The sequence below is a fragment of the Pseudomonas sp. FG86 genome (assembly GCF_057808775.1).
This window is the reverse complement of record NZ_JBMDIS010000012.1, coordinates 56,709-114,379: the sequence shown is the minus strand read 5'-3', so window position 1 is coordinate 114,379 and position 57,671 is coordinate 56,709. Positions and strand designations below refer to the sequence as shown.

The window sequence follows — 57,671 nt, the reverse complement described above, 5'->3', positions numbered from 1 at the left end:
TGGAAGTAGGACCGTCTGTAAAGTGCGCCAGCCAAATGGCTCAAACACAAGCTTTACTGGTTAAAAAATGAGCAGATCACCGAATTATTCATAATTACCGCTGCTTTACCGTCGCAAACACCACCAGAGCAGCGCCCCCTCCCCACATACCCCTTGGAGACACCGCTCAGTTCGATATAATCTACGTAGGTGTAGCTAGCCAACCCCTTATGGTCATCAGTACGTTGCCAACCCCTGGCCAGACAGGCATTAGACAAGGAAAAGAAATGAACACTGGCGCTTTTTTGATAGAAAAAAATTTTTTTGATGATAATGAAGTAAAAAGCATCGCTGAACTGGCTCTTTCCTTGGAGCAGAAAAAATCCAGTGTTCACGAAGGTGGTAAATACAAAGACATTCAATGGCACAAAGTAGACTTGGACCCAGCACACACCCCATTCGCCGCGAAAATTTACGACTTTCTCGGCGCTGAAAAAAACGGAATTTGCGTCTTTTACTACTTGTCCCCTGGCGCGGTGCTGCATCCTCATCGCGACCTGACTGGTGCCTCCAGTAATGCAAGACTTCGTTTCCATGTTCCGATCATTACAAATGACAACGTCTTTTTTAACGTATCCAAAGAACGAGTCGTCATGTCCCCAGGTGAGCTGTGGGCACTCGACACGTCATTTTTGCACGAAGTAAAAAATGAGAGCCCGCACACCCGAGTCCACATTGTAATCGAATGCCAAGTCAGCGAAGCCGTAAAACGTCATTTACCTCGTAAGAATATTTTTGGCCGGATACACGATCTCTATTTCGTCGCAATATTGGCGTTCAGCTTCTTGAAAGCTATTTTGATTAATATCTGGAAAGATCCAAAGTACTTCATGGCGCAAATGCACATGCTCAAAAAATTCATCGCATGGCGCGTTTTCGGCAAGAAGAATGTGAAGTAACCCCCAAGGCTAGCTGGATCGGCCTTGGTACAAGCCTGCGATTTTGATGTAGCCTAAAAATTAAAGGCTACACAACGAAGCAACTCTTCCCACCAGCAAGCAATGGTCGCTGATTATGAAGCCAAAAGCTCCCACATCAGCACCTCTGATTTATGGCTTCAAGCGCTTCTGTTGATAGAACCAATCAACGATCTCCCCCTCAGGCGTATAACCGCTTACCATTTCACGAAGCAGTTGCCTGATAAGGGAGTAGTCACCCGAGTCAATGGCCTTCAATAACTCCGAAAGCTTAATTTTCAGCACGTCCCAAGGTAGGTAATCTTCATTGGCACTCATGATCATCGAGTGCTGAGTCGCGATTACGTTATCGCCAATCAAGAGCTCCTCGTAGAGCTTCTCACCCGGCCTCAACCCGGTAAATTCCACTGCAATATCGCCATGCGGGTTTTTCACAGAGCGAACACTCAAGCCTGAAAGGTGAATCATCTTTTCCGCCAACTCGGCAATTTTAACTGGCTCCCCCATATCCAATACAAAAACGTCTCCGCCACGGCCCATTGAACCGGCCTGAATGACTAACTGAGCAGCCTCAGGAATGGTCATGAAGTAACGCGTTATGCTTGGATGAGTCACCGTTAACGGGCCACCGGACTTTATTTGCTTGTGAAACAGTGGAATTACCGAACCGGAAGATCCTAGTACATTGCCAAAGCGAACCATCGTAAATCGGGTTTTATTGACCCTCGAAATATTAGATTGGTCATTAAATAATATAGGGGCCAACTCATTACTAAGCGCCTGCAATGTCATTTCCGAGAGGCGCTTAGTGCTCCCCATTACATTCGTAGGACGCACAGCCTTATCCGTAGAAATCAACACAAAATTGGGAACACCTGCCTGCAGAGCAGCCTGCGCAGTGCTAAGCGTCCCAATAACGTTATTAAGGATCCCTTCTGAAATATTATGTTCAACCATGGGCACATGCTTATAGGCCGCCGCATGATAAACCGTGTCAATACCCCAGGACTTCATGATTTCCAGTAGTTTTTCCTGATCGCGAACTGTACCCAGGATCGGAATTACTTTGAGTGCAAGTGATTCACGTTCGATGCGTTGCTCCAACTCAGACAGGACGCTGTATAAATTGAATTCGCTATGTTCGAACAATAAAAGTGTCTTGGGCCGTAACGTCAATATCTGGCGGCATAGTTCAGAACCAATGGAGCCACCAGCTCCAGTTACCAGTACATTTTTTTCTTTTATACAACGCTCAAGTAATTCCTCTTGAGCCGGTACCGCATCACGCCCCAGCAAGTCCGCGATATCAACCTCCTGGATATCGTCCACCTTGACTCGTCCGCTAGCCAAATCCATAAAACCGGGGACACTACGAACGTGCACGGAATGTGACTCTAGAAATCCCAGTATTTCACGGCGTCGGCCACGTGAAGATGAAGGCACTGCCAGCAGGATCTCTTGTGCTCCTGTTGTTTCTATCATTCGTTGTATATGTTTGGGCTTATAAACTTGCAGGCCCGATATGATGCGGTCGGCGATACTACTGTCGTCATCGATGAACGCTACCGGTCGCATTACTCTGCCCATGCGGAGCGCTGCAACTAACTGATTACCCGCCGCCCCCGCACCATAAATCGCAACTTTCGGTAATCCATCATCACGACTGGTGAACGGAACGTATTGAGACGCGGCAAACCAGTCACCCAAAAAATACTGACGCATGCTTAACCGAAGCCCGCCAATCGTAATCAGGCTCAACCACCAGTAATTGAATATTATCGAGCGAGGAATAATGCTCTGGTGGTTGCTGTACCAGTAGACCAACACCCCCAAAATCAGCGATGACAAGCTCACAGCCTTGACAATAGCAACTAACGCATCGTTACCAAAGTAACGCATGACCGCACGATACATACCAAAACGTACAAAAAGAGGAATAGCGACAAGTGGGGCGCTGATAAATAACCAAAGATAATGAGTGAAGGGGTTGATCATATCATCAACCCCTAAACGCACTACAAACGCCATCCATAGCGCCAGCCAAACAAGTATAACGTCTGCCAGGACCTGAATTGCTCGCTTATGACGTCGAGGCAATCCAAGTAAAAACACTCGTAACTTATCCATAACGCCCTCACCCACCACGTAAAGCTCCTGTACAACTTGCCCGCTTAAAATAGACTACTTATCAAATCTGCTGTTATCGTCGTCAATCGCTGGCGACACACGGCCTGCCCACCAGTACTACTACGTCTAGACTTGGTCCGTACTCGCCATCCGCATGACCTGCCGGATGATGATACACGTCTTGTCTATTTCTGAATCCGTCAACGTAGGGTGAACAAGGAACATCAAACTAGTTTCACCCAGTTCCTTTGCTACCGCCAACCGCTCTGACGGACGCCATCCAGTATTGTCAAAAGCCTTCTCAAGGTAAACCTCTGAACAAGAACCCGAAAAACACGCAACTCCGAGTGCACTGATTTCAGAAAGAATGCGGTCTCGACTCCAACCCTCTCTGAGGAGTTCTGGCCTGACAAATACGTAACATTTATAAGCCCCGTGAGTAATATCCACAGGGATCTTTGGCACACGAAGTACCGGAAATGCGGCAGCACAATCCCAGATGCGTCGCGCGTAACCGATACGCGCCTGTTGCCATTGTTGCATTTTGCGTAACTGAATGCGCCCGATAACTGCCTGCACTTCCAGCATACGCCAGTTTGTACCAAAGCTTTCGTGAACCCAACGGAATCCCGCCGGATGCATGCGCTCATAAACCGCATCCCAACTCTTTCCGTGGTCCTTAAACGACCACATCTTCGACCATAGGTCACGATCGTTAGTCGTTACCATGCCACCCTCGCCGCCGGTGGTCATGATCTTGTCCTGACAAAAGGACCATGCCCCTATATGCCCAATGGAACCGACTGGCCGCCCCTTATACTTCGCCCCATGAGCTTGAGCACAATCTTCGATGACCTTGAGGTCAAGGCGATCCGCCAAATCCATAATAGAGTCCATATCACAGGGCCACCCGGCTAGATGAACGCAGATGATGGCTCGCGTGCGAGGAGACAGAACAGCCTCAATGGTTTGTGCAGTGAAATTCTGAGAGTCGGGGTCCACATCAGCAAATATCGGAGTTGCCCCTGCATTGACAATACTGGAGACAGAGGCCAGAAACGTCCGAGGCGTAACAATTACTTCGTCACCGGCCCCGATTCCAAGCGCTTTAAGGGATAGATCGAGCGCCACGGTCCCGTTTGCCAGGGCAATCGCATATTCAGTACCTGTCCACGCAGCAAACTCTTTTTCAAATTCGCGACCTTCCACACCCGTCCAATAGTTGACCTTATTGGACAAGATCACATCCCGAACGGCATCGGCTTCTTCAGTAGTGAAAGACGGCCAGGGAGAAAATGGTGAATTGAGCATCCTTACACCCATACTTAATATTTAAAGAAACCATGGCTGGACTTTCGCCCCAGGCGGTTGCCACGAACCATCTTACGCAGAAGCGGATGGGCACGGTATTTGGGATCGCCAGTTTCATCATGCAACGTTTCCATAATGGAAAGGCAGACGTCATTGCCGATCAGGTCGGCCAAGGCTAACGGACCAATAGGGTGGTTGGCTCCAAGACGCATTGCCTTGTCAATCTCCTCTGCTGAAGCTACGTCCTCCGCTAGGATACCAATCGCCTCATTGATCATCGGGATCAACATCCGATTTACAATGAATCCAGGCGCCTCATTAACAAGAACCGGATCCTTCCCTAGTTGGCGGGCAAAATTCAACGCCCACTCGACTGTTTGGGCAGATGTTCCTAGCCCAGCAATGACTTCAGCCAACTTCATCACGGGCGCAGGATTAAAAAAGTGAAGACCTATCACATTACAGGGATACTTGGTCAAGTTTCCCAACTCTGTAATTGAAAGAGAGGAGGTATTGGAAGCAAGGATGGTTTTGGAGTCGCATATGTTAGAAAACTCGCTAAAAACTTTCGACTTCTCCGCCATGCTTTCCGAAACGGCTTCTATCATGCAATCTGCGTCAGCTAGATCGGAGTAACTGTCAGCAATAGAGATCTTCCTAAGAAACGCAGCCGCATCTTCCGCAGACAGCCGCTTCTTGTTCACCATGCGACCAAATTGAACCTCCAGATCGCCAAGGCTATTCGCCGTGCGTTGAGCTACGCTTCCTTTCCATACGACAGCGGCCACGAAGGCTGACTGGGCCAGGATTTGAACAATTCCCTTTCCCATTACGCCTGTCCCTACGACCGCAACCCGTACGTTCATTTTTTGCTCCTCCATTAACCCAGCCTCGTCACTGCGCAATAGTCTTGATTACTTTTGCGGGGCTCCCGAAAAAAACAACATTTTCTGGGACATTTTTGGTGAGTACGCTCCCCATTCCAACCATCGCTCCGCTGCTAATGGTCAACCCTTGACGGATAGAAGCCCCTGTCCCCAGTTCGGCCTTGCTACAGATTCGTACGTTTCCAGATATCGCCACCATCGGCGCGACAGTAACGAAATCCTCAAAAACAACCTCATGCCCGATCGTACAGTTCAAGTTGACGATAACATGCTCACCGATGACAATTTCAACTGTGGCGATAGTACCAGCACAAATAATACTTCCGACCCCAATTGTCACATGCTCACTCATCATGATAGCACCAGGATCGATCAGAGTTGCAAACTCAGGGGAGCCGCTAGAGCACATTTTATCCCTGACCTTGCTCCGAACACGGGGATTACCGATAGCAATGACAAACTGGCAATCCGAATACTGCTGCCAATCGTCGACCATTCCCAACACAGGTACTGACGCAAATTGGTGACCCTGAACGGCGGTATTATCGTCCAAAAAACCACGAACGGTGACACCGAGCCGCGAAGCCAACCAGAAGACTTCTTTACCGAAACCACTAAATCCAACAATAATCAAACTCTTATCTGGAGCCACTTGGTTTCCCCACCGTTTCTTATCTTACGATCCCAATACTGGATCAATAAAATCAGCAATCGCCTATCTACAGCGCAACTACATAGCTAAGTAAAACCACCTTACTATCACTGTCCGGTACCGGTAAACTTTGACATCGTCACCTCACCGTCAGCGCTAATACCGTCACGTTTTAAAACCTTTAGAACAGTCATTAATAATATCTTGACATCCAGAATCAACGTTTTGTTGTCCACGTACCACACATCCAATTTGAACTTCTCTTCCCAACTCAACGAATTGCGCCCATTTACTTGAGCCCACCCTGTGACACCGGGCCGGATATTGTGCCGACGGTACTGTTCGGCCGAATATAGGGGAAGATACTCCATCAACAAGGGGCGCGGCCCTACTAAGCTCATGTCGCCCTTCAATACGTTCCAAAGCTCCGGGAGTTCATCCAGGCTGCAAGATCGCAAGAAGCTGCCAAAAGGCGTCATTCGATCCGCGTCGGGCAGTGGGTTGCCACTTGAATCCAAAGCATCTTTCATGGTCCGGAACTTAACCATCTCAAATGGCTTGCCATTGCGGCCAGGCCGTACTTGACGAAAAAATACCGGGGAACCAAGCTTGCGACTGATTTTCCAGGCGACAACCACAATGACTGGGGATAATAACAAAAGCCCCAAAAAAGAAGCCGTGATATCAAAAATACGCTTAAGCATTCTAGAAGCCTTATAACCCACTTGAAGCCGGGTACGTTCAGCACCGACAATTTTTGACTATTTAGAAAACCGATTGAAAATACGCGTAAAGCCCTCGATTCCTTTCTTGAGGGACATATGCGAATGGTAAAAATCTTGACCGTTTTTGGCCATAATGTCGAGTTCTATCGGACTTGCCAGACTCAGCGCCAACGCGGCGTCAGCGAGCGCTTGAGAATTCTGTGACTCGGCAATGTAGCCGCTCCCACTACGTTGAACCAGCTCAGCTGCATCACCATCAACAGCCATCAGAATGGGCTTGCCGGCTGCCAGATAGGCTTGGGTTTTTGAAGGGATCGTGATGGTAAATAGCGGGTCTCTTTTGAGGTGAACCAGTAACGCATCGGCAGCCCTAAGATAACGTCCTGCTTCGCTCATAGGAACCACAGGCAAAAATACAACATTGTCTAAACCATCATCCGCGGCGCGCTGCTTCAAACGCGCGACCTCAATCCCCCCCCCAAGGAAAACAAATACAATCTCTGTGTTGGCCGCGGATAAAATCCTGGCAGCATCCAAGACGGTATCCAATGCCTGGGCCTTACCCATCGTGCCTGCAAAAAGAATCCTGAATTTCGGTTTATCGGGGAAATTCGGAGGAAGAATACTCAAACCATCATCCAAGGTATCTTCCGCACACCAGTTATAGATAATATCTATCTTTGTATCCGGCACTCCACGCTCCACCAGAAGACGCTTAAACCCAGGAGACAGGACAACTATCTGGTCCACATGTTTATATACCCATTGACACACACGAGACACGATCTGAAGTGCTTTCGGGTTTGAGAACATGCCCGTTGCACGCAATGTATCTGGCCACATATCCTGAATATCGTAGATAACCGGCACACGTCGAAAAAAACGAATAAGGCAGGCCACAATACCCACCGTCAAGGGTGGGTGGTAGGCGTAAATAACATCGGGACGCTTGGCACCAAACAAGCCATAGAAAAGACTTGCCGCACCAAAACTCAAATAATTGAGTACTCGACCCACTCCGCTTTGGCTGTGGTTTGGATAAAGAGGAAGTCGAGTTACTCTCACGCCATCAATTACTTCTTTCTGGTAAAGTTTTATCTTGTAGCCCGGATAAATTTTTCCGCCGGGATAATTCGGAAAACCGGTTACCACCTCAACCTCAAAGCCCTGCTCTACCAAGGCTCGGGCGAATACGAGTCCCTTAAAAGTGGGCTCAGGTTCAAACCACTGAGTCAAAAGCAAAATGCGAACTGCCATCCGTAATCATTTCCGAATAAAACTGTTGATGAAGGCTACAACGTCGCCCGTGATTTCCCAAGAACTGTATGCCTAGCGCGCCCAGCCTGACTGTGAAATAAAGGGTTATAAGCTATCGTCAGTTAGCCATCATGTCCAGATGGACGGCCAACACACTACACGTGCGCTGCCCGTGAGCTGAATACGCTAACTCGAAATCTCACGATACCTTTATCAGTCGTAGTTCTTCCAGACCACCCGTACAACATAATCGCGGTAGCTGTGAATAATCCGGACGACTTTTTCTGCGACATTCGGCATGCTGTAATCACTGACGAGTCGAAGCGTACGCACCTCATCGCGATCCTGACATTCCAGCACCTGCAATGCTTGCATAACCCGCTCAACCTCAAGTCCCACCATCATGACCGCGGCTTCTTCCATACCCTCCGGACGCTCGTGAGCTTCGCGAATATTCAGCGCAGGGAAATTCAGAATCGATGACTCTTCGTTAATCGTACCACTGTCCGAGAGTACCGCTTTCGATTCAAGTTGCAGCTTGTTGTAATCTTTAAACCCCATGGGCTTCAACAATCGAACGTTGCCGTGAAACGTCACGCCCAATGCATCAAACCGCTTCTGCGTGCGTGGATGCGTGGAGACAATCACCGGATAATTGTAAACTTCAGCTACACCGTTAAGTATGCCTACCAATTTCAAGACGTTTGTTTCAGAATCAATATTTTCTTCTCGGTGAGCACTCACCACAAAGAACTTTCCAGCCTCAAGGCCCAGGCGCGTCAGTACATCTGAGCTCTCTATACCTTCCCGGTAATAATTGAGAACTTCATACATCGGACTACCCGTTTTGATGACCATATCAGGAGCCAGACCTTCCCGCAGCAGATAGTCACGTGCAATCGTGCTGTAGGTCAGATTGATATCGGCCGTATGGTCGACGATACGTCGGTTGATTTCCTCCGGTACACGCATATCGAAGCAACGGTTTCCGGCCTCCATATGGAACGTCGGGATCTTGCGTCGCTTCGCAGGAATTACCGCCATGCAACTGTTGGTATCACCCAATACCAGAAGTGCCTCAGGCTGGACCTCCTCTAGAACACGATCCACGGAAATGATTACATTACCAATGGTCTGCGCACCTGTAGCACCTGCGGCATTAAGAAAATGGTCAGGCTTTCGGATACCGAGATCCTGAAAGAAAATCTCATTCAACTCATAATCATAATTTTGCCCGGTATGGACCAGCACGTGATCACAATACTGATCCAGCTTAGCCATAACACGTGACAGGCGAATAATCTCAGGACGGGTGCCTACCACTGTAACAATTTTAAGTTTTTTCATTACGGAGCTCTTATGAAATTTTCTAAGCCTGACGAGAGACACGCCAGAACAAAAAACCCGAGAACGCGAAAACACACGCTCTCGAGTAGATAAAGCATCAACGTCGTGGACGCCTTATGCAGTGGTGCCCACTGGCCGCGCATATGTATCAGGCTTTTCGCGGTCAAAAATCTCGTTTGCCCAAAGCATCACGATCATTTCATCCTGACCCACATTGGTAATATCGTGGGTCCAACCTGGTACCGTCTCGACAATCTGTGGTATCTCACCGTTTGTGCTCAACTCGTAAAACTCACCCGAAACGATGTCGCGAAAACGAAAGAGCGCCTTCCCCTTAATCACCAGAAACTTTTCGGTTTTCGAGTGGTGATAGTGGCCACCTCGGGTAATCCCAGGAAACGCGGTAAAGTACGAAAACTGACCGCTATCACCAGTTTTCAGCATTTCCACGAAAACCCCTCGCGGATCAGCATGCCGCGGCACTTGATAGGCAAAGTTGTCAGGGCGCAGATAACTGACGTAGGTAGAGTATAAGGCACGCACCAGCCCTACCCCCACTGGCTCACTGATGAGGTTTTCACGGCTATCTTTGAACGCCTGCAACTGATTCGCCAAGTCGCCAACAGTGATGCTGTAAAGTGGCGCAACATCAACGAACACTTCAGCTGACAATCGCCCATCCATTGCTGAAATAAAGTACTCAACCACATCATCGACATAGACTAGGTTAATAACAGCGCCCGGATCATTAATCTGAATTGGGAGTCCAAGCGTGATGTTATGGCAGAACGTTGCTACCGCCGAATTGTAATTTGGGCGCGCCCACTTACCGAAAACATTCGGCAACCTGAACAGATAAACCTTCGACCCATTACTCCGAGAAAATTCAAGCAGCGTATTTTCGGCCGCACGCTTACTCCCGCCGTACTCATTATTCAGCTCAGCTTGACTGGATGAAGTGTAGAGCACTGGTATTGGCTTGCCACTTGCTTCAATAGCATTACATAGTGCGATTGTAAGCTCAGCGTTCCCGATCTTGAATTCCTCGGGGTTCTTTGGGCGATTCACTCCCGCAAGATGGAATATAAAGTCCACACCCTCCACGAGGCTGCTCAACTTGGAGATATCATCGCAACGGTTGAACTGACACACTTCAACATCATTACGCTCGCCAAGGTGCGAGATCAGGTTTTTGCCGATAAAGCCGCTGGCACCAGTGATTAACACTTTCACTAATTATTCCTCCGGCGTTGCGTGTTCACCACGCTGGATAGCTTGCATAAACGACAACTTTAGCAACAGGCGTTTCATCCCCGCTCCGTCCAGGCGCTCTGTATTATGGGAATTGTAATCCTCCGTTCTAGAGATTTTTTCCTCTCCTTGCTCCACAAACTTGCTGTAGTTCAGGTCTCGCAGATCAGGCGGAATACGATAGTACTCACCCATGTCTTCAGCGCAGGCCATCTCCTCACGACTGAGCAGCGCCTCATAAAGCTTTTCACCATGACGGGTACCAATGACCTGTATTGGATGCTCAGGCTTGCCCATCATGGCGGTTAGCGTACGAGCAAGGGTTTCAACAGTCGCCGCAGGCGCTTTCTGAACAAACAGATCGCCATTGTTACCATGCTCAAAGGCATACAAAACCAAGTCTACCGCATCACTCAGGGTCATCATGAAGCGAGTCATATTCGGATCAGTGATGGACAGTGGCTTGCCCTCACGAATTTGATCTACGAAAAGCGGAATTACTGAACCTCGAGAAGCCATTACGTTACCGTACCGAGTACCGCAGATGACCGTCTTCAACTCATCTACGTTTCTCGACTTTGCCACCATCACTTTTTCCATCATCGCTTTGGAAATACCCATTGCGTTGATTGGATAGACCGCTTTGTCGGTACTCAAGCAAACAACGCGCTTCACGCCGTTTTGGATCGCGGCCTCTAGGACATTCTCAGTACCCATCACGTTGGTCTTCACTGCTTCCATCGGGTGAAACTCACAAGATGGCACTTGCTTAAGCGCAGCAGCATGAAAAATATAGTCGACACCCCGTGTGGCGTTGAGAATACTTTGATAATCGCGAACATCACCGATATAGAACTTCAGTTTAGAGTTAGCGTAGCGCTTACGCATATCATCTTGTTTCTTTTCATCACGGCTGAATATACGAATTTCAGCAATATCTGTATCAAGAAAGCGCTTGAGCACTGCATTCCCGAAAGACCCAGTGCCTCCGCTGATTAAAAGCTTACGCCCTTCAAACATGAAAATCTCCTAATACTTTATTGATAAGCAATTACTAACCGCCCCTTTCTCGCACCTTGCATCAACCACACTACAAGCCAAAACAAAAATGCAAAATAGGAATCGAGCGTCTGTGTCAGCTGATTATTGGCGGGTATATACAATACCGCCGAGGACAAAAACAGGAACATCAGGGCCCCGGCGTCGCTACGGAGTAAAACTGCACTTTTCCAGCCGCAGCCCCACAAGAACCCCAGAAGCGCTATTACTAGTGGTACAACCGGAAAACTGACATCACTCGCTATCCAGGGATAGATTGTCGACCATTGCGATTTGTCGCTCCATCCCGCTGCGCTCACTTTGTATAGATAGCTTCGCTGGTACATTGAGTCATCTATCACCTTTCCATAGGCACTCATAAGGAACGCTGAGTGCCCCAATGTAAAGTCCTCCTTGAGTGCAAGCGAAAGTCCGTAATACCCTTGAGAAACATAACCGGTAACCATCTCCAATGCAAAATTGGCAGTAGCACTCAGATCACTCTCATGGGAACTGCGCACGGAGCAGACTACTCCATCCGCGACGCAGAATCCGCCCTGCCCTCCCATGCGAGAGCCTTTGCGCTCGACAAAAAGTACTGCGGTAGCACAAAGTATCATAATCAGCAAAACAGAGGAAAACAGTACTCTAGACGCCTTGAATGGAAATCGACCATATTTCACCGCTAGGCGGCAGGTCGCTATCAGCAATGTGGCGATAAAAAATACCAAGAGCTCAACGGTTTCTCGGTCAGTCCCCCGCATGAAAGAAAAAATCAGCACCGCACACAAATGACCGAAAAATAGCAAAACGTCCAATCGCCGCAAGTTTCTAAAATTCAATACAGCAAAGGGAACAACGCAATATACGAAAGGCGCAAATAGAGCGCGCAAAATAGCCATGTAACCGCGGATGCCCGACGCATCAGCCTCAACGACCGCGAGCATCTCCCTATACGCCAGCCCCTGGTCACCGAGAACGCTAAAGACCTCCCAAGGCCACTTACCGGTATATATCCATGTTGCTGGAAACAGCAAAATAATACTGGAAACACATCCGATCCGAAAAAAAAATCGCCAAGAGTCCAATGGCCGTCCGCGACCTGAATTAATAACACCAACAGTAAAACCTAAGGCGATAGCTAGCAAACAGACAGACACAAAAAATAACAAAACGCCTTCGTTATCGACAGGCCAATCGAACGGCCCCCAGAAAAACAGGACAACAGTAATTACCAGATACATCACCCCCAAAACAAGAGGGATAAATTTAACCTTCGAAAACATTATAGACATGAGGTTTTAACACCATCTTCTAGGACTGCTTAACTATTTGAATAAGCCGTGATGCAACATGTTTAACTTCGAAGTTCTCATCAAAGGCAACAGGCCCTCTTTCCTTCATAGAGCGCATCTTATTTTCATCATCAAGTAGCGTTTCAATCGCACTCAGCAACAAGGCAGGACTCCCCGCCTCAACGTCAACTCCCACACCCAGTGAAACAAGGCAATCACCATAATCAGTGGTTTTCTCTACTGAAGCGACAATTGGAAGCCCTGCCCGCAAATAATCAATCGTCTTGGAGGGAAAACTAGGTACATCGACGTCTCTTAACGTACATACCAGTGCGACTTCACACGACTGAATAATCCCAAGATACTCTTGCCGAGGGACCCATGCAATCCAGACTAAGTTTTCACGTCCCTGATCGATATATTCTTTGACTAGGGCTTCTAGAGGCCCGCCACCGACAATCAAAAACGTTATCTGAGAGTTTTTTTCATGGGCCAACTTTGCCATTTCCAATAGATCTTCAACCCCACGGCCTTGGATAAGCTGCCCCCCAAAGACAACTATTGGCCGAAACTTCGGAAGCCCGTAAACACCACGTATTAGTTCGCGATCTATCTCGGGTAAAGGAAAAGCTTTACCCCAGACGGGCAACGTGCAAACGCGCTGAGAGGTGCGAAGCGGATAATGGGTACGCAGATAATTTTCATTAGCCGGCGACATGCATGCAACGATATCAAACCGGCGAATCAGAAGCTCTTCTAGCTTAGTGGCAAGAAAGAAGATTGAATTAGAAGGAATAAGCCCTGCTTGTCGGTGATGGTGTGGAAAAAAATCCCACTGAAATAGTACCGACTTGACATTGCTACGGCCTGTCATTTTCAAGATAGGGAGCGCCATCACTGCTGAAGGCGAAAAACCAATGACTAGTTCAAAACGCTTTTGCTTCATTAAACGGCGCACCGACCAGTACGCGGAGAAGGATGAAAGAGTCCATTTAACTAAACGAGATACCAGTTGAAATGGTGAGCGAATCTGTACCGGCACTAATGACTCGACCTCAACATCAGTTGACGTTGTAAAACGCTGATTTTTTGCATCCGGCTTTCCAAACCAGTCAAGACATACCACCGTCACCTCGTTACCAGCCGTCTGCAAGGAGTCAGCTAACTCATTGGTGAGCCAAGGATCATTTTCGCTTAAAGAAAATTTTGTACATAGCATTAGAATTTTCATGGCTGTCTCCTCATCCACAATTTCAAACCTACAGCCATGATTACCGACAGCACAATATAGGTGATCATATGCGCATATACCGGAGCCATCTTTCCAGCCCCGTCAAATAATAGCATAAACATCACGATTATCCCCACTCCTTGAGCAATCTCATACAAGATAGAGATCCGCACGCAGCCCCTTGCCATAAAGATAAATGAAATTGCTGCAGCAATTGTTCTAAACACATCACCAATCATTTGCGGAATAAAATATTCCGTCATCGGCAAAAAATCTTTTGAAAAAATCAATTGAATAACAATGTTTCGCAGACTGTATAGACATAAAAATCCAGCAACCAATGCCAACAACAGCCAGATTACCGTTGCTTTAAATTCCATTAATACACGATCAAAACTACTGGCAGCAGCATAGCGGGGAAGAACATAGTTTATGAGCACGACCCCTATGAACTGCATATAAACATCCGAAAGCTTTATCATTCCCTGCCATAAACCTACCTGCTCCCAACCGACTCGTTGCGCCAACATATCGCGGATTATAATCTGCGCGATTGGCACCGACAACGCCCCCACTAACGTCAATAAGGAAAACGACATAAAATGACGAGCTTTGCTTTCATCAAGTAATAATCGGGCATATCGCAACAACTCCCGACGCCGTTGAAACAGAAAACCCAGAGCGACTAATCCGGTCAACGCAGGCATAAGCATAACCCCGTACGCAGCGCCTCCGAAGCCAAAAACGCAAACTCCAAGTACGAGCACAATGGCACCTATAATGGTACCGAGGATATTTATCGCCGCATAAATCCCACTTTCGCCACGACTGCTCGCATCTGCCTGGACCAGACTGCCATAACCAACAACAATCTGGGAAAATCCAAGAAAGATAAATACAGCGGTGAACTCACCTTGCATTAACCGAGCAGACAACGCGCCGGAAAATAGCACTAACAAGGAGGCAACCAATCCGGAAACTATTGTTGTCAGCGTGAAAGCTGTCGCGATCCACGCCTGCCCCTCCTTGGTGCCGGAGGGGGATACTGCCAACACCTTGATCAAACCACTGGCAATTCCGCCCCCTGCAAACATCCCAGTGATCGCAACCAACGTCATCAGTTGGCCTAGTAGTCCAAAACCGTCAGGTCCCAACTTCCACGCAAGCACCTTAATTATGATAAGCCCTGCGATGGTTTTTACAAAAATTGAGGAAGCGAAATGAATACCCGCCTTCAATCTAGCCAAGTTACAAACCTCATTGTAAATCCTTCCTGATACTTCCAATACACAAAAACGAATTCAGCACATTGGCATCAACAATCACGTCGACGACTGACGCGACTCTGACAAACGAAAATACAACCATCCGATACAACGAACGCCAGATTATCGCTTATCATTTTTCCGCCCCCTGTGCCCCCCCCTTCACCCCCCTTGCATTTGGCTAGCGGGCCGCTCATCTCACATTTCAGCATTACACCTCGCGTGCCCATACTATTGCGAATAGAGGTGGTGGACAGCCCGCATCACTCGAAGTTCTGCCCTCGCAGGGCTTATCTGCCAAATTCAAAATGGCAAAAACCGAGATCGCCCATGAGGTCAAGCCTCCCCCCATGAACAAACCAGATTGACGCAGATCTCTGTCACGAGGAGTAACAAAAAAAGGAAGTACGTGAATATCCTATCTCAAAAAACGATACTCGATATTACGCGCTCACCCCAGCCATAGCCAGAGAAATGGATTAGCCCCCCCCCCGCCATGCAGCGTCCAGCGAAGGGCCGGCAAAACGCCGACCGCATAACGAAAGAACCATTGCACAATTACCAAACAACGCCGCTGCCGACACACCAGAGCCAAAAATCATGAAGCTGCCTCCTAATGCAACGCTTAGAGTACGCCGGAGCTGCGGCACGCCGCACACAAAGGGATAGCTGGCAATTAGCGAAGTAAGCCCCCCCCCTGAGACAGCGAAACTTCAGGCAGTCATTCAGGGATGGGACAATAGTAGTTGAGCCCACTATGAGCTATGGTATAGACTTACAAAATATGCTCTTCGTATATTACTTATACAATAATGATAACGTCTGGTTGCTTAACTTATCTAAGGGACGCTGATGCTAAATAGACTACTTTCCACGCTTCCATTTTTGGAAGTATTGCTGCGAAATTTATACTGGCGCAACACTGCCATCAATCGAATTGCCAACTATTTTTCTAAAAAGTCTCGACACCCGCTCCCCCCCCCCACCAAAAGCAATACAAACAACGCGAACGCTTTTTTTGAAGACGTTTCCCGGCTTGGAATTGGCTCCGGTGACATATTAATAGTACATTCAAGCTTCGGCGAGCTAAAAAAATTCGGACTCACTCCAAAGGAGGTAATTACGCGGCTTTTATCAATTATTGGGGAGACAGGAACTCTGGTTATGCCCGCCATTCCAATTTTTAGAGAAGCACCGCCCGCGGAAAAGCGTTTTGATAGCTCACTCTTTAGCAAGCCATTTATCTACAATGTGAAAAAAGCCAGAATCTGGACAGGAGCACTTCCCCAGGCACTTATCTCGACCCCAGGATCGGTGAGGAGCCGACACCCACTTAACTCTATCGTGGCCTACGGTGCGCACGCGGAAAACATGGTTGCTCGCGAGCTCACCTCCAAGAATAACTCTCCCTGTGGCGAAGGCTCCACTTGGGCCTACTGCTATGAACACAATGCAAAAATTCTGATGATAGGCGTCGATGTGGTTCATAGCTTGACTATGATTCACGTCGCCGAGGACCTCTTTCCTGAGCAGTGGCCGATAGCAAACTGGTACCGAAAACGTCAATTCAGGATTATTGATGACGGCTTCGATGAAATGGTTGAAGTAAGCGAGCGCCGTCCCGAATGGGCACTTTTTTATGCAGAAAGAGGCTTTTCCAAAGACTTACATAAGGCGGGCGTCATAAAAACATCTTTAAGTGAGAACATAAATTTAAGCGTGATTGAGAGTGCCCAACTGATTGACTTCCTGAATTCGAAAAAGCATTCCGGTTACCCCTACTACATTCCTTTCTGGCTTAAGTAGAGAAGGCGAACCAACTAGACACCACTCAAACCTTCTGATTATACAAACAAGTGAATTGAGCTGCATCATTAACTCCCAACAAATACAAGTATTAAAGTCATGATAGACAATTCCAATAAAATCATATCAATATTTGAATCAAAACAGATACGGCACCGTCCACTTCCACTATCCGAGCACTAATAATGTATAAACTATCTAGAGTCATTAAATCCTACAGACCACTGGCATGCGGGCAAGATTCTATGATAGTGGCCCGTGGTCGCGTGCTCTATAGAGCTGACCTGGACCTTACCAATATTCACCCCCTGTGCAGCCTTCCCCCTCAGCACAAAATTGAAAAACTCCCAAGGCTTCGATCCGCCGAGCGTGTTTTACGCTTAGGCGTTTCATCATTTTTATTATTGGACGAAGAATGGGGCTTAGCCGTTCGGGGAAGTACGATTTTTCGCGTAAACATTCAGACTGGCGCCTTTAAACCAGACTTTATAATACCAAATGACCGGAAGATTCTCGCACTCTCCTATATAAAGGGAGAAACAAAAGATCAAGACACTGTGATGTTCGGCGAGTATTTCGAGAATATGAACATGACCCCTGTTAATGCGTGGTCATGCCCGGTCAACCAACCCGGCGATTGGAAGATATTGTTCACCTTCCCATCAGGATCCATCAACCATATTCACAATATAGTTCCAGCCCCCGAGCTGGGAGGAGTGATCATCCTGGCAGGCGACTTCGAACAAGCGGCCGGAATATGGCTTTACTCTACCAACTCACAGAAGCTGACCCCCATCCTTATCGGATCCCAGGCATACCGCGCGACCTGGCTATGCAAGCTAAACAACTCTTATTTTTATGCAACAGACTCACAGCTTTCGCCAAACTCTTTGTGTCAATTTCATTTGCACGAAGGCACAGCCTCGGTAAACACAATCAGCGAAATTGAAGGCTCGTCCATTTATGCAGGTTACGGGAAGCAACGCTGTTACTTTTCCAGCACCGTCGAGCCCGGGGCGCCGACTGGCAACTTCTTGCGCGATGTTTTTGAGCGAACCCCAGGACCTGGAATTCTCTCGAGCTCCGCACACATATACGCGATAGATGCTTCCGGAGATGTAAAAACCCTATTCTCAAGTGAGAAAGACATCTGGCCCATGCGCCTTGGCCAATTCGGCACCTTTTCCTTCCCATCAGGAACCATGCCAGAAGGACGGTTTTATGCATATGGGCAAGCACTGAAGAAGTATGACGACTGCTGCTTGATTTTCGAAAAGGAATAACACGCGCACTGATACGGGATAGGCTTGTAGAGGAATTAACTCTGCAGACCTAGCCCGCAACTCCGTAGCACCACAGTAGAAATAAACCTCATAGACGCGGAGGCACCAAGCTCCAAGCATTAACCATTACGAATGCGTGCTGTAGCTGTATTGACAGAAGCATCTCCAAGTGCAGCCCCCCCCACCACAACATGGACAGTCTCAGATCGCGACCGGGCGCGGGACATCATAACGGAATGACGTATCAATACGGCGAACACACCCAGAATTGCCCCCAAGACAAGGCTAAGCAATACAATCAGCGCTCGCTTCGGAGCAATTGGCGCCAAAGGCTCCAATGCACTTTGATCGATAGCAACTAATTTGATATGACTCATATCAATGTTCAAATTGCGCAAGCGGGACATTTCTGCTCGCAACGGCTCGACACCCGCTAGAAACAGATCCTCATTCCCTCGACTATTAAGCACCTCAATCTCACGATTGGATTCAAGCAACTGAAGCTCTTTGGCTATTTGCGCAATGCGACCATCTGTGAAGTCGTCGGACTTACGCTGCTGAAGGGCCGTGTGCTCAGCCTCCAGCGCTTCAACCCCCATAAAATAAAGGGGTATCTGCTGATTATTGATTTCAGTACGCATTACACTGGAAGAACCAGATCGATACGAGTCCCCCAGGGAGGACGGCGTCGTGGGCTTTCTAATTCCTAGGCTCCGAGCAATTCCGACCGCCTCATTGAGCTGAGCCATTCGGTCAGATCGCTGAGTTTTCAGCTGCTCACGAAGCGCTTTGAGCTCATCGTGCAATTGAGCTCGTCGAAGAGTATCCCCCTCACTCAAAGAGGCTATTTTGGCTTCTTTTTGAACATCGTAAGCAGTCCGAGCAGTATCAAGCTTACCCTGAAGCTCATTCAACCGATTTTTTATTATAACGTCTACATCGGCGGAAATTTCATTTCGCTCAAAGGCAATAGCGTATTCAACAAAGCCATTTAGAATTGCAACCCCATCGATACCCTGCGGATAATTCATCTCCAACTTTATGTAAGCACTAAGGGAGTCTGATTTTTTGGGATCGGGAAAAATCAAATTAATTGACTTGCGGTTAAACTCCTCAAAACTCTGCTCCAGAGTTCTTCCGGGGCGCTCAAACTCCTTGAATAGTTTTTGATTAGCACGAAAAAATCCCAGTCGCGCATCATATGACTCAAGAGTCGCGCCAAGCTTTTTGAGAGCTTCATTTGGAGGAAGGTGATAAATTTCCGAGCGATTCAATGTGTCCAGCTCATTGATTGCTGCCGGTCGCAGCACGCTACTTACCTGATATTGTGGCGTCGCTAAAAAAGCATAAGCAACTGCTATTAGCCCACTCACTCCGATTGCCAATGCAATCAGCCGCTTTTGATGCCAGATAATCTTCACAAGTGATGGAAGATCAGTTTCATCTAATGGAGGAACGGGAGGCACACGAAAGTTACTACTCACAACACAAACCTGCCTTCAAAAAAGAAACTGCGGGCTCGTTATGCAGACAAAATTGTGTCTTTTTTATTCTAATTAGATGACCGTCAAAACCCAGCGTCTCTGCCAAATTTTGATCGCACAAAATGCCCGTTATCGAGAACAGATTTCATTTTGCCATCTCTCTGACATATTACAAGTCTTGACATAAGCCTCAGGATTTTCCTACAGGGGTAGGAGCATCCGCGATACGACACACCCAAACAGAGTAAAAACAGAAAGAAATTTCCGAATTAGTGAGCTAAAAGCCAATGAATCCGTGTTTTTTTACTCGAGAGCAGCCGCATCATTACAAGGCGGCGCTGAAATTGATGGACTGTTTTAAGGCAGTTTTCTGACGGGCGGTTGTCTCAGCATGAATGTGATTTTTTGTGGAACGGGAGAGCCCCCCCCCCTAAACGCGCCCTGCCGAGATCAACTTATGACGCCGATTGCGCACCAATACGCCTAACAACGGCCCTATCAGCATGCCGACAATCAACGCCACGATAACTAACACAGATACCGGCATTTGACCGGTCGCCAGTCCAAGGAACGAGAGAGACGCGCACTGCTGGTTTTCGAGCACAAACGTTATAACCACCAGCGCAACCATCAGCACTGTCAGCAACACTACGCCATGCTTAATCCCACGCATATATTCTCCTAATAAGACACTCAGACGTTTTCTTCTTCGTCCTCATTCACCCGATCCCGCAATTCCTTCCCCGGCTTGAAATGAGGCACAAACTTCCCATCCAGGCTGACGGACTGGCCGGTTTTCGGGTTACGACCTACACGAGGCGCACGATAATGCAGCGAAAAACTGCCAAACCCACGGATCTCAATCCGATCCCCGGTAGCCAGGCACTGCGACATCTGTTCAAGCATAGTCTTGATAGCCAGCTCTACATCCTTGGATGAGAGCAGCCCTTGATGGGTGACAATTCGTTCGATCAACTCCGACTTCGTCATATTTTTCCCTTCTTTTTCAAGCAGCTAGGAAAAGCGCTTCGAAGGTTTTAGCATGACTTGATGAATTTGAACAGCCCATATATCAACTTATCTCCAGGATGGATAAACAGCCGCAAGACACCCATTGCGCCCTCAATTGCAGATCACCAACATCGTCCGAGTCACCGCCCCTGCCGGGTTCCAGCCGAACAGATAGTCACCCCCCTCATCCTTGGCGTCACTGGACCGGGTGATCACCTTGTAGCCCTGCATCTTGCACTCACGGGCGGCGCGCTTCTCGCACTTATCCCAGTTGTTGCCAAGGCCCGAGCAGTCGACCTCGATACCGCTGGCACCGCGCTTGGCGTGGGTCTTGGCGCTGGTGGCGGAGCAGCCTGCGAGCATTACCACTGCACATATGACGATAAGCCTGTTCATCCAAATCCTTATTGAGTCAGCAACACGAGGATCGCTTTCTGAAGACTATAGTCACTTCAGACCGCCGCCAACACGCCTTGGTTCTAGACGGTTGATTCAACAAATTTCAGGCAAAAAAAGGGGCGACCGAAGTCGCCCCTTTTTACAGCGTTACAGAACTTAGTTCTGCTTAGCCATTGCTTCGCGCAGCAGGGAGGCCATAGTGGTCTCGCCTTTTTCAGCTTCCGGAGCAGCTTTCAGGCTCTGGATAGCTTCTTTCTCTTCCACTTCGTCTTTCGACTTGATGGAGAGCTGGATCACGCGGCTCTTACGATCAACGCTGATGATCTTGGCTTCTACTTCCTGGCCTTCTTTCAGAACGTTGCGCGCGTCTTCAACGCGGTCACGGCTGATTTCGGAGGCTTTCAGAGTCGCTTCGATATCGTTGGCGAGAGTGATGATGGCGCCTTTAGCGTCAACTTCTTTCACGATGCCTTTAACGATTGCGCCTTTGTCGTTCTCTTGAACGTACTCGGAGAACGGATCGCTTTCCAGCTGCTTGATACCCAGGGAGATGCGCTCGCGCTCTGGGTCAACCGACAGGATAACGGTGTCCAGCTCGTCGCCCTTCTTGAAGCGACGAACAGCTTCTTCGCCCACTTCGTTCCAGGAGATGTCGGACAGGTGAACCAGGCCGTCGATGCCGCCGTCCAGACCAATGAAGATACCGAAATCGGTGATCGACTTGATGGTGCCGGAGATTTTATCGCCCTTGTTGAACTGGCCAGAGAAATCTTCCCATGGGTTAGATTTGCACTGCTTGATGCCCAGGGAGATACGACGACGCTCTTCGTCGATGTCCAGAACCATAACTTCCACTTCGTCGCCGACTTGTACGACTTTCGAAGGGTGGATGTTCTTGTTGGTCCAGTCCATTTCGGAAACGTGTACCAGGCCTTCCACGCCTTCTTCCAGCTCTGCGAAGCAGCCGTAGTCGGTCAGGTTGGTTACACGCGCGGTGACGCGAGTGCTTTCTGGGTAACGGGCTTTGATAGCAACCCATGGGTCTTCACCCAGTTGCTTCAGGCCCAGGGAAACACGGTTGCGCTCGCGATCGTATTTCAGAACCTTGACATCGATCTCGTCGCCAACGTTGACGATTTCGGAAGGATGCTTGATACGCTTCCAAGCCATGTCGGTAATGTGCAGCAGGCCATCCACGCCACCGAGGTCGACGAATGCGCCGTAGTCGGTGAGGTTTTTGACGATACCTTTGACTTGTTGGCCTTCCTGCAGGGATTCCAGCAGAGCTTCACGCTCGGCAGAGTTCTCTGCTTCCAGCACGCTGCGACGGGAAACGACAACGTTGTTGCGCTTCTGGTCGAGCTTGATGACTTTGAATTCGAGTTCTTTGCCTTCCAGGTGCGTGGTGTCGCGCACTGGACGAACGTCGACCAAAGAACCTGGCAGGAACGCACGGATGCCGTTAACGTCGACTGTGAAGCCGCCTTTAACCTTACCGTTGATAACGCCCTTGACCACTTCTTCAGCTGCGAAGGCTGCTTCGAGAACAATCCAGCATTCAGCGCGCTTGGCTTTTTCACGGGACAGCTTGGTTTCACCGAAACCGTCTTCAACCGAGTCCAGAGCAACGTGAACTTCGTCACCGACATTGATTGTCAGATCACCAGCATCGTTGTAGAACTGTTCCAGCGGGATCAGAGCTTCAGACTTCAGACCAGCGTGAACGGTTACCCAGCGAGCTTGGTAATCGATATCAACGATAACACCGGTGATGATGGAGCCTGCCTGAAGGTTCAGGGTTTTTAGGCTTTCTTCAAAGAGTTCCGCAAAGCTTTCGCTCATTTTAATTCCTGTTGATAAGGGCGAAGAATACGCCCATCTCCACACCCCAGACGGTGTGGGTCAGTTTCAGTTAAAAGAAGCCACCGCAGGACTATGACTGGTCCCCTGCGGCCTTCTTGATCACCCGGCGATATCGCGAATGGCGATTTCACTCAAGATGCGTTCCAGCACCTGCTCGATGGACAACTCCGTGGAATCCAGCTGTATGGCATCAGCCGCCGGTTTGAGCGGGGCTACTGCGCGCTGGGTATCACGCTCATCGCGTGCACGGATCTCATCTAGCAGACTCGACAGACTAACACCATCGACTTTGCCCTTCAACTGCAAGTAGCGGCGGCGAGCACGCTCCTCGGCACTGGCGGTCAGGAAAATCTTCAGCGGTGCCCCAGGAAACACCACGGTCCCCATGTCGCGACCGTCTGCCACCAGGCCCGGTGGCTCCTGGAATGCCCGCTGGCGCTGCAGCAGTGCATCGCGTACGGCCGGCAGCGCGGCGACCTGGGAAGCCCAGGAACCGACTTGTTCATTACGCAGGTCGTCGGTCACATCATCGCCTTCCAGGATGATGCGCTGCGGATGACCTTCCGTCGCGCCGACGAACTGCACATCGAGATGCGCCGCCAGCAGTTTCAGGGATTCTTCGTTGGTCAGGTCGACGCCATGGTTGCGTGCGGCAAATGCCAGCAGGCGGTACAGCGCGCCGGAGTCCAGCAGGCACCAGCCGAGGCGCTTGGCCAGGATGCCGGCGATCGTGCCTTTGCCCGAGCCGCTTGGCCCGTCGATGGTAATCACCGGTGCTTTGATATTCACAATTGAGCCTCTTGGGCAACACGGATGCCGACTTGGGCACACAGTGTAAGAAAGTTCGGAAAAGATGTAGCTACATTGGCGCAGTCACGGATACGAATCGGCGCCGTCGCCCGCAGGGACGCCACGCTGAACGCCATGGCAATCCGATGATCGCCGTGGGCATGGACTTCACCACCCCCCATCGGGCCACCCTCAATGATAATCCCATCAGGGGTGGGTTCACACTTCACGCCCAGCGCCAGCAGACCATCGGCCATGACCTGGATGCGGTCAGACTCCTTGACCCGCAGCTCCTCGGCACCGCGCAAGACGGTTCGCCCAGTGGCGCAAGCCGCGGCGACAAACAGCACGGGAAACTCGTCGATCGCCAAGGGCACCAGCGCCTCGGGAATCTCGATACCCTTGAGTACAGCAGCACGAACCCGCAGGTCAGCCACCGGCTCACCACCCACTTCCCGCTGATTTTCGAGGCTGATATCTGCGCCCATCAGCCGCAGGATATCGATCACACCGGTACGCGTCGGATTGATGCCCACATGCTCCAGCAACAACTCGGAACCCTCGGCAATCGACGCCGCCACCAGGAAAAACGCCGAAGACGAAATATCCCCCGGCACCTCGATGTGGGCAGCGGTCAGCCCATGGCCTGATTCCACCGACGCCGTCGCGCCCTCCACCACCACCGGATATCCAAAGCCGCGCAGCATCCGTTCGGTATGGTCACGGGTCGGCGCTGGCTCGGTCACCGACGTCTTACCTTCGGCATACAGCCCGGCGAGCAACAGGCAGGATTTGACCTGCGCACTCGCCATCGGCATCGCATAGGCCAGGCCTTTCAGCGTCTGCCCGCCGCGAATGGTCAACGGCGGACGCCCTTCCGGTCCGGTCTCGATCACTGCGCCCATGTCCCGCAACGGCTTGGCCACGCGGTTCATCGGGCGCTTGGACAGCGAAGCATCGCCGGTCAGGACGCTGTCGAAGCGCTGCGCCGCCAGCAAGCCGGACAGCAGTCGCATCGAAGTGCCGGAATTGCCGAGATAGATCGGCCCTGGCGCCGGCTTCAAGCCGTGCAGCCCCACACCATGGATAGTCACGCGCCCATGGTGCGGCCCTTCAATCACCACGCCCATGTCGCGAAACGCCTGCAAAGTCGCCAAGGCATCCTCACCCTCAAGGAACCCCTCGACTTCTGTCACGCCCTCGGCCAACGAACCGAGCATGATCGAGCGATGGGAGATCGACTTGTCACCCGGTACCCGGATGCGCCCGCTCAAGCGGCCACCCGGGTTGGCGATGAAAGTCAGGTCATCGGCGTTCACTGCGGTTTCCATATAGGCCCGGCGCGCCAGGATCTTGCTGAAATGTTCACGTGCCACCCGCGCACGGGTGAACACGCCCAATAATTGATGGCCATCCCCGGCATCCACCGCGTCGCGCAAGGCGTCGAGGTCACTGCGAAAGGTGTCCAAGGTGCGCAACACCGCCTCACGATTGGCGAGGAAGATGTCGTGCCACATCACCGGGTCGCTGCCGGCAATCCGCGTAAAATCGCGGAAGCCACCGGCGGCGTAGCGGAAAATCTCCAGGTTCTCGTTGCGCTTGGCCAGCGAATCCACCAAGCCAAACGCCAGCAGATGAGGCAGGTGACTGGTCGCCGCCAGCACTTCGTCGTGGCGCTCGACCTGCATATGCTCGACATCCGCCCCCAGCTCGCGCCAAAGGCGATCCACCACGGCCAGCGCGGCCGGGTCGGTTTGCTCCAGCGGCGTCAGGATCACTTTATGCCGACGGAACAACTGCGCATTGGACGCCTCCACACCGCTCTGCTCGGAACCGGCAATCGGATGGCCTGGTACAAAACGCGACGGCATGCCGCCAAAGGCCTGTTGCGCTGCACGCACCACATTGCCCTTGGCACTGCCGACGTCCGTCAGGATCGCCTGGCCCAGGTCCATGCCGGCCAACAGCGCCAGCAGTTTTTCCATGGCCAGGATCGGCACGGCGAGCTGGATCACGTCCGCGCCCTGGCACGCGAGCGCCAGGTCCGCCTCGCAGCGATCCACGACGCCCAGTTCTACCGCCAGCTTGCGCGATTGCGGGTCGAGGTCCACACCCACCACTTCGCCACACAATCCACTTTCACGCAGGCCCTTGGCGAAGGAACCACCGATCAAACCCAGGCCGACCACCACCAGGCGACCGATCATAGGCACAACAGGTTGCAATGCAGTGACATCAACCACGAGCCAGAACCTTGGCCAGCGCCTCCAGGAAGCGACTGTTTTCAGCCGGCAAGCCAATGGTGATACGCAGGTGATTCGGCATGCCGTAGTTGGCCACCGGGCGAACGATCACGCCTTCGCGCAGCAGGCCCTGGAAGATTGGCGCGGCCACCCGGCCGAGGTCGACGCAGATGAAGTTGCCCTTGGACGGAATCCAGCCCAGGCCCAACTCACGGAAGCCTTCCTGCAATTGCAGCATGCCGCTTTCGTTGGTGCGGCGCCCTTCTTCCAGGTACTCGGTATCCTGTACCGCCGCACAGGCCGCCACCAGGGCGAGGCTGTTGACGTTGAAAGGTTGGCGCACGCGGTTCAGCACATCAGCGACGACCGCCGTCGACAGGCCGTAGCCGACCCGAAGAGACGCCAGGCCGTAAGCCTTAGAGAAGGTGCGCGACACCAGCAGGTTCGGGTAGGCCGCCAGGAAATCCAGGCCGTCCGGCAGGTCACTGCCCTCGGCGTACTCGATATAGGCTTCGTCCAGAACAACCAGCACGTGCTCAGGCACGTCTTGCAGGAAGTCATTCAACGCCTGCGCGTCGAACCAGGTACCGGTCGGGTTGTTCGGGTTGGCGATAAAAACCACGCGAGTCTGGGCGTCGATGGCTGCCAGCATCGCCGGCAGGTCGTGACCCCAATCCTTGGCAGGAATCACACGCGCCTCGGCACCGACGGCCTGAGTGACGATCGGGTAGACCGCAAATGCGTGTTCGCTGAACACCGCGTTCAAGCCAGGTGCCAGATAGGCACGCCCCACCAGCTCAAGGATGTCGTTGGAACCATTGCCCAGGGTGACCTGGTTCAGCTCGACCCGGCACTTTTGCGCCAGCAAGGACTTGAGGGCAAACCCGTTGCCATCCGGATAACGGGTCAGTTCGGCCAGTTCTTCACGAATCGCCGCCAATACCTTGGGGCTCGGACCCAGTGGGTTCTCGTTACTCGCCAGCTTGACGATCTTCGCCGGGTCCAGGTTCAACTCACGCGCCAACTCGTCCACAGGCTTGCCCGGAACGTAAGGCGACAGTTGTTGCACGCCCGGCTGCGCCAGGGCGAGGAAGTTGCCACTCATGTTAAAGCCTCACAAAACCGCTTTCGGGTAAGAGCCCAGCACCTTGAGTGCCACGGCTTCCTGACTGATCTTCTCCAGCACGCCTTTGACCAGCGGATCACGGTGGTGGCCGATGAAGTCGATAAAGAACACATACGTCCATTTACCGCTGCGCGAAGGACGGGTCTCGATGCGCGTCAGGTCAATCCCGTTGTCGTGGAACGGCACCAGCAGCTCATGCAGCGCGCCAGGCTTGTTGCTCATGGAGACGATGATCGACGTCTTGTCGTCGCCGGTCGGCGGTACTTCCTGGCTGCCGATCATCAAGAAGCGCGTGGAGTTGTCCGGACGGTCTTCAATTTTCTCGGCCAGGCGCGTCAAGCCGTACAGGCCAGCGGCCATATCACCGGCAATCGCCGCCGAATTCCACTCGCCCTTGACCCGCTTGGCCGCTTCGGCGTTGCTGGACACCGCCACGCGCTCGACATTCGGGTAATGGGCGTCCAGCCACTTGCGGCATTGGGCCAGGGACTGGGCGTGGGAATAGATACGGCTGATGCTGTCGGTCTTGGTGTTTTCGCCCACCAGCAGGTGGTGGTGGATGCGCAGCTCGACTTCGCCGCAGATCACCATGTCGTGCTCGAGGAAGCTGTCCAGCGTGTGGTTGACCGCGCCTTCGGTGGAGTTTTCCACCGGCACCACGCCAAAGTTCACCGCGCCGGCGGCCACTTCGCGGAACACTTCGTCGATGGCGGCCATCGGCTTGCTGATCACCGCGTGACCGAAGTGCTTCATGGCAGCAGCCTGGGTGAACGTGCCCTCGGGACCGAGGTACGCCACCTTCAGCGGCTGCTCCAGGGCCAGGCACGACGACATGATTTCGCGGAACAACCGCGCCATCTCTTCGTTGCCCAGCGGCCCCTTGTTACGCTCCATCACGCGCTTGAGTACCTGGGCCTCGCGCTCAGGCCGGTAGAACACCGGCACTTCGCCTTCAGCCAGGGACGCCATCTTCACCCGTGCCACTTCCTGGGCGCACCGAGCGCGCTCACTGATCAGCTCCAGGACTTTCTCGTCCAGGCTGTCAATGCGCACGCGCAGGGCCTTGAGTTCTTGCTCAGACATTAGCCGTGTTCCTTTTCGAACTCTGCCATGTAGGCCACCAGCGCGTTGATCGCGTTGATGTCGACAGCGTTGTAGATGGAGGCGCGCATGCCGCCCACTGAACGATGGCCCTTGAGGTTCAGCAGGCCACGCGCGTCGGCACCGGCCAGGAACGGCTTGTCCAGGCGGTCATCGGCCAGGCGGAACGGCACGTTCATCCACGAGCGGTCGGTCAGGTTGATCGGGTTGCTGTACAGGCCGCTGGCGTCAATGAAGTTGTACAGGACACGCTTCTTCTCTTCGTTGAGCTTGCCCATGGCAGCCACGCCGCCCTGCTCTTTCAGCCACTCGAACACCAGGCCCGACAGGTACCAGGCGAACGCCGGCGGGGTGTTGTACATCGAGCCGTTATCAGCCGCGACCTTGTAGTTGAGCATGGTCGGGCACACCGAGCGGGCACGACCCAGCAGGTCTTCACGGATGATGTTGACCAGGATGCCGCTCGGGCCGATGTTCTTCTGCGCGCCGGCGTAGATCATGCCGTACTTGGACACATCGATAGGGCGCGAAAGAATGTCCGAAGACATGTCGCACACCAGCGGGACATCCCCCACTTCAGGCACCCAGTCAAACTCCAGGCCACCGATGGTTTCGTTTTGCACGTAGTGCACGTAGGCCGCGTCCTTCGACAACTTCCATTCGTTCTGACCTGGAATCGCGAAGTAGTCGTAGGGCTTGGCGGTGCCGGCAACGTTGACATGGCCGTAGCGAGAAGCCTCTTCAATGGCTTTCTGCGACCAGATACCGGTGTCGATATAGTCGGCAGTGCCGTCTTCCGGCAGCAGGTTCAGCGGCAACTGGGCGAACTGCTGGCTAGCGCCGCCTTGCAGGAACAGCACTTTGTAGTCGGAAGGGATGTCCAGCAAGTCGCGCAGGTCCTGCTCGGCCTTGGTGGCAATGGACACGAACTCATCACTGCGATGGCTCATTTCCATCACGGAGAGGCCTTTTCCATGCCAGTCGAGGAGTTCACCCTGCGCACGCTGCAGGACTGCTTCAGGAAGCGCCGCGGGACCGGCACAGAAGTTATAGGCTCTCTTGCTCACATCCAATCTCTCTGATCTGGTGGGACTGAAATCAAACACTGTAGGCGTGAGCTTGCTCGCGAAAAACCCGAGAGCGCAAGGGCGTATCAGGCAGCCCGCGTTATCGTTGACGATTTTCGCGAGCAGGCTCGCTCCTACAGGGGGCGGCGTTGTTATTTCAAAGGGGACAAACAACAAGGGGGCGAATCTTCATCCGCCCCCTGTATGTCCGCTTATTCCTGCGGTTCTTCTTCGTCTGCGGCAGCGTCGAGGGTTGGCTCGTCGACGTTGTCATCGCCGCTTGCGATCACCTCGCCTTCGAACTCTTCACCTTCCAGCTCTTCACCTTCGACTTCCGACGGCTCCTGGACACGCTCCAGGCCGACCAGTTTTTCGTCCTTGGCCAGCTTGATCAGCGTCACGCCCTGGGTGTTACGGCCCAGGCTCGAGACTTCAGCTACGCGGGTACGCACCAGGGTGCCCTGGTCGGAAATCAGCATGATTTCCTCGCCATCGAGCACCTGGACCGCGCCGACCAGACGGCCGTTGCGATCGTTGCTGACCATGGCGATCACGCCCTGGCCGCCACGCTTGTACTCCGGGAACTCGCTGATGGCCGTACGCTTGCCATAACCACGCTCGGAAGCAGTGAGGATCTGGCTGCCTTCTTCCGGGATCAACATCGAAATCAGCTTCTGCCCTTCCGGCAGGCGCATACCACGCACACCGCGAGCGGTACGGCCCATGGCGCGAACGTCGGATTCCTTGAAGCGCGTCACCTTGCCACCGTCGGAGAACAGCATGACTTCACGCTCGCCATCGGTGATGGCCGCGCTGATCAATACGTCGCCTTCGTCCAGCTCCAGGGCGATCAGGCCCACGCTGCGTTGACGGCTGAAGGATTCCAGCGGGGTCTTCTTCACGGTGCCTTTGGCGGTGGCCATGAAGATGAAATGACCTTCGGTGTATTCCTCGACCGGCAACATGGTGGTGATGTATTCATCACTGTCCAGCGGCAGCAGGTTGACCAACGGACGACCACGGGCAGCACGGGAGGCTTCCGGGATTTCGTAGGTTTTCAGCCAGTACACCTTGCCCTTGCTGGAGAACAGCAGCAGCGTGGTGTGGCTGTTGGCGACCAGCAGGTGAGCGATGTAGTCCTCATCCTTCACGCCGGTAGCCGATTTACCTTTACCGCCACGACGCTGGGCCTGGTACGCAGCCAATGGCTGGGTCTTGGCGTAGCCACCGTGGGAGATGGTCACGACGCGCTCTTCTTCCGGGATCATGTCACCCAGGGTCAGGTCGAGGCGCGCATCGAGGATTTCGGTGCGGCGCACATCGCCGTATTCGGCACGGATCACTTCCAGTTCTTCGCGGATCACTTCCATCAGGCGCACGGCGCTGTTGAGGATGCGGATCAGCTCGCCGATCTGGTTGAGGATCTCCTGGTACTCGGCCAGCAGCTTCTCGTGCTCCAGGCCAGTCAGGCGGTGCAAGCGCAGTTCAAGGATGGCCTGGGCCTGTTCCGGCGACAGGAAGTACTTGCCGTCACGCAGACCGTATTGCGGGTCCAGGGTCTCTGGACGGCAAGAGTCGGCACCCGCGCGTTCAACCATGGCCACTACGGCGCTGGATTCCCACGGCATCTTGATCAGCGCTTCTTTAGCTTCCGACGGCGTCGGCGAAGCCTTGATCAGGGCGATCACCGGGTCGATGTTCGACAGCGCAACCGCCTGGCCTTCCAGGATGTGGCCGCGTTCGCGAGCCTTGCGCAGTTCGAACACGGTACGGCGGGTGACCACTTCGCGGCGGTGACGCACGAAGGCTTCCAGCAGGTCCTTGAGGTTCAGGATGCGTGGGCGGCCGTCGATCAGTGCAACCACGTTGATACCAAACACGCTTTGCAGCTGGGTCTGGGCATAGAGGTTGTTGAGGATCACCTCGGGCACTTCGCCGCGACGCAGCTCGATCACCACGCGCATACCGTCTTTGTCGGACTCGTCGCGCAGCTCGGTGATGCCTTCGAGTTTTTTCTCTTTGACCAGCTCGGCGATCTTCTCGATCAGGCGCGCCTTGTTCAGTTGGTAAGGCAGCTCAGTGATAACGATCTGCTGGCGGCCACCGACCTTATCGATGTCTTCGATGATCGAGCGGGCACGCATGTAAATGCGGCCGCGACCGGTGCGGTAGGCTTCGATGATGCCGGCGCGACCGTTGATGATCGCGGCGGTCGGGAAGTCCGGACCGGGAATGTATTGCATCAGCTCATCGACGGTCAGCTCAGGGTTGTCGATGAGGGCTAGGCAACCGTCGATGACTTCACCGAGGTTGTGCGGCGGGATGTTGGTGGCCATGCCCACGGCGATACCGCTGGAGCCGTTGACCAGCAGGTTGGGAATACGGGTCGGCATGACCGCCGGGATCATTTCGGTGCCGTCGTAGTTCGGCACCCAGTCCACGGTTTCTTTATGCAGGTCGGCCAGCAGCTCGTGCGCCAGCTTGGTCATGCGCACTTCGGTGTATCGCATGGCCGCGGCGTTGTCGCCGTCGACCGAACCGAAGTTGCCCTGGCCGTCTACCAGCAGGTAGCGCAGGGAAAACGGCTGGGCCATCCGAACGATGGTGTCGTACACCGCGGTGTCGCCGTGAGGGTGATACTTACCGATCACGTCACCGACAACACGGGCAGATTTCTTGTACGGCTTGTTCCAGTCGTTACCCAGCTCGCTCATCGCGAACAGCACACGCCGGTGCACGGGCTTCAAGCCATCGCGCGCATCAGGCAGTGCCCGACCGACAATTACGCTCATCGCGTAGTCGAGGTAGGACTGTTTCAGCTCGTCTTCGATATTGACCGGGAGGATTTCTTTGGCCAGTTCGCCCATGAGAAGCCTGATTCCTTTTTCGGGTGAAACCTCGTCACATCCATATGGGACGAACGAAGCTCGTCGCTGCCGGCATGGTGCCTGACAACGACTTACGACAAATCAACGAGTTATGACACGGATCTGCGCGTTAAGGATCCCCCCTCGGGGCGACCCTGGAAACCGCCGGATGTTATCACAATCGCCGCCACGCACCTATCCCCCTGATGCGCATGGAGACTAGTAATTTGACGGATGACAGGCTTGAAGAGGACGAGAGGGGCTCAGAGATGGGGTGGTGCTTTTTTTTGAGGGCGGATCGGAGGGTTTTATTGACTTTCAGGGCCAATCGGGGGCAAGCCCCCTCCCACATTTTGACTGTGTTCACCATTCAAGTGTGGGAGGGGCTTGCCCCCGATAGCCATTTTCACAAACACCGCAGCCATCAATGCAGACGTTTACGACACATCAACTTGGCCAGCTTGACCGTGTCAGGACGCTCGACGATGCCTTTTTCGGTCACGATCACATCGATCAAGTCGGCCGGGGTCACGTCAAACACCGGGTTATAGGCACTCACATCGGCGGCGAAGCGCTGGCCCGCGACTTCCAGCAATTCATCGGCATCACGCTCTTCCAGCGCCACGTCATCGCCGGTCGCCATCATCAGGTCGAGGGTCGAGCTCGGCGCCACCACCATAAACCGTACGCCGTGGTGCATGGCGCACACCGCCAGTTGATAGGTACCGATCTTGCCGATCACATCGCCATTGGCCGCGATACAGTCGGCGCCGACAACGACCCAGGTGACGCCCTTGGTCTTGAGAATATGCGCGCCCGCCGAATCCGCATTGACCATCACCGGAACACCATCGCCCGCCAACTCCCAGGCGGTCAGGCGCGAGCCTTGCAACCAGGGCCGGGTTTCGTTGGCGTAGACCTGTTCGACCAACCCCTCCAGGAAGGCCGCGCGAATCACGCCGAGGGCCGTGCCGAAGCCTCCCGTGGCCAACGCGCCGGCGTTGCCATGGGTCAGGATCGCCTGGGCATTGCCTTGGTGCTTGCGAATCCGTTCGACGCCCAGTTGGGCCATGACGAGGTTGGCTTCACGATCGCTTTCATGGATTGCAATAGCCTCGGCTTCCAGCATCGCCAGCGGGTCGGCGTGCTTTTTGACGCGGTCCAGGCGGTCGCGCATGCGCTTGAGGGCCCAGAACAGGTTCGAGGCGGTCGGGCGAGTCGCGGCCAGTAGTGCGTAGTCTTCTTCCCACGCGGCCTGCCAGTCGCCGCCTTCTGCGATGCGTTCGCGGGCGGCGAGCACCAGGCCATAGGCGGCGCTGATGCCGATGGCCGAGGCGCCGCGCACCACCATGGCGCGAATGGCCGCAGCCACCTCCTCCACCGTGGAGCAGCTCACCCAGCTTTCCCGCGAGGGCAACACACGCTGATCGAGCAGGTGCAGTGCGCCATCACGCCAATCGATGGCCTTCACTTTCTCCGCGGCCAACAGTCGATCGCGCATCCCTCACCCCGCTCTCATGAACAAAAGCCGCCGATTATAGCGATCCGCCAGCCAGGACGCTCGGGTATACTTCGCGCTTCTTTTATAGCTGCCCAGGAAGAAGCCTTCGATGACCCCCAATGCCGCCCCGCTCGACTTATTGCTACTGCCGACCTGGCTGGTACCTGTCGAACCTGCCGGCGTGGTGCTCAAGGAGCATGCCCTGGGCATCCGCGATGGGCGCATTGCCTTTATCGGGCCACGGGCGACGGCCTTGAAGCTTTCGGCCCGTGAAGTCCGCGAGCTGCCGGGCATGCTGCTCAGCCCAGGCCTGGTCAACGCCCACGGGCATGCGGCGATGAGCCTGTTTCGCGGCCTGGCCGACGACTTGCCACTGATGACCTGGCTGGAAAAACACATCTGGCCCGCCGAAGCCAAGTGGGTCGACGAAGCCTTCGTGCGCGACGGCACCGACCTGGCCATCGCCGAACAGCTCAAGGGCGGCATTACGTGTTTCTCGGACATGTACTTCTACCCCAAGGTCGCCAGCGAGTGCGTGCACAACAGCGGCATGCGCGCACAGATCGCGGTTCCGATCCTCGACTTCCCGATTCCCGGCGCCAGCACCGCCGATGAAGCCCTGCGCCAGGGCATCGAGCTGTTCGGCGACCTCAAGCATCACCCACGCATCAGGATCACCTTCGGCCCCCACGCCCCCTACACCGTGAGCGATGCCAACCTGGAAAAGATCCGGGTGATCGCCGAGGAGCTGGACGCCGCAATCCATATGCATGTGCACGAAACCGCGCATGAGGTGCAACAAGCGGTGGAGCAGACCGGCGAACGCCCGCTGGCACGCCTGGGCCGCCTCGGCCTGCTGGGCCCGCGCTTCCAGGCCGTTCACATGACCCAAATCAGCGAGGATGACCTGGCTTTGCTGGTAGAAAGCAACACCAGCGTGATCCATTGCCCGGAATCGAACCTGAAACTGGCCAGCGGCTTCTGCCCGGTGGAGCGTCTGTGGCAGGCTGGCGTCAACGTGGCCATCGGCACCGATGGCGCCGCCAGCAACAATGACCTGGATCTGTTGGGCGAAACCCGCACGGCTGCAATGCTGGCCAAGGCCGTTGCCGGCTCGGCCACCGCGCTGGACGCCCATCGCGCCCTGCGCATGGCGACCCTCAACGGCGCCCGGGCCCTGGGCCTGGAGAGCGAGATAGGTTCGCTGGAAGTCGGCAAGGCAGCGGATATCGTGGCCTTCGATCTTTCAGGGTTGGCGCAACAACCGATCTACGATCCGGTCTCACAACTTATATATGCCACCGGACGCGATTGCGTGAAACACCTTTGGGTCGCCGGCAAGCAGTTGCTCGACGACCGGCAATTGACCCGCATGGATGAACAACAGTTGACCGCCACGGCCATTGCCTGGGGTAAACGCATCAGCGGGCACTAAGCATAACGCCGGTGCTGAACCCGTGCGTTCAGCACCGACAAACCGATTTATCCGTTTTAGAGGATGCACCATGAGCAACGTTGACCACGCCGAAATCGCCAAATTCGAAGCCTTGGCGCACCGCTGGTGGGACCGCGAAAGCGAGTTCAAGCCCCTGCACGACATCAACCCCCTGCGGGTCAACTGGATTGACGAGCGCGTCAACCTGGCCGGCAAGAAGGTGCTGGATGTCGGTTGCGGTGGCGGCATCCTCAGTGAAGCCATGGCCCAGCGCGGCGCGACCGTGATGGGTATCGACATGGGCGAAGCGCCGCTGGCCGTGGCCCAGTTGCACCAGCTGGAGTCCGGGGTGAGCGTGGAATACCGCCAGATCACTGCCGAAGCCCTGGCCGACGAGTTGCCCGAGCAGTTCGACGTGGTCACTTGCCTTGAGATGCTGGAACACGTGCCGGACCCGTCCTCGGTGATCCGCGCCTGCTTCCGCATGGTCAAGCCGGGCGGCCAGGTGTTCTTCTCCACCATCAACCGCAATCCCAAGGCTTACCTGTTCGCGATCATTGGCGCTGAATACATCATGAAGCTGCTGCCGCGCGGCACCCATGACTTCAAGAAATTTATCCGCCCGTCCGAGCTGGGTGCCTGGAGCCGCCAGGCCGGGCTGACCGTCAAGGACATCATCGGCCTGACCTACAACCCGCTGACCAAGCACTACAAGCTGGCCAGCGACGTCGACGTCAACTACATGATCCAGACCCTGCGCGAGGAGTGAGCCTGTGAAGTTGCGAGCGGTTCTCTTCGATATGGACGGTACCTTGCTGGACACCGCGCCAGACTTTATCGCCATCTGCCAGGCCATGCGCGCTGACCGCGGCCTCGCGCCGGTCAACGACCAGCACATCCGCGATGAAATTTCCGGCGGTGCACGGGCGATGGTCGCCGTGACCTTCTCCATGGACCCGGAATCCCCAGGCTTTGAAGAGCTGCGCCAGGAATTCCTGGAGCGCTACCTCAAGGGCTGCGCGATTCACAGCGCGTTGTTCGACGGCATGGCCGAACTGCTGGAAGACATCGAGAAGTCCAAGCTGATCTGGGGCGTGGTCACCAACAAGCCGGTGCGCTTTGCCGAACCGATCATGCAGCAACTGGGCCTGGCCGAGCGGTCGGCGTTGCTGATCTGCCCGGACCACGTGACGAACAGCAAGCCGCACCCCGAGCCGCTGATCCTGGCGTGCAAGATGCTCGACCTGGACCCGGCCAGCGTGCTGTTCGTGGGCGATGACCTGCGCGACATCGAATCCGGCCGCGATGCCGGCACCCGCACCGCAGCGGTGACCTATGGCTATATCCACCCGGACGACAACCCACGTCACTGGGGCGCGGACGTGGTAGTGGATCACCCGCTGGAACTGCGCAAGGTGCTGGATAACGCGCTGTGCAGTTGCTGATGGCTCACTCGCTCTACTGACTAAGGAAGATCCAATGTGGGTGTTTGCAACCTACTGAATTCTGTCGAGGCTTTTTATGTTTGATTACTCTGCACGTCCAGAACTGCTCAAAGGCCGGGTCATCCTGGTGACCGGTGCGGGTCGCGGGATTGGCGCGGCGGCAGCGAAAACCTACGCGGCCCATGGCGCCACCGTGCTGTTGCTGGGCAAGACCGAAGCCAACCTGGCCCAGGTGTATGACGAGATCGAAGCCGCCGGCCACCCACAACCGGTGGTCATCCCGTTCAACCTGGAGACCGCCCTGCCCCATCAATACGATGAGCTGGCCGCGATGATCGAAAAAGAATTCGGCCACCTCGACGGCCTGCTGCACAACGCCTCGATCATCGGCCCACGTACGCCGATCGAGCAGTTGTCCGGCGAGAACTTCATGCGGGTGATGCACATCAACGTGAATGCCATGTTCATGCTGACCAGTACGCTACTGCCCCTGCTCAAGCTGTCCCAGGATGCGTCGGTGGTGTTCACCTCCAGCAGCGTCGGGCGTAAGGGCCGTGCGTATTGGGGGGCTTACGGCGTGTCGAAATTCGCCACTGAAGGCCTGATGCAAACCCTGGCCGACGAGCTCGACACGGTTGCGCCCGTACGGGCCAACAGCATCAACCCGGGCGCCACGCGCACCAGCATGCGGGCCCAGGCGTACCCAGGGGAAAACCCGGCGGATAACCCGGCACCGGAAGCAATCATGCCGGTGTACCTGTACCTGATGGGGCCGGACAGTACCGGGATCAATGGGCAGGCGTTCGACGCGCAGTAAAACCAAATGTGGGAGGGGGCTTGCTCCCGATGGCGGTGGGTCAGCCACAGATACAGTGACTGACACCCTGCCATCGGGGGCAAGCCCCCTCCCACATTTCGATTGCGGTGTTCTCTGGACCTTAGTTTTTCACCACTTCCTCAAGGGTGAAGCGTCCCAGTGGGTTTTGCAGGAAGTTGCTCACATTCTTGCGCGAGATGTTGATGTACGGGCTGTAGTACAGGTCGATCCAGTTCACATCCTGTTTCGCCAGTTTCTGCAGGTCGATATACATCTGCTCACGCTTGGCCGGGTCGGCCTCGATGCGGGCCGCGGCCACCAGCGCCTTGACCTGGTCGTTCTTGTAGCGGGTCATGTAGTTCTGGTTGGTGTCGTGGCCCAGTACGAAGGTGGTCTTCTGGTCCGGGTCGAGGATGTCGTTGGTCCAGTACATCACTGAAATATCGTAAGTACCGTCCACCAGCATCTGCCAGCTTTGAGTCGGGTCGACTTTCTGCAGGTTGGCGGTGACGCCGACCTTGGCCAGTTGATCCTTGATGATCACCGCAATCTGCTCGTCGGCCTCGTTACCGGCGTTGACCACATAGTTGAGCTTCAAGTCCTTGGCGCCGGCATCGGCCAGCAGCTTCTTGGCGGCGGCGGGGTCATACGGGCGCTGCAGGTTGTTGGCGTAGTGGTACAGCGAGCCTTTTGGAATGTAGGAATAGGCCACGGTGCCTTGACCGTAAGTGGCGGTCTTCACCAGCGATTGTTTATCGATGGCCATGTCCAGTGCCTGACGCACTTCCGGCTTGGCCAACAGGCCGTGCTCGTGGTTGATCAGCAGGTGGTCTTCACGGGTCGACGGGTCGGAGTGGATCACCACGTTCTTGTCTTTTTTCAGCTCTTCCACCCGGGAGAACGGTACAAAGATCGCCGTGTCCAGCTCGTTGTTCTGCACCATGCGCATGCGCGTGTTGTCGTCAGTGACCGAGACCCACTCCACGCCATCCAGGCTCACGTTCTTGGCCTGCCAGAAGTTCGGGTTCTTTTTCAGGATCACCCGATCGCCCTTGCGCCATTCGTCCACGGTAAACGCACCGGAGGTCACCGGGTTTTCCGCGTAGGCGTCTTCGCCCATCTTGGTCATGGCTTTTTCCGACAGGATCGATACCGTCGGCGACGCGAGTTGCGAGAGGAAGGCGACCGCAGGGGTTTTCAGCGTCACGACCAGGGTTTTGGGGTCGGTGGCCTTGGCCGTATTGATCAGGCTGAACGGGTCGCTCCACAGCGAAGCCTTGTTGTCGCGGATACGCAACAGGCTGAACGCTGCATCCTCAGCGGTGATCGGCGAGCCGTCGGAGAACTTCGCCTCGCGCAGTTTGAAGGTGTAGGTCAGGCCGTCCTTGGAGATATCCCAGCTTTCGGCCAGCCCCGGTTCCATCTTGGTCCCCAGGTTATCGACACGCACCAGGGTGTCGTAGACGTTGGCGAATACCCAGGTGTCGCGGTTTTGCGCACTTTTGATCGGGTCAAACGTGGTGCTGTCTTCACGGCAACCGATGGTCAGTACGCCGGCGGCCTGGGCCAGCCCGGCAGTGAGGGACCAGGCGGTTAACGTCGCAGCAGCGAGCAACTTCAAGTGGCGGGATTGCATGTCATAACTCCTTGTTTATGGACGGCAGAAAGGGTCAACGGTTCTTCAAGCACGCAACTGTACCGATGCTCGTGCAGGAAATGGGTCGGCGGCAACACCATGGAACACAGGGCCTTGGCATACCGGCAACGCGGGTGAAACGCACAGCCGGTGGGCACATTCAATGGGCTGGGTGGCTCACCCGGCAAGGGTTCCGTAGGCAATGGCCGATGCGGATCGATCTCCGGGATCGCCTGGATCAGCGCCGCCGTATACGGATGGCGCGGCGAAGTGAACACCGCCTCCACCGGGCCCTCCTCGACGATCTTGCCCAGGTACATCACCGCCACGCGGTCGCACAGGCGGCGCACGATGGCCAGGTCATGGGCGATGAACAGGATCGCCAGGTTCATGCGCTGTTGCAGTTCCAGCAACAGGTTGATGATCTGGCCCTGGATCGACACATCCAGCGCCGCCACACACTCATCAGCGATGATCAAACGCGGCTCCACCGCCAGCGCACGGGCGATGCCCACGCGCTGGCACTGGCCGCCGCTGAGCGCGCCGGGTTTGCGCTCGGCGAGTTCGGGACGCAGGCCGACCAGGTCGAGCAGTTCGTTGACGCGAGCCGGAATCTGTTGCGCGGGGACCTTGCGTTGCACCCGCAGCACCTCGGCAATGGTTTCGCCAATGGTGTGGCGCGGGTTCAGCGCGGCATACGGGTCCTGGAAAATCATCGCGGTTTCATGGCGCAGCCGGGCGATATCGATGGCGCTGCCGTGGGCCATATCAATACCATCGAACAACACTTGGCCGGCGCTGATCGGGTTGAGGTGCAGAATCGCACGGCCCAGAGTGCTCTTGCCGCTGCCGGATTCGCCCACCAGGCCGAGGGTCTCGCCCGCCGCCAGGTTCAGCGATACCCCGTTCACCGCCCTCACCCACTGCTTGTTCAAACCCAACACGCCAGTGCCAGACGCGGCAAAGCGCACCTCCAGGTCTTTGATCTGCAACAGGCTCATGGCCGATCTCCCAAAGGATAGTGACAGGCCACACGCGAGCCTTCAGGCAGCTGCTGGGTGCATAGGTCGCCGACCTGCGGGCAGCGTGGGTTGAAGCGACACCCGGCAGGCAACGCATCCAGCAGCGGCGGCTGGCCTGGGATGGTGCGCAGCAACGCATGCCCGCTGCTGTGGGCAGGCTGGCAGTCGATCAGCCCAGCGGTGTAAGGATGCCGGGGGTGGGCCAGCAGGTCGTATTTGCTGCCGTGCTCGCACAGGCGACCGGCGTACATCACGGCGATGGAGTCGCAGGTCTGCGCCACCACGCCGAGGTCGTGGGTGATCATGATGATCGACAGGCCACGCTGGTCGCGCAGGTCCAGCAACAGGCGCAGGATTTGCGCCTGCACAGTCACATCGAGGGCTGTGGTCGGCTCATCGGCGATTAACACCTGCGGGTTGCAGCCCAGGGCCACGGCGATCATCGCGCGCTGGCGCATGCCGCCGGAAAACTCATGGGGATAGTTGTCGACCCGCGCCTGGGGATCAGGGATCCCCACCTGGCGCAGCACGTCGATGGCTTGCAGGCGCGCGTCTTTCTTCGACGCACCTTGATGCAGGCGAATGCCCTCGGCGATCTGCTCGCCAATGCGCATCAGCGGGTCGAGGTGGCTGCTGGGGTTCTGGAAGATCATGCCCAGTTGCCCGCCACGCACTGCGCGCATGCCGGCGTCATCCAGCTGCAACAAATCGCGACCGGCCAGGCGCACCGCCCCGCCTTGCACCCGCAGGTTGGGCGACGGCAACAAGCGCATCAGCCCGCGACAGGCCATCGTCTTGCCCGAGCCGCTTTCACCCACCAGGCCGAGGATTTCACCTTCGGCCAGGTCAAAGGACACACGATCGACCAGGGTGACATCACGCCCGGCGTTATGGGCGATCACACTCAAGTCCTGTACCTGAAGCAGGCTCATGTTCGATCCCCCAGCACTTGCGCCACACCGTCGGCCAACAGGCTGAAGCCCATGGCCAGGGTCACGATGGCCAGGCCCGGGAAGGTGCAGAGCCACCAGGCCGTGGTGATAAAGGCCTGCCCTTCGGCCACCATGGTGCCCCATTCGGCGGTTGGCGGTTGTACACCCAGGCCGAGGTAGCTCACCGCCGCCCCATTGAGCAGCACCAGCACGGCGTCAGACATGGAAAACACAATCGAGCCAAACAGGGCGTTGGGCAGCAAATGCCGAAACAGGATGCGCCCGTGGCCAAAGCCCAGGCTCTTGGCCGCCAGGGCAAAGTCGCTTTCCTTGAGCACCAGGATCTGCGAGCGGATCAGCCGCGCATACGACACCCAGCCCACCAGCGCCATGGCGATATAAAAACTCTTCAAGCCCGGGCCGAGGATGGCCATGATCGCCAACATCAATACCAGGAACGGGAACGCCAGGACCACGTCGATCACGCGCATGCAGAAATTGTCGAAACGCCCGCCGATGTAGCCGGAAACCGCACCGACAAAGGTGCCGATCATGAACGGGAAAATCACCCCGACAATGGCCAATTGCAGGTCAATGCGCGCGCCCCAGATCACCCGCGAAAGGATGTCACGACCATAATTGTCCGTGCCAAACGGATGGGCAAGGCTTGGCCCCAGCAGGCTCAGATCCGTGTTCTGCGCAATCGGGTCATAGGGCGCGATCCACGGCGCGAACAGCGCCAAGGCAAACCACGCCAACAGAATCGCCAGGCCCCACGCGGCGGTCAGCCGGCCATTGCGAAAGCCAAACCGCAAGCGCAAGCGCCAGGGCACAATCAACGAGCGGCTGTTCATTGCATTTTCACCCGTGGGTCGAGGGCGACGGTCACGACATCCGCCACAAAGTTGACCACCACCGTCGCACAGGCCAGCACCATGGCCACCCCCTGCACCACCATGTAGTCGCGGGTAAAGATGCCACGGACCAGCAACTGGCCGATGCCGGGAATGGCGAACAGGCTTTCGATCACCACCGTGCCGCTGATCAACCAACCAATGTTCACCGCCAGCAGGTTGACCGCCGGCACCAGGGAGTTGGGCAACACATGCCGGCGAAACACCGCAGCCTCCGACAACCCACGGGCGCGGGCGGCGGTGACATGGTCGGCCTGCAACTCCATCAACATGCTCGCCCGCAGGTTGCGCACCAGCACCGCGGACAACGCCAGGGCGATGGTCAGGCATGGCAGGACCATATGGTGCGCCTTGTCCAGCCAGGTGCGGCCGTAGCCCGACACCGGGAACAAGCCCCATTGCACGCTGAGCAACAGGATCAGCATCAAGCCCAGCCAGAATGCCGGCATGCCCAGGCCGACCGTGGTGAATACGCGGATCAGGTTGTCGGCCCAGCCACCTTTATGCCGCGCCGCCAAGGTCGCCAGCGGTATCGCGATCAACAGCGCCAGCACCACGCTGCCAAGGACCAGCACCAACGTCGGCTCGATGCGGGTGACGATCAGCTTCAGGGCATCGACCTTGTACAGCAGCGATTGGCCGAGGTCGCCCTTGAGCAGGTTTTTGAGAAAGTAGAAATATTGCAGCCACAACGGCTGGTCGAGGCCGAACTGCGCGCGGATTTTCAGCAAGGCGTCCGGGGTGCTGCGCGAACCCAGCAGCGCGCGGGCAGGGTCGCCGGGAATCGAGCGTACCAGCACAAAGGTGATCAGGCTGATGCCAAACAGCACCGGCAGCAATTGCAGGGGCCGGGACAGTACAAAACGGTAGCGCGCCAGGTTCATTCGTCAGCCTCGATGGCGAGCAAGAAAGTCCAGCAGCACCGGGAAGTACGCGTGAGGCTCTTCATAAAAGGGCATATGGCTGCTGTTGGGGAACACATGCAGCTCGGCGTGGCGAGCCGCCAGCTTCATGCGCATGGCGCAGGCCGGGGTCAGTTCATCGTGCTGACCGGTGGTGATCAGCATCGGCATCTTGAAATCGGCCATCTCGGGGATGCGGTTCCAGTCCTTGAGGTTGCCAATATAGAGAAATTCATTCGGCCCCTGCATGGTTTCGTACGGCCCCATGTTCCAGTCATCCAGGGAGCGCTTGACCGGTGCCGGCCACTCGTCCAGACGACACACGTGGCGGTAGTTGAGCAAGGTGATCGCCGCCTGGTACTGCGGGTGGTCCAGGGTGCCCATGGCTTCATGGCGTTGCATCATCGCCACGGTTTCGCTGCCCAGGGCGCCGCGCAGGCGTTCCAGTTCCTGGGACAGGTGCGGGATGTCGCCGACGGTGTTTTCCAGGATCAGGCTTTTCAGGGCGGCGGGGTAATGGATAGCGTATTCGATCGCCAGCCAGCCGCCCCAGGAATGGCCGAGCAAATGCACACGGCCCAGGCCCAGGGCCTGGCGCACGGTTTCGACTTCTTCGACATAACGGCGGATTTCCCACAGGGAAACATCGGTCGGTCTGGCTGAAGCGCCAGTGCCAAGCTGATCGAATGCAACCACTCGCAGGTTATGGTCTTTGAGCCAGCCATGGGCGTCACGCAAGTAGTCACACGGCAGGCCAGGACCGCCGTTGAGGCACAGCAGCACCTCATCGCCGTCACCAAAGCTGTAGGCCACGAGGTTATGGCCGTCGACTTGCACGTTGTACTGCTGGTCGGGGGCAATTTCACGCCACATGCATACATTCCTTGTGTTGTATCGGCCTGGCGGGTAGCGGCCGTTAATCAGGCCAACACTACCGAGGATGCCGTGTGTCCATAACCTAGTATTTCTTATAGGTTTGGCCTGGCAGTCCTTCGCCGGGGCGTGGCATTCTACTTGCCGCAAGTCGAGATTCAAATGAATTCGGGAGCAGAACGGATGCTGGCCAAGCTAACTGCGTTCAATAACCGTCTGATGCCGGGCAGGAGCCTGGATGAACAGATGGACAATACGTTCGACCTCGCCCAGCAGTTGGGCTTCGATGCGCTGGTGTATGACTACACCCCGGTGCCCATCGACCTCAATGGCGAGCTCATCACCCCCTCCGTGCTGGAATTGCGCAACACCCCACCCGACTGGCATGCCTTGTGGTGCAGCGAAGGGTTCTACCAGATCGACCCCGTGCAGCACTTGGCCTTGAGCACGGTTTCGCCGTTTGTCTGGTCCTATGACGCCAAAGCCCAGACCGCCCTGCAGCAGATCATCGACCCCTGCCACGCGCCCGTGTCTTCTTACCTGCATGACCGCCAGCTGACCTGCGGCGTCAGCGTGCCGATCCACCTGCCCCGCGGCGGCTTTGCCTCGCTGACCGGTCTGCGCACCGGCAAGGCGAGCGTGGTGCTGCGGGATGCGCAGCAGACTCTGTCGGATTTCGCCCTGATTACCCATGCCTTGCAGGAAGCGGCCTACCCATTATTCAGCAAGGAGCTACGTGCCTACCCGCATATTCGCCTGACCAAACGTGAGCGCGAGTGCCTGAAATGGGCCGCCGATGGCCTGACCGCCGCCGAAATCGCCACCCAATTGAGCCGTTCCCTGGCAGTGGTCACCCTGCACCTGGCGTCGGCGATGCACAAATTAGGGGCAAAGAACCGGGTCCAGGCAGTGGTTCGCGCAACCCACTATCGCTTGCTGGAAGACTGAACCTTCGGCAAAACCTAGCTGTTTTGCTAGTTACCTAAACATCGCGTGCCGATTATCGTGTCCCTGATCCTTTTTTTCAGAGCAGGGTACGAAATGGAATTCATCGAAAAAATCCGCGAAGGGTATGCGGCCTTTGGCGCTTACCAGACCTGGTACCGCATCACTGGCGACCTGACCACCGGCCGCACACCGTTGGTGATCATCCATGGGGGCCCCGGCTGCACCCATGACTACGTCGACGCCTTCAAGGACGTCGCCGCCAGCGGTCATGCCGTGATCCACTACGATCAACTGGGCAATGGGCGCTCCACCCATTTGCCCGACAAAGACCCCTCCTTCTGGACCGTCAGCCTGTTCCTCGATGAGCTGAACAACCTGCTGGACCACCTGCAAATCAGCGATGACTACGCGATCCTCGGGCAATCCTGGGGCGGCATGCTCGGCAGTGAGCATGCGATCCTGCAACCCAAGGGCCTGCGCGCCTTCATCCCAGCCAACTCGCCCACCTGCATGCGCACCTGGGTCAGCGAAGCCAACCGCCTGCGCAAACTGCTGCCCGAAGGCGTGCATGAAACCCTGCTCAAGCATGAAGCCGCCGGCACCTACCAAGACCCGGAATACCTCGCCGCCTCGCGGATTTTCTATGACCAGCACGTGTGCCGGGTCAACCCCTGGCCTGAAGAGGTAGCCCGCACCTTCGCCGCGGTCGATGCCGACCCGACGGTGTACCACGCCATGAGCGGCCCTACCGAGTTCCACGTGATTGGCAGCCTGAAGGACTGGAACGTAATCGGCCGCCTGTCGGCGATCAAGGTGCCGACCCTGGTGATTTCCGGCCGGCATGACGAGGCGACGCCGCTGGTGGTCAAGCCGTTCCTGGACGAAATCGCGGATGTGCGCTGGGCGCTGTTTGAAGACTCCAGCCACATGCCCCATGTGGAAGAGCGCCAGGCGTGCATGGGCACGGTGGTGAAGTTCCTGGATGAGGCGTGCTCGACGCCGCACACAGCCCTCAAGGCTGGCTGAGGTAAAAATGTGCAGGGCCACTTAGCGCTGTCGCTCAGCAAATTGGAATATCCCTGTGGCGAGCGGGCTTGCCCCGCGTTGGGCTGCGAAGCAGCCCCCATAAGGCCAACTGCGTTTATCCAGGCATATAAAATCGCCAGGTTTTAGGGCCGCTTCGCAGCCCAACGCGGGGCAAGCCCGCTCGCCACAGCAAGTCCGCTGGCCACAACATGCCCGCTCGCCACAATCAGCCAACTTACCTCAACTAGCCCACTGGCCACTGCAGCTCGCCCCCTCCTACCGTCTAGACGTCGCTGGTCTCCGGCCTCGCGGCTTTGTTCGACACCTGCGCCACCAGTGGAATCTCCTGACCCTGTGCATCAAACAACTTGCCGCCGCTGAAGTAATCCCCCTCGCGCAAGGCCGCCACATCCTGGAAACACAAACTGCGCTCCGTCCCTGCCACGAACACTGATTGCTGGTCTGAGTTACCGGCGGTGATGTGGTTGAACGCCAGGTTCAGCAGGATCGCCATGATCGCCGACGAGCTGATGCCCGAGTGGAAAATGGTCGCGAACCAGCTGGGAAAATGATCGTAGAAACTCGGCGCAGCGATGGGGATCATGCCGAAACCGATGGACGTGGCGACGATGATCAGGTTCATGTTGTTGCGGTAATCCACCTTGGACAGCGTGCGAATACCACTGGCCGCCACGGTGCCGAACAGCACGATCCCGGCACCGCCCAGTACCGAGGTCGGTACGGCCGCAATGACACGCCCCATGAAGGGCAGCAGGCCGAGAATCACCAGGAACAGCCCACCGGTCGCCACCACAAACCGACTCTTCACCCCCGTTACCGCCACTAGGCCGACGTTCTGGGCGAATGCACTTTGGGTGAACGACCCGAAGATCGGCGCGAACATGCTCGACAGCATATCGGCACGCAGGCCATTACCGAGGCGTTTGGAGTCGACCTTGGTGTCGATGATCTCACCCACCGCCAGGATATCTGCCGAGGTTTCCACCAGGGTCACCATCACCACGATACACATGGAAATGATCGCCGCCACATGAAAGGTCGGCATGCCGAAATGGAATGGCGCGGGGAAACCGAACATCGGCCCCTGGGTGACACCGGAGAAGTCGGCCATGCCCAGCAATACCGCAATGAGCGTGCCGATCACCATCGCCAGCAGGATCGACAACCGCGAGATAGTCGCACTGCCGATCTTGCTCAGCAGCAACACCAGCACCAGGGTCAGCGCGGCCAGGCCGATGTTCGGCATGCTGCCGAAGTCGGCTGCGCGGCTATTGCCGCCCATGGCCCACCGCGCCGCGACGGGCATCAGGGTCAGGCCGATGGTGGTGATCACGATACCGGTCACCAGCGGTGGGAAAAACTGGGTGATCCGCGAGAACACCGGGGTAATCAATAGCCCGATCAAGGACGCCGCCATCACCGCCCCCAGAATCGCTGGCACCCCGCCAGCGCCATCACTGCCGACAATCGCCACCATGGTTGCCACACCGGCAAACGACACGCCCTGTACCAGCGGCAACTGGCAGCCAAAAAACGGCAGGCCAAGGGTTTGCAGCAAGGTGGCCAGGCCACCGGCAAACAACGACGCGGCGATCAACAGGCCGATATCCGCCGGCGACAACCCAGCTGCCTGGCCGACGATCAACGGTACGGCAACGATGCCGCCGTACATGGTGAGCACATGCTGCAGGCCGTAAGCCAGGTTGGCGGCGACGCCAAGATTCTCATCTTCTGGCCGCTGCGGTGACGCCTTCGGGATAGTCATGGTGAGGGGTTCTCTGTTTTTGTTGTGCGGCCACTGTATGCAATGTAAGGACTGGATGTCCATAGAGTTGTATACAATCAATCGAACAAGATACCCTCCATCGGCGTTACAAAAACAATCCGGCCGACATGAGCCAGAACGCCAAAGGACACTACAACAATGAAAAAGGCACTACAGGGCGCAACCGTGGCATTGACGCTCCTCGGCGGCGGGGAGGCCGTCGCGATGGAATGGATGAACAACAGCGTAGGATTTCGCTACGGCCAGCAGTTCACCAATCCGAACAACCCCGATGCATTCAGTAAACGCATCTACAGCTTTACCCACGCCAGCGGCTACCAATACGGCAGTCACTTCCTGAACCTGGATGTGTTCCTGTCCGACAGCCGCGACCCGCGCAAGGGCACCGACCACGGCGGCAGTGAGGTGTACGCGGTGTATCGGCACCAGTTGTATGCCTCTCGCGTCTTCGATACGCCGCTGGGTACCGGGTTGATCAAGGATTACGCCTTCACCCTGGGCTTCGATGCCAACCGCAACAACAACTTCGCCTCAGCCAGGAAACGCGCACTGGTGCTCGGCCCGACCTTGAAGTTCAACACCGTCGGCGTGCTGGACCTGAGCCTGATGTACTACAAGGAACGGAACCACACCGGCATTCCCGGCGCGAAAGAGTCAAACCACACGTTTGACGACACTTACCTGCTCAACCTGACCTGGATGCGCCCGTTCGAGATCGGCAACCATGGGGCCAAGTTCCAGGGGTTCATCAACCACGTCGGAGACAAGGGCGAGGACTTCCACGGCCGCGATACCGCAGCCGAAACCTTGCTGCGCACCGCGCTGATGGTGGCGGTGCGGCCGGGTAAAAGTGTTAAGCCGAACCTGTACCTTGGGGTGGGCTACGAGTACTGGCATAACAAATTCGGTGTGGATGGCGGCCGGGGCAGCCGCACATCGACGCCGACGGTGAATATGGAAGTGACCTTCTAGGGGGAGTCAAATGCAGGAGGGGGCTTGCTCCCTCCCACAGACTGAAACGCAGTGTCACTTCAGGTTCAGATCCGTTGCCAGTTCCGAGCGGCCTGCTTTCGGCCGCGCCAGCCAGTAACCCAGCACCGCCAACGGCGCAGTCGCCAGCATCACCAGTGCCGTGATCAACAGCGGCTGCTCGAGCATCGACGACACCACCAGGCTGCTGAGAAAGCACAGCCCCAATTGCAGGGTATTTTGCAGTGCTGCGGCCTTGCCGGAATTTTCTGCAAAGGGCATCAGCGCATTCGCCACCACGATCGGATAGCTGGCGCCATTGACCAGGGCCATCAGGCAGAACGGGATCAGCAAGGTGGTCAGGGTCGGCACGGTCAAGGTGGCGACCAGGTACAACGCCACCATGCTGATGCAATAGGCCACCAACAACCACGGCAGCAGCGTCTTGCCCTGGAAACGCTGCAAGGCGCTGCGGCAACTGTAGCCACCGACCAGGAAGGCGAGGGTCGGCAGCACATAGCTCAAGCCGATGTCATTGGGGCTGTAGCCCATGTCGCCGAGGATGAAGGGCGACGCGGTCAGCCAGGCGAAAAAACTGGCCGAGCACGCCGCAAAGATCATGACGTTGCCGGTGAATACCCGAGAGCCGAGCAACTGCCCGTAGCCCAGGCGCGCAGGCTCGCCTTCTGCGGCAGGGCGTTTGGGCAAGGCACGTAGGAATAACGTAGGCAGCAGCAACAGCAGCGAGACGCCCAATAACACCGCGAAAATCGCCTGCCAGCCAAAGTGATTCAACACCATCGCGCCCAACAGCGGGGCCAGGGCCGGCGACAATGACATCAGCGGCATGATACTGGCGAATACACGGTGGGCTTTGTCAGCCGGGTAACGGTCAATCACCAAGGCCTGCCAACTGACCGCGGCGGAACACACGCCAATCGCCTGGATAAAACGCAAGGCCAGCAGCTGCGGCGCCGTCTCGACCCAGAACATCCCCGCGCAGCCCAGCACGAACAGGCTCAGGCCGGTGACCAGGATCGGTTTGCGCCCGAGTCGGTCAGACAACGGCCCCCACAGCAACTGCCCCACCGCAAAGCCGGCGAGGAAAATACTCAGGCTGGCGCCCACCGCGCCGGCGCCGATCTGCAATTGCTCGCCCATGGCGCCAAACGCCGGCAAGTACATGTCCATGGCGAGGTAACCGAGCATGCTCAGCCCCGCCAGATACCAGGTGAAACCAAAAGAGTTTTTCATTGAAGCCTTATAGATCCTGCCATCAAACTATTTGCTGACTGCCGCTCATTATGAAGCTGGCAACATCCCTGTGAAGCGATAATAATTGGATACATCTATCAATATTTTTGAAGGCAGTGTGTATGTGGTCCGAATACTCCCTGGATGTGGTCGATGCGGTCGCGCGCCACGGCAGCTTCAGCGCTGCGGCCCAGGAACTGCACCGCGTACCATCGGCCATCAGCTATACGGTGCGCCAACTGGAAGAGTGGCTGGCCGTGCCGTTGTTTGTGCGGCGCCATCGCGATGTCGAACTCACCCCTGCTGGCCGTCTATTTATAGATGAAGCGCGCGGCGTGATGAAAAAAATGCTCGGCACACGGCGCTTGTGCCAGCAGGTGGCCAACGGCTGGAGCGGCCAGTTGAAGGTCGCGGTGGATTCCATCGTCAAACCCCAGCGTTGCCGGCAATTGGTGCTGGATTTCTATCGACAGTTTCCCGAGGTGGAATTGCTGCTGGAATACGAGGTGTACAACGGCGTGTGGGACGCCCTGGCCGATGAACGTACCGACATTGTGATCGGCGCCACCAGCGCGGTGCCGGTGGCCAGTCACTTCACCTTTCGCGACATGGGGCTGTTGAACTGGCTGTGCGTGGTCAGCAGCCAGCATCCGCTCGCCGGCATCGAAGGCTTGCTCAATGACGACCAACTGCGCCCCTTCGCCTCGCTGTGCATGACCGATACGTCACGCAACCTGCCCAAGCGCGACACCTGGACCCTGGACAACCAGCGCCGCCTGGTGGTGCCTAACTGGGCCTCGGCGATCGACTGCCTGCGCGATGGCCTGTGCGTTGGCATGGCGCCAGCGCATCAAGTGCTGCCCTGGATCGAACGCGGTGAGCTGGTGGCCCTGCAATTGAGCCGCCCCTTCCCCGCCAGCCCGTCGTGCGTGGCGTGGGCGCAGAACAAGGTGTCCCCCGCCATGCGTTGGTTGCTGGAGTACTTGGGCGACACCGAGACGATGAACCAGGAGTGGTTGAATGGGAGTGACCGTTGAAGATCACCGGGATCCGTTGTGTGGGGGGCCAGTCCGTCAAGGTTTTTTGTAGGAGCGAGCTTGCTCGCGAAAAACTCATAGGCGCCGCGTCCATTCAGGAAGCACGCGCTATCGTTGACGTTTTTCGCGAGCAAGCCCGCTGGCGATGTACGCTTAACTGACGGGCATCAGATCCCATTTCAATCCAGTAAACGCGTGATGGCGCGCACGATCATCTCGACCTCCTTGGCCTCCAGGGTCAGCGGCGGCAGCAGCCGAATGACCTTGCCCCGCGTCACATTGATCAGCAGCCCATGCTCCTGGGCGGCACGCTGGGCCAGGTCGCGATAAGGGCTGGCCAACTCGATCCCGATCATCAGGCCTTGCCCGCGAATCGCCAGCACTTGCGGATGCTCATTCAATTCCACCCGTAACCGCGCCAGCAGGCGCTCCCCCTGTTGCGCGGCGTTCTGCAACAGCCCCTGCTCTTCGATAATGTCGAGCACGGTGCAGCCGACGCGACACGCCAGCGGATTGCCGCCAAAGGTACTGCCGTGACTGCCCGGCGTGAACAGCTCGGCCACGTGAGCCCGAGCCAGGCACGCGCCGATGGGCACGCCGTTGCCGAGGCCTTTGGCCAAGGTCATCACGTCTGGAACAATGCCTTCATGCTGAAAGGCAAACCAAGCGCCAGTACGTCCGATGCCGGTCTGGATTTCATCGAGCATCATCAGCCAGCCATGGCGCGAGCAGTGATCGCGCAAGGCTTTCAGGTAACCCGACGGCGCGACCATCACGCCGCTTTCGCCCTGGATAGGCTCCAACAGGACAGCGGCAATACGCGGGCCGAACTGCTGAGTCAGCGCCTCCAGGGCTGCCAGGTCGCCAAAACCCACCTTGAGAAAATCCCCCGGCAAACGCTGGAAGCCCAGGCGTACCGACGGTCCGTCACTGGCAGCCATGGTGCCGAGGGTGCGGCCGTGGAAGGCGTTTTCCATCACCACCACCAACGGCTGCTCGATGCCCTTTTTCCAGCCATGCAGGCGCGCCAGCTTCAGTGCCGTCTCATTGGCTTCGGCACCGGAATTGTTGAAGAAAGCGCGGTCCAGGCCGGACAGCCGGGTCAGGCGCAGGGCCAGTCGTTGTTGCCAGTCGATGCTGTAGAGGTTGGAGGTGTGCAACAGCAAGCCGGCCTGTTCGCTGATGGCTGCTACCAGTTTTGGGTGGGAGTGCCCAACGTTGGTCACCGCCACGCCCGCCACCGCGTCCAGGTATTCACGCCCCTGCTGGTCCCACAGGCGCGTGCCCAAGCCACGGGTAAAGCTCAGGGCCAGGGGTTGGTAGGTGGTCATCAGGCAGGCGGCGGTCATGGTGGCAAGCTCCAGGGCATGGTGGGGACGATCCCAGTATCGTTAGCCACCTGAGCTGGATAAACTGCACTTTCCTGCAATGACTTTGAATCAGGGCTTGATAATGGATTTATTCCAGGCGATGTCGGTGTATGTGAAAGTGGTCGAGAGCGGCAGCATGACCGCCGCCGCCCACGCCTGCGGAATGTCGACCACCATGGTCGGCAACCACCTGCGCGCGCTCGAGCAACGGCTGGGAGTCAGCCTGCTCAAGCGCACCACGCGCAAGCAAAGCCTGACGGAGTTCGGTGGGCAGTATTACCAGCGTTGCCTGGAAGTGCTGGGGTTGGTGGCCGACTCCGAGCAATTGGCCGAACAGGCCCACAGCGACGTCCCCCGCGGCACCCTGCGCATCACCGCGCCCCCCGCCTTCGGCACCGAACGCCTGGCACCGGCCTTGAGCGAGTTCTCCCGGCGCTACCCGCAGATCAAGCTGTACGTGGTGCTCAGCAACCAGCGCATGGACCTGGTCGACAGCGGTTTCGACGTGGCGATCCGCCTGGGTGAACTGGAACCCTCGAGCTTGATCGCACGGCCCATGCAGGATTACACCATGACCCTGTGCGCCTCGCCGGATTACCTGGCGCGACACGGCATGCCACAGGTGCCCGAGCATCTGCAACAGCATGACTGCCTGGCATTCGCCTACCCGTCGACCGACGATTGGCGCAACGCCGACAAACTGTGGCGCATGACCGGGGATGAGGGCGAGGTGGAGATTCCAGTATCGGGCTCGTTGACCATCAACAGCTCGCAAGCCCTGCGCCAGGCCGCAGTGCAAGGCATGGGCATCGTCATGCTGCCGGATGCCCTGGTGCAGCCCGACCTGCAAACCGGCAAGCTGGTGGCCCTATTGACCACCTACCAACTGCCGAGCCGCCCCATGCACCTGCTGTACCCCCAGGATCGCTATCGCCTGCCCAAGTTGCGCGCCTTTGTGGATTTCGTCATGGAACAGTGGGCGCGCTAGAAGCCCACGCCCAATTCCCGCAAGCGGGCGGCCGTGCGTTCGGCGGACACATGATGAATGCCCTGCCAACCCAAGGCGACAGCCGCCTCGATATTGCCGGCGATGTCGTCGATGAACACCACTTCGCTCGGCTGGATATCCGGCAGATGAGCACGCACCTGGGCGAGGCTGGCGTGATAGATCGCGGCATCCGGCTTGATCAGCTTCAACTCGCCGGAGACCACGATGTCGCGAAAACACTGCAGGAACAGGTAGTTAGCCCGCGCATAGGGGAACGTCTCGGCCGACCAGTTGGTGAGCCCGAACAGCGGCATGTCGGCGTGATGCAACGCCTCGAGAATGGCCACGCCCTCCGGTAATGGGCCGCGCAGCATTTCATGCCAGCGGTCGTAATAGGCCGTGATCAAGGTTGCGTGCTGGGGGTATTGCGCGACCAGGCTGCGCGTAGCCTCGGCCAGGGTACGACCCGCGTCCTGCTCGGTGTTCCAGGCCTGGGTACAGATGGTGTCGAGGAACCACTGCCGTTCGTGATCGTCGGCAATCAGCTTGCGGTACAGGTGGTGCGGGTTCCAATCGAACAGGACACCGCCAAAATCAAAAACGACTGCACGAATCGTCATCAGATCCTCCGTTAGCGTGAGTTGATAGCCGATGGAGTCTGGCAGATCGATGGCGGCAGCGGCAAAGGCTTAACACACAACGAATGTGGGAGCGGGCTTGCCCGCGATTGCAGGGTGTCAGCCGAAACATCCAGCACTGACAAACCGCGATCGCGGGCAAGCCCGCTCCCACATTTTTTTCGAGCGTGTTTAGGCTTGGACCAGGCCGTTGATCTTAACGGTCGGATTCACGTCAGCCTCGTAGTCCACGCCATCGATCTCAAAGCCGAACAAGCGCAGGAACTCAGCCTTGTAGCCGGCAAAATCGCTGATCTCGTTGACGTTGTCGTCGGTCACCTGGTTCCATAGTGCTGCCACGGCGTCTTGGACCTTCGGCTCCAGTTCGGCCAGGTCGGCGCGCAGGCGGCCGTCGGCGTCGAGCTTCGGCTGGCTGCCGTACAAGCTGTCCTTGAACAGGCCGTAGACCTGCTCGATGCAACCTTCGTGGGTGCCCTGCTCTTTCATCACCTTGAACAGCAACGACAGGTACAGCGGCATGATCGGGATCGCCGAGCTGGCCTGAGTCACCACCGCCTTGAGTACCGACACACGAGCGTCGCCCTTCAGCGCAGCCAGGTTGTCGCGCAGGGTCAGGACTTTCTTGTCCAGGTCCTTCTTGGCTTCGCCGATGGAACCGTTCCAGTAGATGTCCTGGGTCAGCTTCTCACCCAGGTAGGTGAACGCAGTGGTCTTGGCGCCTTCGGCCAGTACATCGGCGTCACGCAGGGCGTCGATCCACAGCTGCCAGTCTTCGCCACCCATGACTTTCACGGTGCCGTCGATTTCTTCCTGGGTCGCCGGTTCCAGGGTGGTGTCGACCACGACGCCCTTGTCGGTGTTGATCCCACGCAGGGTCACGGCTTTGCCGATCGGCTTGAGGGTGGAGTTGTGCACCACGCCCTGCGGGTCGGTACGGCGTGGCGCGGCCAGGCTGTAGACCACCAGGTCGATCTTGCCCAGGTCTTTCTTGATGGTGTCGATGGTCAGGCGCTTGATCTCGTCGGAGAACGCATCACCGTTGATGCTCTTGGCGTACAGGCCTTTTTCGACGGCAAACTTCTCGAACGCGGCGCTGTTGTACCAGCCGGCGGAACTCAACTTGCCCTCTTCGCCTTCTTTCTCAAAAAACACGCCCAGGGTGTCGGCACCGCAGCCAAACGCGGCACTGATGCGCGCAGCCAGGCCATAACCGGTGGAAGCACCGAGGACCAGCACCTTTTTCGGGCCGCCTTCGATGACGCCGTGTTGAGTCACGTAGTCGATCTGTTCCTTGACGTTCGCTTCACAGCCAACAGGGTGAGCGGTCACACAGATGAAGCCACGAACCCGCGGTTTGATGATCATAAAATTTCTGCCTCTTCCAAGGTGCCGAAGGCCAATGGTGGCCATTCAACTTCAATCGTACCGGTCTATGACGTCCAAAAAACCGAAGCGTCACGATAGTCGCAAATCTTCTGTTTACAAAATCCAATCGGCGCCGCGCTTTTCTGCGCATCCCTGCTAACGTTCGGGGTATCGCCACGCGTCCTGCGCCGTTTTCGCAGCAAACGCTAATCGTGAAAATTTGTTCAATCCCTTCACAATTTTGCAATATTTAAAACGCCCAACCGACTGATAACGCCTTATCATGGCGGGGTTGTTTCAATATGTTTCAAAACCCCACCACTCGCAGCCACGGAACCGTACCTGTCGAATGGCGTCCAGCTGGAGCTGAGTTTCATGAGCAAGTCCGCGTTACGCAAGAAAGCAGTGTCGATCGCCTGGGTGCTCGGCGTGCTGCTGTTTATTTTCCTGTTCCCCCTGACCACGGCGGTCTTCCTCGGCCTGGTACTGGTCTGCGGGGTCTATGACTTCCTGCGTAACGGCTTGTATGACCGCGATACCTTCAAGAAATACTTTATCGGCAGCGGCCGCAATACCTGGCTGCTGGCGCCGTTCAACACCCTGTTCGACCTGCTGAGCAGCCGCAATCGCCATGTCTACACGATGCGCGACCTGCCGCCCGCCTGGCGTGAAGACCTGCAACAGGTGATCAACGATGCCATGGCCCACAAGGATGAAATCATCGGCTACCTGGACGAGCGCATGGCCGAGAAGAAACGCGGCATGCTGTTTTTCCAGTGGTATGGCCGCCCGATCGAAACCACCCTGGACATCCCGGAACTGCGTAAAAAGCTGCCGTTCGTGAAGACCATCGGGGTTTCGGTGTTCAACGAAAACCGCTCGACGTCCTTTCACTTCGGGCCCCTGCGCATGATGTTCCGGGTGCTCTACAACATGGCGCCGGCGCCTCACCATGACGGCGTGTATATCCAGGTCGGCAAGCACAAGCATTACTGGCACGACGACCCGCTGTTTATTTTCGATGACACGTTGATGCATGCGTCCTTCAACAAGAACGACGCAAAACGTTACTGCCTGTTCATTGATATCGTGCGGCCGACCTTGCTGCCCTCGGTCCTCAACGCCGTGATCGCGGGTTTTGCCGGCCTGGTATTCACCCTGCGTCGGGTTTTCTACAAAAACTGGAAGCTGATTCAGTAAGTTCTGCGGCATGATGGTGCTGGACGGTGTTTGCGCCCTGCCCGCGAGGCGGCCAGAATAACCGTCTCGTGCGACCGAATTCGGCGCCCACCATTCTCAAGCCATCGCCCCGCTGAAGGGCGCGGTGGCTGCGCTTTCAAGGAACCAGAATGCCCCAACGTCAAGTCATCAACGCCTCCGTCAGCCCCAAGGGCAGCCTCGAAACACTCTCCCAACGTGAAGTCCAGCAACTGAGCGAAGCCGGCTCCGGCAGCATCTATACCCTGTTCCGTCAATGTGCCCTGGCCATCCTCAATACGGGCGCGCATATCGACAACGCCAAGACCATCCTCGACGCCTATAAAGACTTTGAAGTGCGCATTCATCAGCAGGATCGTGGCGTACGCCTGGAACTGTTGAACGCGCCGGCCGATGCGTTCGTCGATGGCGAAATGATCGCCAGCACCCGCGAGATGCTGTTCAGCGCCTTGCGTGACATCGTCTACACCGAGAACGAGCTGGACAGCCAGCGCATCGACCTGAGCAACTCACAGGGCATCACCGACTACGTGTTCCACCTGCTGCGCAATGCGCGCACGCTGCGCCCCGGTGTCGAGCCGAAGATCGTGGTGTGCTGGGGCGGGCACTCGATCAACACCGAAGAATACAAATACACCAAGAAGGTCGGCCACGAACTGGGCCTGCGCAGCCTCGACGTGTGCACCGGCTGCGGTCCCGGCGTAATGAAAGGGCCGATGAAGGGCGCGACCATTTCCCACGCCAAGCAACGCATCACCGGCGGGCGCTACCTGGGCCTGACCGAGCCCGGCATCATCGCCGCCGAAGCGCCGAACCCGATCGTCAATGAGCTGGTGATCCTGCCGGATATCGAGAAGCGCCTGGAAGCCTTCGTGCGCGTCGGCCACGGCATCATCATCTTCCCAGGCGGTGCCGGCACGGCCGAAGAGTTCCTGTACCTGCTGGGTATTTTGATGCACCCGGACAACCGCGGCCTGCCATTTCCGGTCATCCTCACCGGGCCGAAACACGCCGCGCCGTACCTGCAGCAACTGCACGCCTTCGTCGGCGCAACCCTGGGCGAAGCAGCGCAGGCGCACTACCAGATCATCATCGACGACCCGGCCGAAGTGGCTCGCCAGATGACCGCCGGGCTCAAGGCGGTGAAGCAGTTCCGGCGCGAGCGCAACGACGCGTTTCACTTCAATTGGCTG

49 protein-coding genes (1 of these 49 only partly in view) are annotated in these 57,671 nt (G+C 56.2%); 14 read left to right on the top strand and 35 right to left on the bottom strand.

Annotation, left to right across the window (positions count from 1 at the left end):
• Positions 1 to 266 precede the first annotated feature (266 nt).
• Entirely contained in the window at positions 267 to 938 is a 672-nt protein-coding gene (locus ACODSV_RS11105; RefSeq protein WP_190300923.1) for an aspartyl/asparaginyl beta-hydroxylase domain-containing protein, read from the top strand.
• A 150-nt stretch (positions 939 to 1,088) separates the two neighbouring features.
• On the opposite strand, the gene ACODSV_RS11100 is transcribed toward ACODSV_RS11105, so the two are convergent.
• From ACODSV_RS11100 to ACODSV_RS11045, 12 genes are all read right to left on the bottom strand, one after another.
• Entirely contained in the window at positions 1,089 to 3,083 is a 1,995-nt protein-coding gene (locus ACODSV_RS11100) for a polysaccharide biosynthesis protein (RefSeq protein ID WP_150055069.1), read from the bottom strand.
• Positions 3,084 to 3,209: 126 nt separating this feature from the next.
• Complete coding sequence (locus tag ACODSV_RS11095) at positions 3,210 to 4,394, bottom strand: DegT/DnrJ/EryC1/StrS family aminotransferase (protein WP_150055068.1); 1,185 nt, start codon at positions 4,392 to 4,394, stop codon at positions 3,210 to 3,212.
• Between the two features lie 14 nt (positions 4,395 to 4,408).
• Positions 4,409 to 5,260 (bottom strand): 3-hydroxyacyl-CoA dehydrogenase NAD-binding domain-containing protein, encoded by an 852-nt coding sequence (locus ACODSV_RS11090; protein WP_150055067.1) that lies wholly within the window; start codon positions 5,258 to 5,260, stop codon positions 4,409 to 4,411.
• 28 nt (positions 5,261 to 5,288) lie between these two features.
• Complete coding sequence (locus ACODSV_RS11085) at positions 5,289 to 5,933, bottom strand: acetyltransferase (RefSeq protein WP_150055066.1); 645 nt, start codon at positions 5,931 to 5,933, stop codon at positions 5,289 to 5,291.
• 107 nt (positions 5,934 to 6,040) lie between these two features.
• Positions 6,041 to 6,637: a sugar transferase gene (locus ACODSV_RS11080; protein ID WP_150055065.1), complete on the bottom strand. Its 597-nt coding sequence runs from the start codon at positions 6,635 to 6,637 to the stop codon at positions 6,041 to 6,043.
• Positions 6,638 to 6,694: 57 nt separating this feature from the next.
• Positions 6,695 to 7,915 (bottom strand): glycosyltransferase family 4 protein, encoded by a 1,221-nt coding sequence (locus ACODSV_RS11075; protein WP_150055064.1) that lies wholly within the window; start codon positions 7,913 to 7,915, stop codon positions 6,695 to 6,697.
• Between the two features lie 213 nt (positions 7,916 to 8,128).
• Positions 8,129 to 9,262 (bottom strand): non-hydrolyzing UDP-N-acetylglucosamine 2-epimerase, encoded by a 1,134-nt coding sequence (gene wecB / locus ACODSV_RS11070; protein ID WP_150055063.1) that lies wholly within the window; start codon positions 9,260 to 9,262, stop codon positions 8,129 to 8,131.
• A 114-nt stretch (positions 9,263 to 9,376) separates the two neighbouring features.
• Positions 9,377 to 10,495 carry a UDP-2-acetamido-2,6-beta-L-arabino-hexul-4-ose reductase gene (wbjC, locus tag ACODSV_RS11065; protein ID WP_150055062.1) on the bottom strand — a complete coding sequence of 373 codons (1,119 nt, stop codon included), beginning with the start codon at positions 10,493 to 10,495 and terminating at the stop codon, positions 9,377 to 9,379.
• A gap of 3 nt (positions 10,496 to 10,498) precedes the next feature.
• Positions 10,499 to 11,533 carry a polysaccharide biosynthesis protein gene (locus ACODSV_RS11060; protein WP_150055061.1) on the bottom strand — a complete coding sequence of 345 codons (1,035 nt, stop codon included), beginning with the start codon at positions 11,531 to 11,533 and terminating at the stop codon, positions 10,499 to 10,501.
• 17 nt (positions 11,534 to 11,550) lie between these two features.
• Positions 11,551 to 12,846, bottom strand: coding sequence for a hypothetical protein (locus ACODSV_RS11055; RefSeq protein ID WP_150055060.1), 1,296 nt, complete (start codon positions 12,844 to 12,846; stop codon positions 11,551 to 11,553).
• 19 nt (positions 12,847 to 12,865) lie between these two features.
• Complete coding sequence (locus tag ACODSV_RS11050) at positions 12,866 to 14,077, bottom strand: glycosyltransferase family 4 protein (RefSeq protein ID WP_150055059.1); 1,212 nt, start codon at positions 14,075 to 14,077, stop codon at positions 12,866 to 12,868.
• Positions 14,074 to 15,324, bottom strand: a complete 1,251-nt coding sequence (locus ACODSV_RS11045) for an O-antigen translocase (protein WP_150055058.1) — start codon at positions 15,322 to 15,324, stop codon at positions 14,074 to 14,076. The genes ACODSV_RS11050 and ACODSV_RS11045 overlap by 4 nt, the downstream gene beginning before the upstream one ends.
• 870 nt (positions 15,325 to 16,194) lie before the next feature.
• On the opposite strand from ACODSV_RS11045, the gene ACODSV_RS11040 reads away from it, so the two are divergent.
• Positions 16,195 to 17,148, top strand: coding sequence for an AAC(3) family N-acetyltransferase (locus ACODSV_RS11040; RefSeq protein WP_150095190.1), 954 nt, complete (start codon positions 16,195 to 16,197; stop codon positions 17,146 to 17,148).
• Positions 17,149 to 17,399: 251 nt separating this feature from the next.
• A complete protein-coding gene (locus ACODSV_RS11035; RefSeq protein WP_150055056.1) occupies positions 17,400 to 18,431 on the top strand; it encodes a hypothetical protein in 1,032 nt (343 codons plus the stop codon).
• Positions 18,432 to 18,550: 119 nt separating this feature from the next.
• Here ACODSV_RS11035 and ACODSV_RS11030 read toward each other — a convergent pair whose 3' ends face one another.
• The 12 genes from ACODSV_RS11030 to mtnA all read right to left on the bottom strand — a co-directional run bounded on the left by ACODSV_RS11030 (position 18,551) and on the right by mtnA (position 33,882).
• Entirely contained in the window at positions 18,551 to 19,915 is a 1,365-nt protein-coding gene (locus ACODSV_RS11030) for a Wzz/FepE/Etk N-terminal domain-containing protein (RefSeq protein ID WP_150055055.1), read from the bottom strand.
• A 430-nt stretch (positions 19,916 to 20,345) separates the two neighbouring features.
• Positions 20,346 to 20,588, bottom strand: coding sequence for a lipopolysaccharide assembly protein LapA domain-containing protein (locus ACODSV_RS11025; RefSeq protein ID WP_150055054.1), 243 nt, complete (start codon positions 20,586 to 20,588; stop codon positions 20,346 to 20,348).
• 20 nt (positions 20,589 to 20,608) lie between these two features.
• Positions 20,609 to 20,905: an integration host factor subunit beta gene (ihfB, locus tag ACODSV_RS11020; RefSeq protein WP_017848846.1), complete on the bottom strand. Its 297-nt coding sequence runs from the start codon at positions 20,903 to 20,905 to the stop codon at positions 20,609 to 20,611.
• Positions 20,906 to 21,037: 132 nt separating this feature from the next.
• Positions 21,038 to 21,322 carry a hypothetical protein gene (locus tag ACODSV_RS11015; RefSeq protein WP_024074157.1) on the bottom strand — a complete coding sequence of 95 codons (285 nt, stop codon included), beginning with the start codon at positions 21,320 to 21,322 and terminating at the stop codon, positions 21,038 to 21,040.
• A gap of 159 nt (positions 21,323 to 21,481) precedes the next feature.
• Positions 21,482 to 23,167, bottom strand: coding sequence for a 30S ribosomal protein S1 (gene rpsA / locus ACODSV_RS11010; RefSeq protein ID WP_024074156.1), 1,686 nt, complete (start codon positions 23,165 to 23,167; stop codon positions 21,482 to 21,484).
• A 120-nt stretch (positions 23,168 to 23,287) separates the two neighbouring features.
• Positions 23,288 to 23,977, bottom strand: coding sequence for a (d)CMP kinase (gene cmk / locus ACODSV_RS11005; protein WP_150055053.1), 690 nt, complete (start codon positions 23,975 to 23,977; stop codon positions 23,288 to 23,290).
• Entirely contained in the window at positions 23,974 to 26,184 is a 2,211-nt protein-coding gene (locus tag ACODSV_RS11000) for a bifunctional prephenate dehydrogenase/3-phosphoshikimate 1-carboxyvinyltransferase (protein WP_041160869.1), read from the bottom strand. Before ACODSV_RS11000 ends, cmk begins: the two co-directional genes overlap by 4 nt.
• A 28-nt stretch (positions 26,185 to 26,212) precedes the next feature.
• Positions 26,213 to 27,325 (bottom strand): histidinol-phosphate transaminase, encoded by a 1,113-nt coding sequence (hisC, locus tag ACODSV_RS10995; protein WP_150055052.1) that lies wholly within the window; start codon positions 27,323 to 27,325, stop codon positions 26,213 to 26,215.
• A 9-nt stretch (positions 27,326 to 27,334) separates the two neighbouring features.
• Positions 27,335 to 28,429, bottom strand: a complete 1,095-nt coding sequence (pheA, locus tag ACODSV_RS10990; RefSeq protein WP_003172650.1) for a prephenate dehydratase — start codon at positions 28,427 to 28,429, stop codon at positions 27,335 to 27,337.
• Positions 28,429 to 29,514 (bottom strand): 3-phosphoserine/phosphohydroxythreonine transaminase, encoded by a 1,086-nt coding sequence (gene serC, locus ACODSV_RS10985; protein WP_024074153.1) that lies wholly within the window; start codon positions 29,512 to 29,514, stop codon positions 28,429 to 28,431. Before serC ends, pheA begins: the two co-directional genes overlap by 1 nt.
• Positions 29,515 to 29,726: 212 nt before the next feature.
• A complete protein-coding gene (gyrA, locus tag ACODSV_RS10980; RefSeq protein ID WP_024074152.1) occupies positions 29,727 to 32,381 on the bottom strand; it encodes a DNA gyrase subunit A in 2,655 nt (884 codons plus the stop codon).
• 424 nt (positions 32,382 to 32,805) lie between these two features.
• Positions 32,806 to 33,882 (bottom strand): S-methyl-5-thioribose-1-phosphate isomerase, encoded by a 1,077-nt coding sequence (mtnA, locus tag ACODSV_RS10975; RefSeq protein ID WP_150056197.1) that lies wholly within the window; start codon positions 33,880 to 33,882, stop codon positions 32,806 to 32,808.
• A 109-nt stretch (positions 33,883 to 33,991) separates the two neighbouring features.
• Between mtnA and ACODSV_RS10970 the strand changes: the two genes are divergently transcribed.
• From ACODSV_RS10970 to ACODSV_RS10955, 4 genes are all read left to right on the top strand, one after another.
• A complete protein-coding gene (locus tag ACODSV_RS10970; protein WP_150056198.1) occupies positions 33,992 to 35,317 on the top strand; it encodes a TRZ/ATZ family hydrolase in 1,326 nt (441 codons plus the stop codon).
• Positions 35,318 to 35,387: 70 nt separating this feature from the next.
• The gene (ubiG, locus tag ACODSV_RS10965; RefSeq protein WP_024074149.1) at positions 35,388 to 36,086 is read left to right on the top strand and encodes a bifunctional 2-polyprenyl-6-hydroxyphenol methylase/3-demethylubiquinol 3-O-methyltransferase UbiG; all 699 of its coding nucleotides are present in this window, start codon (positions 35,388 to 35,390) and stop codon (positions 36,084 to 36,086) included.
• Positions 36,087 to 36,090: 4 nt separating this feature from the next.
• On the top strand, positions 36,091 to 36,762 hold the full coding sequence (gene mupP / locus ACODSV_RS10960) for an N-acetylmuramic acid 6-phosphate phosphatase MupP (protein WP_069075512.1): 672 nt from the start codon (positions 36,091 to 36,093) through the stop codon (positions 36,760 to 36,762).
• Positions 36,763 to 36,838: 76 nt separating this feature from the next.
• Positions 36,839 to 37,579, top strand: coding sequence for a YciK family oxidoreductase (locus ACODSV_RS10955; protein ID WP_024074147.1), 741 nt, complete (start codon positions 36,839 to 36,841; stop codon positions 37,577 to 37,579).
• Positions 37,580 to 37,700: 121 nt separating this feature from the next.
• Here ACODSV_RS10955 and ACODSV_RS10950 read toward each other — a convergent pair whose 3' ends face one another.
• Genes ACODSV_RS10950 through ACODSV_RS10925 form a run of 6 tightly spaced genes read right to left on the bottom strand, consistent with a single transcriptional unit; the run spans position 37,701 to position 43,858 of the window.
• Positions 37,701 to 39,215, bottom strand: coding sequence for an ABC transporter substrate-binding protein (locus ACODSV_RS10950; RefSeq protein WP_024074146.1), 1,515 nt, complete (start codon positions 39,213 to 39,215; stop codon positions 37,701 to 37,703).
• Positions 39,197 to 40,216, bottom strand: a complete 1,020-nt coding sequence (locus ACODSV_RS10945; RefSeq protein WP_102624377.1) for an ABC transporter ATP-binding protein — start codon at positions 40,214 to 40,216, stop codon at positions 39,197 to 39,199. Before ACODSV_RS10945 ends, ACODSV_RS10950 begins: the two co-directional genes overlap by 19 nt.
• On the bottom strand, positions 40,213 to 41,169 hold the full coding sequence (locus ACODSV_RS10940; protein WP_150055479.1) for an ABC transporter ATP-binding protein: 957 nt from the start codon (positions 41,167 to 41,169) through the stop codon (positions 40,213 to 40,215). Before ACODSV_RS10940 ends, ACODSV_RS10945 begins: the two co-directional genes overlap by 4 nt.
• Positions 41,166 to 42,023 (bottom strand): ABC transporter permease, encoded by an 858-nt coding sequence (locus ACODSV_RS10935; RefSeq protein ID WP_024074143.1) that lies wholly within the window; start codon positions 42,021 to 42,023, stop codon positions 41,166 to 41,168. Before ACODSV_RS10935 ends, ACODSV_RS10940 begins: the two co-directional genes overlap by 4 nt.
• Entirely contained in the window at positions 42,020 to 42,967 is a 948-nt protein-coding gene (locus tag ACODSV_RS10930) for an ABC transporter permease (protein WP_024074142.1), read from the bottom strand. The genes ACODSV_RS10935 and ACODSV_RS10930 overlap by 4 nt, the downstream gene beginning before the upstream one ends.
• 3 nt (positions 42,968 to 42,970) lie before the next feature.
• Positions 42,971 to 43,858, bottom strand: coding sequence for a proline iminopeptidase-family hydrolase (locus ACODSV_RS10925; protein WP_024074141.1), 888 nt, complete (start codon positions 43,856 to 43,858; stop codon positions 42,971 to 42,973).
• Positions 43,859 to 44,041: 183 nt separating this feature from the next.
• Here ACODSV_RS10925 and ACODSV_RS10920 point away from each other — a divergent pair, with 183 nt between their 5' ends.
• Both ACODSV_RS10920 and ACODSV_RS10915 read left to right on the top strand, forming a co-directional pair.
• Positions 44,042 to 44,806: a LuxR family transcriptional regulator gene (locus ACODSV_RS10920; protein ID WP_024074140.1), complete on the top strand. Its 765-nt coding sequence runs from the start codon at positions 44,042 to 44,044 to the stop codon at positions 44,804 to 44,806.
• A gap of 93 nt (positions 44,807 to 44,899) precedes the next feature.
• Positions 44,900 to 45,832, top strand: coding sequence for a proline iminopeptidase-family hydrolase (locus ACODSV_RS10915; protein WP_024074139.1), 933 nt, complete (start codon positions 44,900 to 44,902; stop codon positions 45,830 to 45,832).
• A gap of 283 nt (positions 45,833 to 46,115) precedes the next feature.
• Here the strand turns inward: ACODSV_RS10915 and ACODSV_RS10910 are convergent, their stop codons facing one another.
• The gene (locus ACODSV_RS10910; RefSeq protein ID WP_024074138.1) at positions 46,116 to 47,618 is read right to left on the bottom strand and encodes a nucleobase:cation symporter-2 family protein; all 1,503 of its coding nucleotides are present in this window, start codon (positions 47,616 to 47,618) and stop codon (positions 46,116 to 46,118) included.
• Between the two features lie 159 nt (positions 47,619 to 47,777).
• Between ACODSV_RS10910 and ACODSV_RS10905 the strand changes: the two genes are divergently transcribed.
• Positions 47,778 to 48,611, top strand: coding sequence for a nucleoside-binding protein (locus tag ACODSV_RS10905; RefSeq protein WP_150055695.1), 834 nt, complete (start codon positions 47,778 to 47,780; stop codon positions 48,609 to 48,611).
• A gap of 54 nt (positions 48,612 to 48,665) precedes the next feature.
• On the opposite strand, the gene punC is transcribed toward ACODSV_RS10905, so the two are convergent.
• Entirely contained in the window at positions 48,666 to 49,862 is a 1,197-nt protein-coding gene (gene punC, locus ACODSV_RS10900; RefSeq protein WP_150055696.1) for a purine nucleoside transporter PunC, read from the bottom strand.
• A gap of 122 nt (positions 49,863 to 49,984) precedes the next feature.
• Here punC and punR point away from each other — a divergent pair, with 122 nt between their 5' ends.
• Complete coding sequence (gene punR, locus ACODSV_RS10895) at positions 49,985 to 50,899, top strand: DNA-binding transcriptional activator PunR (RefSeq protein WP_024074135.1); 915 nt, start codon at positions 49,985 to 49,987, stop codon at positions 50,897 to 50,899.
• 179 nt (positions 50,900 to 51,078) lie between these two features.
• Here the strand turns inward: punR and ACODSV_RS10890 are convergent, their stop codons facing one another.
• Complete coding sequence (locus ACODSV_RS10890; RefSeq protein ID WP_150054321.1) at positions 51,079 to 52,248, bottom strand: aspartate aminotransferase family protein; 1,170 nt, start codon at positions 52,246 to 52,248, stop codon at positions 51,079 to 51,081.
• A 103-nt stretch (positions 52,249 to 52,351) separates the two neighbouring features.
• On the opposite strand from ACODSV_RS10890, the gene ACODSV_RS10885 reads away from it, so the two are divergent.
• Positions 52,352 to 53,257: a LysR family transcriptional regulator gene (locus ACODSV_RS10885; protein WP_069077374.1), complete on the top strand. Its 906-nt coding sequence runs from the start codon at positions 52,352 to 52,354 to the stop codon at positions 53,255 to 53,257.
• On the opposite strand, the gene ACODSV_RS10880 is transcribed toward ACODSV_RS10885, so the two are convergent.
• Both ACODSV_RS10880 and fabV read right to left on the bottom strand, forming a co-directional pair.
• Positions 53,254 to 53,877 (bottom strand): HAD family hydrolase, encoded by a 624-nt coding sequence (locus ACODSV_RS10880; protein ID WP_150054320.1) that lies wholly within the window; start codon positions 53,875 to 53,877, stop codon positions 53,254 to 53,256. The genes ACODSV_RS10885 and ACODSV_RS10880 overlap by 4 nt on opposite strands.
• Before the next feature lie 189 nt (positions 53,878 to 54,066).
• Positions 54,067 to 55,260 (bottom strand): enoyl-ACP reductase FabV, encoded by a 1,194-nt coding sequence (fabV, locus tag ACODSV_RS10875; RefSeq protein ID WP_024074130.1) that lies wholly within the window; start codon positions 55,258 to 55,260, stop codon positions 54,067 to 54,069.
• A gap of 375 nt (positions 55,261 to 55,635) precedes the next feature.
• Between fabV and ACODSV_RS10870 the strand changes: the two genes are divergently transcribed.
• Both ACODSV_RS10870 and ppnN read left to right on the top strand, forming a co-directional pair.
• Positions 55,636 to 56,460: an aspartyl/asparaginyl beta-hydroxylase domain-containing protein gene (locus ACODSV_RS10870; protein WP_024074129.1), complete on the top strand. Its 825-nt coding sequence runs from the start codon at positions 55,636 to 55,638 to the stop codon at positions 56,458 to 56,460.
• Between the two features lie 149 nt (positions 56,461 to 56,609).
• Positions 56,610 to 57,671: the 5' portion of a nucleotide 5'-monophosphate nucleosidase PpnN gene (ppnN, locus tag ACODSV_RS10865; protein WP_024074128.1), read on the top strand. The gene runs 312 nt beyond the window's last position; the window shows 1,062 of its 1,374 coding nt (coding positions 1–1,062); the start codon lies at positions 56,610 to 56,612; its stop codon lies off the right edge, out of view.

Coding starts and splice junctions, on each gene's coding strand:
- ACODSV_RS10905 (WP_150055695.1), top strand. CDS start 47,778: ATGAAAAAGGCACTACAGGGCGCAACCGTGGCATTGACGCTCCTCGGC.
- ACODSV_RS11100 (WP_150055069.1), bottom strand. CDS start 3,083: ATGGATAAGTTACGAGTGTTTTTACTTGGATTGCCTCGACGTCATAAG.
- ACODSV_RS11040 (WP_150095190.1), top strand. CDS start 16,195: ATGCTAAATAGACTACTTTCCACGCTTCCATTTTTGGAAGTATTGCTG.
- ACODSV_RS10925 (WP_024074141.1), bottom strand. CDS start 43,858: ATGTGGCGTGAAATTGCCCCCGACCAGCAGTACAACGTGCAAGTCGAC.
- ACODSV_RS10885 (WP_069077374.1), top strand. CDS start 52,352: ATGGATTTATTCCAGGCGATGTCGGTGTATGTGAAAGTGGTCGAGAGC.
- ACODSV_RS11080 (WP_150055065.1), bottom strand. CDS start 6,637: ATGCTTAAGCGTATTTTTGATATCACGGCTTCTTTTTTGGGGCTTTTG.
- ACODSV_RS11000 (WP_041160869.1), bottom strand. CDS start 26,184: ATGATCGGTCGCCTGGTGGTGGTCGGCCTGGGTTTGATCGGTGGTTCC.
- ACODSV_RS10920 (WP_024074140.1), top strand. CDS start 44,042: ATGCTGGCCAAGCTAACTGCGTTCAATAACCGTCTGATGCCGGGCAGG.
- ACODSV_RS10945 (WP_102624377.1), bottom strand. CDS start 40,216: ATGAGCCTGTTGCAGATCAAAGACCTGGAGGTGCGCTTTGCCGCGTCT.
- ACODSV_RS10930 (WP_024074142.1), bottom strand. CDS start 42,967: ATGAACCTGGCGCGCTACCGTTTTGTACTGTCCCGGCCCCTGCAATTG.
- rpsA (WP_024074156.1), bottom strand. CDS start 23,167: ATGAGCGAAAGCTTTGCGGAACTCTTTGAAGAAAGCCTAAAAACCCTG.
- ihfB (WP_017848846.1), bottom strand. CDS start 20,905: ATGACGAAGTCGGAGTTGATCGAACGAATTGTCACCCATCAAGGGCTG.
- ACODSV_RS11105 (WP_190300923.1), top strand. CDS start 267: ATGAACACTGGCGCTTTTTTGATAGAAAAAAATTTTTTTGATGATAAT.
- punC (WP_150055696.1), bottom strand. CDS start 49,862: ATGAAAAACTCTTTTGGTTTCACCTGGTATCTGGCGGGGCTGAGCATG.
- ACODSV_RS10870 (WP_024074129.1), top strand. CDS start 55,636: ATGAGCAAGTCCGCGTTACGCAAGAAAGCAGTGTCGATCGCCTGGGTG.
- pheA (WP_003172650.1), bottom strand. CDS start 28,429: ATGTCTGAGCAAGAACTCAAGGCCCTGCGCGTGCGCATTGACAGCCTG.
- ubiG (WP_024074149.1), top strand. CDS start 35,388: ATGAGCAACGTTGACCACGCCGAAATCGCCAAATTCGAAGCCTTGGCG.
- ACODSV_RS10890 (WP_150054321.1), bottom strand. CDS start 52,248: ATGACCGCCGCCTGCCTGATGACCACCTACCAACCCCTGGCCCTGAGC.
- ACODSV_RS11075 (WP_150055064.1), bottom strand. CDS start 7,915: ATGGCAGTTCGCATTTTGCTTTTGACTCAGTGGTTTGAACCTGAGCCC.
- mtnA (WP_150056197.1), bottom strand. CDS start 33,882: ATGCGCGATCGACTGTTGGCCGCGGAGAAAGTGAAGGCCATCGATTGG.
- ACODSV_RS11055 (WP_150055060.1), bottom strand. CDS start 12,846: ATGTCTATAATGTTTTCGAAGGTTAAATTTATCCCTCTTGTTTTGGGG.
- punR (WP_024074135.1), top strand. CDS start 49,985: ATGTGGTCCGAATACTCCCTGGATGTGGTCGATGCGGTCGCGCGCCAC.
- ACODSV_RS10950 (WP_024074146.1), bottom strand. CDS start 39,215: ATGCAATCCCGCCACTTGAAGTTGCTCGCTGCTGCGACGTTAACCGCC.
- wecB (WP_150055063.1), bottom strand. CDS start 9,262: ATGAAAAAACTTAAAATTGTTACAGTGGTAGGCACCCGTCCTGAGATT.
- ACODSV_RS10910 (WP_024074138.1), bottom strand. CDS start 47,618: ATGACTATCCCGAAGGCGTCACCGCAGCGGCCAGAAGATGAGAATCTT.
- ACODSV_RS11050 (WP_150055059.1), bottom strand. CDS start 14,077: ATGAAAATTCTAATGCTATGTACAAAATTTTCTTTAAGCGAAAATGAT.
- ACODSV_RS10935 (WP_024074143.1), bottom strand. CDS start 42,023: ATGAACAGCCGCTCGTTGATTGTGCCCTGGCGCTTGCGCTTGCGGTTT.
- gyrA (WP_024074152.1), bottom strand. CDS start 32,381: ATGGGCGAACTGGCCAAAGAAATCCTCCCGGTCAATATCGAAGACGAG.
- ACODSV_RS11095 (WP_150055068.1), bottom strand. CDS start 4,394: ATGCTCAATTCACCATTTTCTCCCTGGCCGTCTTTCACTACTGAAGAA.
- ACODSV_RS11015 (WP_024074157.1), bottom strand. CDS start 21,322: ATGAACAGGCTTATCGTCATATGTGCAGTGGTAATGCTCGCAGGCTGC.
- hisC (WP_150055052.1), bottom strand. CDS start 27,325: ATGAGTGGCAACTTCCTCGCCCTGGCGCAGCCGGGCGTGCAACAACTG.
- ACODSV_RS10880 (WP_150054320.1), bottom strand. CDS start 53,877: ATGACGATTCGTGCAGTCGTTTTTGATTTTGGCGGTGTCCTGTTCGAT.
- ACODSV_RS11025 (WP_150055054.1), bottom strand. CDS start 20,588: ATGCGTGGGATTAAGCATGGCGTAGTGTTGCTGACAGTGCTGATGGTT.
- ACODSV_RS10970 (WP_150056198.1), top strand. CDS start 33,992: ATGACCCCCAATGCCGCCCCGCTCGACTTATTGCTACTGCCGACCTGG.
- ACODSV_RS10955 (WP_024074147.1), top strand. CDS start 36,839: ATGTTTGATTACTCTGCACGTCCAGAACTGCTCAAAGGCCGGGTCATC.
- ACODSV_RS11060 (WP_150055061.1), bottom strand. CDS start 11,533: ATGTTTGAAGGGCGTAAGCTTTTAATCAGCGGAGGCACTGGGTCTTTC.
- ACODSV_RS10915 (WP_024074139.1), top strand. CDS start 44,900: ATGGAATTCATCGAAAAAATCCGCGAAGGGTATGCGGCCTTTGGCGCT.
- ACODSV_RS11090 (WP_150055067.1), bottom strand. CDS start 5,260: ATGAACGTACGGGTTGCGGTCGTAGGGACAGGCGTAATGGGAAAGGGA.
- fabV (WP_024074130.1), bottom strand. CDS start 55,260: ATGATCATCAAACCGCGGGTTCGTGGCTTCATCTGTGTGACCGCTCAC.
- ACODSV_RS10940 (WP_150055479.1), bottom strand. CDS start 41,169: ATGAGCCTGCTTCAGGTACAGGACTTGAGTGTGATCGCCCATAACGCC.